The organism is Ensifer sp. GW101-20A05, assembly GCF_059424735.1.
Genome location: NZ_JBWKZT010000023.1, coordinates 1 through 57135, shown reverse-complemented (window position 1 = coordinate 57135; position 57135 = coordinate 1). Strand labels below are relative to the sequence as shown.

Sequence of the window (57135 nt, the reverse complement as noted above, 5' to 3'; positions counted from 1 at the left end):
ATGTGCTGCAGGGCTACGCGCTGGCCCGCCCGATGGATCGTCTGGAGCTTGAGCGGCGCTTGCGGCGCGGATGGAAGCCGGTCTTCGGCACGGAGGACAAATAAAAACGCCCGGCTTCATGGCCGGGCGTGAATGGTCGGCATTGGTGCCTGAAGGCTTACTTGTTCTGGATCTGCTGGACGGCTTCGCCGAGAAGCTCGAGCATCCGCAAGCGGATCTGATCTTCCGTCTGGGCAACGCCTGCAGCGTCAAAGTCGGCCTTGATCTTCCGGACAACGTCTTCGTGGCCGGCCTCTTCGAAGTCGGCAACCACCACTTCGTTGGCGTAGGCGTCGGCGTCGGCCTTGCCGAGCAGACCGGCAGCCCAGAGACCGACAAGCTTGTTGCGGCGCGCTTCAGCCTTGAACTTCAGCTCTTCGTCCAGCGCAAACTTCGCCTCGAAGGCCTTTTCGCGATCCTGCATCGTCGTCATCAATCGATCTCCCTGAAAATTCCATGCCGGAAACAGTTATCGCCATAAACCAAAACGGAGGTCAAACTGCAATGCGTAGTTTTCCGGTTTGATGACTTTCATGTTACCCTCCGTATGGTTCCTGAAATCGCCTTCGATTCAAGGACTACATACGTCGCAGCGCCCAAAGTGACACGGCGACCTTGACGCGTCCAGGTAGAGACGCGCGGGCGCCCTATGCAAATCAGGGGACGGGAAGATACGCCGATTGTGAAATCCGTTCTTTTCAGTTATGGACCCCGAGAGATATTCCATGCGCGCGACCCAAGAGCGCCAACAACCACAGAGACAGAATCCATGAATCGTCGCCGCCGTATCTACGAGGGCAAGGCCAAGATCCTCTATGAGGGTCCAGAGCCGGGCACGCTCATCCAGTTCTTCAAGGACGACGCGACCGCCTTCAACAAGAAAAAGCATGACGTCATCGACGGCAAAGGCGTGCTGAACAACCGTATTTCCGAGTACATCTTCACGCATCTCAACAAGATCGGCATCCCCACGCACTTCATCCGCCGCCTCAATATGCGCGAGCAGTTGATCAAGGAAGTCGAGATCATCCCGCTCGAGATTGTCGTGCGCAACGTTGCCGCCGGCTCGCTGTCCAAGCGCCTCGGCATCGAGGAAGGCACCGTTCTCCCCCGTTCGATCATCGAGTTCTACTACAAGGCCGATGCACTGGAAGACCCGATGGTCTCCGAAGAGCACATCACCGCCTTCGGCTGGGCAAGCCCCCAGGAACTCGACGACATCATGGCGCTCGCCATCCGCATCAACGACTTCCTTTCGGGCCTGTTCCTGGGCGTCGGCATTCAGCTCGTCGACTTCAAGATCGAGTGCGGCCGTCTGTTCGAGGGCGACATGATGCGCATCGTGCTCGCCGACGAGATCTCGCCGGATAGCTGCCGTCTCTGGGACATCGAGACCCGCGAGAAGCTCGACAAGGACCGCTTCCGCCGCGACCTTGGCGGCCTCGTCGAGGCCTACCAGGAAGTCGCCCGCCGTCTTGGAATCATGAACGAGAACGAACCCGTGCGCGGCACCGGTCCGGTTCTGGTGAAATAACTTTCGGGGAAAATCAAAGTGATCAAGGCACGTGTAACCGTGACGCTGAAGAACGGCGTTCTCGATCCGCAGGGCAAGGCAATCGAAGGTGCGCTCGGCGCACTCGGCTTCGACGGCATCGGCCAGATCCGTCAGGGCAAGGTTTTCGATCTGCAGATCGAATCCACAGACAAGGCCAAGGCCGAAGAAGACCTCAAGGCGATGTGCGAAAAGCTGCTCGCCAACACGGTGATCGAGAACTACAGCATCTCGTTCGCCTGATCGATCAGGCATGAAGATCGGTCCGTGCCTTCGGGCGCGGATCCAGACGTTAAGAAACGCCGAAGCAGCACGAACGCCCAACGGAGCGGTGCTGCGATCGGGAGATGCCTGGCTCGTCGGGGTGGGGCATCAAGATTTGATCTCGCCGCTAACGGAGACAGAGATATGAAGTCAGCCGTCGTTCAGCTTCCGGGCCTCAACCGCGACCGCGACATGATCGCGGCCCTCACCAAGATTTCCGGCAAGGCTCCGGTCACCGTCTGGCAGACGGAAACGGATATCCCCGATGTCGATCTGATCGTCATCCCGGGCGGCTTCTCCTATGGCGACTATCTGCGCTGTGGCGCGATCGCAGCGCGCATGCCGGTCATGCAGGCGATCAAGGCCAAGGCGGAAAAGGGCGTCAAGGTTCTCGGCGTCTGCAACGGCTTCCAGATCCTCGTCGAGGCCGGCCTCCTGCCAGGCGCGCTGATGCGCAATGCCTCGCTCAAGTTCGTCTGCCGCGAGATCAAGCTCGAAGTGGTCAATGCCGAGACCGACTTCACCCGCGCCTATTCGAAGGGCCAGATCATCCGCTCGCCGGTCGCCCACCACGACGGCAACTACTTCGCCGATGCCGAGACACTGAAGACGATCGAAGGCAATGGCCAGGTGGTGTTCCGCTATGCCGAAGGCACCAACCCGAACGGCTCGATGAACGATATCGCCGGCGTGATGAATGCCGAGGGCAACGTGCTCGGTATGATGCCGCATCCGGAAAACCTGATCGAAGCGGCTCATGGCGGCTCCGACGGCCGCGGCCTCTTTGCGTCTGCGCTCGAAGTAATCGCCGCTTAACCAACCGGCTGGTAGAAGGCATCCGATCCATCCCTGAAATGCGAGCGAGACCGTCGATGCCTTCATTTGTTCCTGCACGCCTGGCCGGCCTTGCCTGCGCAACGTTTGGCCTGGCCCTCCTCGCTTCGTGCCAATCGCCGAAGCCGCCGGCGCCGAGCCCGAACACGGCGGCGCTGCCGACCATGGAGCGCGTGGCGCTTGGCGCCAACGGCTGCTGGTTCAAATCGGGCGATTCCGAATTCAAGTCCTATCGCCTGGCGCCGGAGCTTAATTCCTTCTCCGGCCGCCCGCGCATATTGATCGTGCCGCGCAAATCGCCGGAAGCACGCCCGCTCGCCGTCGTTCAGGCCGAGGGCAACCCGGCACGCCTGCAGGCCTTCGGACCGTTGATGAGCGAACCCGTCGGCACGCGGATGGGCGCCGATATCAAGCGCTGGGCTGCCGGCGGACAGGGCTGCAAGTAGACCCCAGTCAAATTGGCGAATTGACCAATGGCCGCCGACCTCAAAGGGCGTCGGCCATTGTGCATTGTCGGACAGTCGTTCTAATCCGAGCTAGCGCCAGAACGGGACAATCGACTCCTGGCGGGCATCCTTTTCGGAAACACCGATATCTTTAAGCTGCCACTCGCTCATTTCGCCGAGCGCCATCCGGCTGCGCCGCTTGGCGGCCAGTTCGCAATAGAGACCCCACAGCCGCTTCAGGAGACTTTCGCGTTCGTCCGAATAGTCGCCGCCCAGCAATGTGCTGGTGCGTTCGACGGACTTCGCTTCCGAGCGGGACAAACAAATTGTATCGATTGTACTCATTGATAACCCCAATGCAGCGATTGCTATCGTTGTATCGGTGATAATTGACATATTTCGCGCTGTAATCTAAAGAATTGTCACTATGACAAGTTGGCTCCCAGACATTCAGCAGGGTCACGGTCCGCTCTATGCGCGGATTGCTGACCAGATCGAACAGGCAATTGGCAACGGGGCCCTGCCCGTCGGCGCCAAATTGCCCCCCCAGCGCAACCTCGCCTACGACATCGGCGTGACAATCGGCACGATTGGACGCGCCTACAATATCGTGCGCGAACGGGGACTGGTGAGCGGTGAAGTCGGTCGCGGCACCTATGTGCTCGATCATCCCGAGAGCCGTCCGCCGGAACAGGCGGATCCGCTGACGACCTCGCTCGCCGGCACCCGGCCGCTCGTAGCACCTGCCGGTAAGTTGAGGTTCGACAGCACAGCTGCGCCCGATATCGGCCAAGGCACGGTCTTGAGCGAGGTGCTTGGCGAGATCAGTCACGACCACCATGCGGACATCGCAAGCTACGCCCGCAACTTCCCGGACCATTGGTTCGAGGCGGGTTGCCTATGGCTGGCGCGCGGCGGATTCCGCCCGAAGCCGGAAAACATCGTGCCGACGCTCGGTGCCCATGCGGGTGTGGTTGCCGTCATCACTGCGGTTACCGCGCCTGGCGACCGTATCGCTTTCGAGACGCTCACCTATTCGCAGGTGAGCCGCAGCGCCGGTCTGGTCGGTCGCCGGACGACGCTGGTCGAAAGCGACGAGTTCGGGATGATCCCCGAAGATTTCGAGCGCGTCTGCGCGCAGCAGCATCCGAAGCTCGCATTCCTGATGCCGAGCGCCCAGAACCCGACCGTCGCCGTCATGCCGCTTGCGCGCCGCCAGGCGATCGCCGACATCGCCCGCAAATACGGCGTCTGGCTCGTTGAGGACGATCTCTATGGCGCCATGACCGGTGATCAGACGCCGCTCTTGGCCGAGCTTGCGCCGGAACGCACCTTCCTGGTTGGCGGTCTTTCGAAGTCGGTCGCTGCCGGTGTCCGTGGCGGCTGGGTCGCCTGCCCTCCGCATTTCAGCCAGCGTATTCGCATTGCCCACAAAATGGTGAGCGGCGGTTTGCCGTTCATTCTCGCTGAGCTCTGCGCGCGCCTCGTGCTTTCCGGTTCGGCTGCAATCCTGCGCAGCAAGGGCATTGAAGAGGTGCGCGCCCGCGAGGCGATGGCCCGCGAAATTTTCGAAGGCATCGAGTTCACCTCGCACCCCTGTATTCCGTTCCTCTGGATGAAGCTGCCCGATCCGTGGCTCTCCGGCACCTTCAAGCAGGCTGCCCTGCAGGAGGGCGTGCTCGTCGACGACGAGGACGAGTTCAAGGCTGGACGAACCGATCGCGTCTTCCACCGCATTCGCATCGGTTTTTCCTCGCCGCCGGACCGAGCCCAGGTAAGAGCAGGTTTTCAGGCGCTGAAGCGGCTTCTCGACAGCGGGCGGGCGGGCTACGACAGTTTTGAGTGACTATAGAAATCCACGGGGTGACTTTCGGGCAAGGTTGAGCAACATACTACTTTAGCAGTTTGCGCACATGATTCGCCTCTAAGGATTCCGCATGCCGCTACCGTTCAGCCCCGCCTCATCGCGTCGCATTGCCTATCTTCTTCTCGCCACGACCACGTTGACCGCCGCCGCCCCGGCCCTTGCCGCGGACGGTGTTTTCGACGAAATGCGCTTCGGCGTGACGACGTCGATCGCCGCCGGCGACAAGCAGGAAGACGGGGTCTTCCCGTCGTTCACCGTGTACTTCGACCCGTTCGACGCCGATGGGGCGACCGACCTCGGCGGAAAACTGCTGCGCCCACGGGTCTATACCGGCGCGGCGGTTGCGACGTCGTCTAACGGGGTCAATCAGGCCTATGGCGGTTTGAGCTGGACCTTCGACATGACCCAGCGCCTCTTCGTCGAGTTCGGCGCCGGCGGCACGATTCATGACGGCGACCTCGATGAACCCAATGGTTCCGGTCCCCAACTCGGCTGCCGCGTCCTCTTCCGCGAATACGCCGCTGCCGGCGTCCGCCTCGACGAGCACTGGAACGTCTCGGCGACCGTGGAACATGCTTCGCATGCCAATCTGTGCGACGGTCCGAACAACGGCCTGACACGCGCCGGCCTTGCGCTCGGCTACAAGTTCTGACGCTGGTCGCCGCACTGCCTTCTGCAAAGCTTATACGGGCGTCAACCGCTGTTGATCGCCCGTATTTTTCTGTCGCGCCGCGCCGCAGCATAGGCTAAAGAAGCCGCAAAGCGCTCCCTGTGTCTGTTGCGGTTCGCACGCGCCATATTCCTCTTAAGTGGATTGCGCGCCGCCCGAAGGATTTGACGGTCGACGATGACGATTTCGAACACCCGCCCCATCACCCCGGACCTCATCGCATCGCACGGGCTGAAGCCCGACGAATACGAGCGCATCCTGAGCCTGATCGGGCGCGAGCCGACTTTCACCGAGCTCGGCATCTTTTCGGCGATGTGGAACGAGCACTGCTCCTACAAGTCCTCGAAGAAGTGGCTGCGCACGCTGCCGACCAAGGGCCCGCGCGTCATCCAGGGGCCGGGCGAAAACGCCGGTGTGGTGGATATCGATGATGGCGACTGCGTCGTCTTCAAGATGGAGAGCCATAACCACCCCTCTTACATCGAGCCCTACCAGGGCGCGGCGACCGGCGTCGGCGGCATCCTGCGCGACGTCTTCACCATGGGCGCCCGTCCGGTTGCTGCCATGAACGCGCTGCGCTTCGGCGCGCCGGATCATCCGAAGACCCGCCACCTCGTTTCCGGCGTCGTTGCCGGTGTCGGCGGCTACGGCAATTCCTTCGGTGTTCCGACCGTCGGCGGCGAAGTCGAGTTCGATGCCCGCTACAACGGCAACATCCTCGTCAACGCCTTTGCTGCCGGTCTCGCCAAGAGCGATGCGATCTTCTACTCCAAGGCCGAAGGCGTCGGCTTGCCCGTCGTCTATCTCGGCGCCAAGACCGGCCGCGATGGCGTCGGCGGCGCGACCATGGCCTCGGCCGAGTTCGACGAGTCGATCGAAGAGAAGCGCCCGACCGTGCAGGTCGGCGATCCCTTCACCGAAAAATGCCTGCTGGAAGCCTGCCTCGAGCTGATGCAGACCGGCGCCGTCATCGCCATCCAGGACATGGGTGCGGCCGGCCTCACCTGCTCGGCCGTCGAAATGGGCGCCAAGGGCGACCTCGGCATCGAGCTCAACCTTGATAGCGTTCCCGTTCGCGAAGAACGCATGACCGCTTACGAGATGATGCTGTCGGAAAGCCAGGAGCGCATGCTCATGGTGTTGGAGCCCGCCAAGGAAGAAGTCGCCAAGGCGATCTTCGTCAAGTGGGGCCTCGATTTCGCGATCGTCGGCAAGACCACGGACGACCTGCGCTTCCGCATCCTGCACCAGGGCGAAGAAGTCGCGAACCTGCCGATCAAGGAACTGGGCGACGAAGCGCCGGAATATGATCGTCCCTGGACCCCTGCCAAGACCTCGACTCCGCTGGCAACCAACGACATCCCGGCTGCTGACGTCGCCGACGCACTCGTGAAGCTCGTCGGTTCGGCCAACAACTCCTCGCGCCGCTGGGTCTACGAACAGTACGACACCCTGATCCAGGGCAACTCGCTGCAGCTTCCGGGCGGTGACGCTGGCGTCGTGCGCGTCGAGGGTCACGTCTCCAAGGCGCTGGCCTTCTCCTCCGACGTAACGCCGCGTTACGTCGAAGCCGATCCGTTCGAAGGCGGCAAGCAGGCGGTCGCCGAATGCTGGCGCAACCTGACGGCAACCGGCGCGCTGCCGCTGGCAGCCACCGACAACCTCAACTTCGGCAACCCGGAACGCCCGGAAATCATGAGCCAGCTGGTCCATGCCATCAAGGGCATCGGCGAAGCATGCACCGCGCTCGACTTTCCGATCGTTTCCGGCAACGTCTCGCTCTACAACGAGACCAATGGCCAAGGGATCCTGCCGACCCCAACGATCGGCGGCGTTGGCCTGATCAAGGACTGGTCGAAGATGGCGCGCATCCGCTTTGCTGCGGAAGGCGAAACGATCCTGCTTGCCGGTGCACCTGTTGGCCTGGGCACCCACATCGCCCAGTCGGTCTACATGCGAGACGTTCACGGCCGCACCGACGGTCCGGCGCCGCATGTCGATCTGGCGCATGAACGCAAGGTGGGCGATTTCGTCCGCGGCCTCATCGTCGATGGCCTCGTGACGGCCGTTCACGATTGCTCGTCGGGTGGCCTGGCGCTTGCGGTCGCCGAAATGGCGATGGCCTCGGGCATTGGCGCCACGGTTGATGCCGTCGCCGGTCACGACCCGATCGCGACCTTCTATGGCGAAGATCAGGGCCGCTACGTCGTAACTGTTGCCGCTGGCGCACTCGACGCGGTTACCGCCCGCGCTAAGGCCGCAGGCGTTGCCCTGCCCGTCATCGGCAAGACCGCTGGCGATGCCGTCAAGCTCGGCGATGCCAGGGCGGTTTCGGTCGCTGAGCTGCGCTCGACCCACGAAGGCTGGTTCCCGGAATTCATGCAGGGCGATCTCGCTCCCGAGAACTGAGAAACGACGACGGGAGCCGCTGATCGGCGGCTCCCGTCTGGCTCTTCGCATGCCTCGAAAGGTGTCATCTGGGGACGCGATCAAGCGTGATCATCTGATCGTACCGGCGCCAGCAACTGGCCGCCCTCACCCAATTCAGCAATTGCGTTCCGCCCCTGAATCGTGGTTCCCTAATTTCATGGATGGCGTCGGCAGGCTGCTGACGTTGCAGAATAAAAAGGGAGTTGGCGTATCATGCCCATGACACCAGGCGACATCGAAGACATGATCAAGGCAGGGATTCCCGGTGCCAAGGTCACGATCCGCGATCTGGCCGGTGACGGCGACCACTATGCCGCCGAAGTCGTGGCCGAGGCGTTTCGTGGCAAGACCCGCGTGCAGCAGCACCAGATGGTCTACAACGCACTCAAGGGCAACATGGGCGGTGTTCTACACGCCCTCGCCCTGCAGACGAGCGCGCCGGAGTAAGCCGGAATGGCTGACCTGATCAAGGAACTCGTCAGCGGCGTCGTTGACAGTGCATTGAAGGAAATCCTCAAGAAGACCGGCGTCAAGCGAACCTCGACCAAGCGGACAAAGCGCCGGACGCGGACGACTTCGTCCGGCGGCGGCATCCTCGCGGATATCCTCGAAGCGGCCATTCGCAAGCCGGCCAAGAAGCAGGTCAGCCGTCGCAAAACGGCTGCGGCGCGCAGCAAGACCCGGCGCCGCACCGCTTGACTGCATGTTTCCTTAACTCGTCGCGGATTTATGGACGAAAACATGCAGAAAATCAAAGTGCTACAGCGACCTTTGCGCGCCTGAGAAGACGCGCGGCGCTGTAGTGGTAATAAAACCACATCTTGAGGCCCATCAATATTTGTTGCGATTGGGTGGTGAAAATCACCAATATGCATGCTATCTAGAACCCAATCGATATCCGGCCCTTGAAGCCGGCGCAGGAAGGAAGACGAGATGAGCGGAATTCACGAATTCATCGACAACGAAGTCAAGACAAACGATGTGGTGCTCTTCATGAAGGGTACGCCGCAGTTCCCGCAGTGCGGCTTCTCCGGTCAGGTTGTCCAGATTCTCGACTACATCGGTGTCGACTACAAGGGCGTCAACGTGCTCGCCGATGCTGACCTGCGCCAGGGCATCAAGGATTACTCCAACTGGCCGACGATCCCGCAGCTCTACGTCAAGGGCGAATTCGTCGGCGGTTGCGACATCGTGCGTGAAATGTTCCAGGCCGGAGAACTGCAGTCTCACCTTGAGGCGCAGGGCGTTGCCGTCAAGGGCGCCGCCGCCTGATCTAAGGACGCCTCGTCCCGATCTTTCGGAGAAGGCGGGCAACCGCCTTTTTTGATTCTGGCCGTAATTCCGCATCGCCTAATTTTCGTTGTCCTTCAGAAGGACTTGCGCGTGCGATTCGCGCAGGTGCCGCCAAGATACGTTCAGAGCGTGCTTCCTTCGGGGAGCGAAGCGGATGTCCGGCCTGTCATGAATCGGTTGCGATCGTTCGGCATAAGCTGCCTGTAGAGGGTCTCGCCTCGCCCCTTGGCGCCCGGAAAGTCCGGTCCCTGCCGCTCGACGCTTCCTACGCTTCATGCCGGCCCGGTCCATGCGGTTGGTTTCCAATCGCCCCGGCTGCCCCCGCTCAATTTCGATATGTCTGCTGGCATGGCGTCAGCCGACACCCTTCTTTTCCGGATTTGCTCCGGACCAACCTGTTTCGCTTGCGCCCGGTGCGCCGCTAGGACTTTTTGCAAATGACCAGCACGACCAACGAAGACGCCCGGCCCGGGGTCACGAAATTCCAGTTCATCGCGCTGATGGCCATGCTGATGGCAACCAACGCCATCTCGATTGACATCATGTTGCCAGGTCTGCAGCAGATCGGAGCCAGCCTCGGCGTCGCCTCTGAAAATGAGCGGCAGTACATCATCACCGCCTATCTGCTCGGCATGGGGGTGGCACAGCTGTTCTTCGGCCCGCTTTCGGATCGCTTCGGGCGTAAGCCACCGCTGATTGCCGGCCTTGCCCTCTATGCGCTCTGCGCGCTGGCGATCGCGATCGTACCGAGCTTCGGCCTCATGCTGGCGCTGCGCTTCGTGCAGGGCGCCGGTGCTGCGGCGACGCGCGTCATCACCATCTCGATCGTCCGCGACGTCTATGGCGGCCGACAGATGGCTGAGGTCATGTCTCTGGTCATGATGGTGTTCATGATCGTGCCAGTTGTGGCGCCTTCGATCGGCCAGCTCATCATCAGCCTTGCCGATTGGCACATGATCTTTGTCGTCGTCGCACTCTATGCCGTGATGAACATTGCAATCGTCGTGTCGAAACTCGGAGAGACGCTCGATCCGGCCCATCGCCGCGCCTTCACGCCGGCGGTCATCCTCAGCGGTTTCCGCATCGTGCTCACGAACCGGGTGTCGCTGCTTTACACGCTCGCGACCTCGGTGATCCTTGGTGCACTGTTCGGCTTCATCAACTCGGCGCAGCAGGTGCTCGTCGGCGTCTACGACCTCGGCGTGTGGTTTCCGCTTGTCTTCGCCGCCTTTGCCAGTATGATGGCGGTCGCTTCCTTCACCAATTCCCGCCTCGTCCGCCGCTTCGGCATGCGGCCGCTATCCCATGCGGCACTCATCGGCTTCACGCTGGCGAGCTTCGTCTGGATGTCGGCCTCGCTCTATGCGCCGCTGCCCTTCCCGGTCTTCGTGGTCCTCTACTGCGCCACGATGTTCCAGTTCGGGCTGATCGCGCCGAACTTCAACGCCATGGCCATGGAGCCGCTTGGCCACGTTGCCGGTACAGCGTCGTCCGTACTCGGCTTCATGCAGACGATCGGCGGCAGCGTGATCGGAGCCTTCATCGGCCAGTCCTTCGACGGCACAGCCACGCCGCTCGCCACTGGCTACTTCACTGTCGCCGCAATCGGTCTCGTTTTCGTTCTGATTGCCGAACGCGGCAAGCTCTTCAAACCGCACCATCAGCCGGCCGGTTGATCCCAGAACCGGCCAGTCCTCATTTTTGAAGAATTTACGGGCTCACCCAATGACCACCATCACCAATCAATCCGAACATATCGACGGGGTTTCCGGGGCTCAGCGCCTCAACATGGGCATCGTCGAGTTCATCATCACCATCGCCGTCATGACGGCGAGTGTCGCCATCGCCATCGACAGCATGTTGCCGGCGTTGCCGGCGATCGGCCAGTCTCTGAACGTCGCCAACACCAATGATAGCCAGTTGGTGATCGGCGTCTTCTTCCTCGGCTTCGGCATTTCGCAGATCTTCTTCGGCAGCCTCTCCGATGCCTTCGGCCGACGCCGCGTGCTGCTCGGCGGCCTCGCCTTCTTTACCGTGTCGATGTTCGCCGCCGCTCTCACCCAGAGCTTCGAGACGCTGCTCATCCTGCGTTTCATTCAGGGCATCGGCGCGGCCGCGATCCGCATCACCACCATGGCGATAGTGCGCGATTGCTTCGGCGGCCGCGAGATGGCGCGCGTCATGTCCTATGTCATGATCGTCTTCATGATCGTTCCGATCGTTGCACCCTCGATCGGCCAGCTCGTGATCCTTTATGCCAACTGGCACTGGATCTTCATCCTGATCGGCGTCATCGGCGCGATCCTGTTCGTCTGGGCCTTTTCCCGCATGAAGGAGTCCCTGCCGCGCGAGGAGCGCATGCCGCTCTCCGTCGGGGCGGTTGCCTCGGGCTTCAAGACCGTTCTCACCAACCGCATCACCTGCGGCTACATGATCGGCATGACGCTCTTCACCGCGGTCATCTGCGCCTACATCGTCACGGTTCAGCAGATCTTCGGCGAGGTCTATGGCCTCGGTGACTGGCTGCCGATCGCCTTTGCCGGCACGGCCGGCGGCATCGCGGTCGCGAACTTCGCCAACAGCTTCTTCGTCCGCAGCTTCGGCATGCGCCGGATCTCGCACGTCTCGATGATCCTGTTCACGCTGCTTTCGGTCGTCGGCTTCGTGATGTCGCTCTCCGGCACGCCGGCCTTCGTCGTCAGCTACCTGATGTTCTCGGTGCTCCTGATGTTCTTTGCGGTGATCGCGACGAACTTCACCGCGATCAGCCTTGAGCCGATGGGGCACCTTGCCGGCACGGCGACGGCGATCACCGGCTTTGTCTCGACCACCGGTGGCGCCTTGATCGGCGGCACCGTCGGCCAGCTCTTCAACGGTACGCTGCAGCCGCTCTTTGGCGGCTTTGCCCTCTTCGGCATTCTGACGGTTCTGGCGACGCTCTGGGCCGAGAAGGGGAAGCTCTTCACCCATCCTGGCGACAAGGACGTCACCATGGATCACGGTGGCGGCCATATGTGATTGGCAGCCGCATGGCAAAAACAAAACCCGCCCGGAGCGATCCGGGCGGGCTTTTCATTTGCAGTCGGCTTCAAACGGCTTAGACCGTGAAGACCTCGCGGCGAAGCGTCTCCCAGCTCTCCTTGTCGGTCGCGAGCAGCAGGCCGCCGTTGAGATGGGCAGGCAGATAGGGCGAACCGTCGAAGCGGGCCGCATAGGCACCGGCTTCCTGCGAAATCAGCGTTCCCGCCAAGTGATCCCAGGGCATCAACTTCTGGTACATCAGGAAGTGCAGATGCCCAGCCGCGAAGATGCGATACTCGTGCGCCGCACAGCGGTAGCTGGTGGCCATACGCACCTTGGCCATATTGGCCATGACTTCGCGCCGTGCTTCCTGCTGGTAAAAGCCAGTCGAGGCACCGCCGACCATGGTTTCCAGCGGCACGCCCGCCGTCACCGACATACGCTCCTGCGAGCCGTCAGGGCGGCACATCCAGGCGCCCGAGCCCTTCTCCGCGATCACCCAGTCGTTGCCGAGCGGATCGTAGATGATGCCAGCGACCGTCTCACCCTTGGAGACCACGCTCGCCATCACGCCGAAGAGCGGCAGGCCAGCGGCGAAGTTGAAGGTGCCGTCGATCGGGTCGACGACGACGGCGAGATCGGTCTCGTTGAGCTTGTCGAGAAGGGTCGGATCGGCTGCTACCGATTCTTCGCCGACGAACAGAGCGCCCGGTGCCACCTCTTCGATACGTGACTTGATCAGCCGTTCGGCCGCCTCGTCGCCTTCGGTCACGAGATCGATCGCTTCGGACTTCATCCGGACATCGCCTGCATCAAGATTGCGGAACCGCGGCAGGATCTCTTTGACCGCCGCTTCCTGCAGGAGGTTGGCAAGGCCGGCGATGTCAACGGAATGGCTCATTCTTTGGGCTCCGGTGTGAGGGACAGGAAATCGAACAGCTTGGGATCGAGCAGATGCGACGGGTTCACGTGACCGAGCGCGCGCAGCATCGTGTCCTTGCGGCCGGGCATGCGCCGCTCGATATCGGCCAGCATCGCCTTCATCGCATTGCGCTCGAGACCATCCTGCGAGCCGCAGAGGTCGCAGGGGATGATCGGAAACTCCATCGCGGAGGCAAACTTGGCGAGATCGTCCTCGGCCGCATAGGCGAGCGGGCGAAGCAACATCAGATCGCCTTCATCGTTCAGCAGCTTCGCCGGCATCGAGGCGAGCCTTCCGCCATGGAAGAAGTTCATGAAGAAGGTTTCGAGGATGTCTTCTCGGTGGTGGCCGAGCACCAGCGCGTCACACCCCTCTTCGCGCGCGATGCGATAGAGGTTGCCGCGGCGCAGCCGCGAACAGAGCGAACAGTAGGTCGCCCCCGTCGGCACCTTTTCCTTCACGATCGAATAGGTGTCGCGATACTCGATGCGATGCTTGACGCCGATCGATGCAAGGTATTCCGGCAGGATGTGCTTCGGGAAGTTCGGCTGGCCCTGGTCGAGATTGCAGGCGATGAGCTCCACCGGCAAGAGCCCGCGCCATTGCAGGTCCATCAAGAGCGCAAGCAGGCTGTAGCTGTCCTTGCCGCCGGAAAGGCCGATCAGCCAGCGCTTCGCGCCCTTCAGCATACCGAAGTCGTCGAGCGCCTGGCGGGTCTGGCGCAGAAGGCGCTTGCGCAGCTTGTTGAACGAGACGGAGGACGGCATGCGGCTGAACAGCGGATGCGTGCCGGCGTCGATCTCGCCCTCATCGAAAGTGATTTCGGCCTGGTCTTGCGACACGTTAAGCGAAAGGTCCATGGCGGGGATCCTGTGCGGTAGGCACGGGCGCAACCCGCGCCCGGCAAATCTTGGCCTGCACTTGCCCGCTCCGGCCGTCAAGATCAAGGGAAATCGGCCGGATTGTGCTGGTTGCGATGCCGCAGAAGGTCCTAGGACCCGAAGACCGACCAGCCGGTGCGCGCTGCCAGCATCTCAAGCGCCAGCGAGCCGAGCAGCGAGTTGCCGTTTTCGTTGAGACCAGGAGACCAGACGGCAACCGACGCCCTGCCCGGCGCCACCGCCAGAATTCCGCCACCCACGCCGCTCTTGCCCGGCAGGCCAACGCGGTAGGCGAAATCGCCCGAGCCGTCATAGTGGCCGCAGGTCAGCATCAGCGCGTTGATGCGTCGCGCCCGCTGGCGCGAGACGACGTTATGGCCCGTCAGCGGATTGCTGCCGCCAGCGGCCAGAAACAGCCCGGCCTTGGCCAGCTGGCTGCAGGTCATCGCCAAGGCGCAATGGTGGAAATAGACGCCGAGTACATGCTCCACCGGATGGTCGAGCTTGCCGAAGGAGCGCATGAAATTGGCAAGGGCGAAGTTCCTGTAGCCGGTGGCCGTCTCCGAACGCGCAACTTCGTGGTCGATGACGATCTCGTCGTCGTCGGCAAGGTAACGGATGAACTGCACGATTTCGCCGATCAGTTCCCGCGGCGTATGGCCGGCGAGGATCAGGTCGCTGATGGTGATGGCGCCGGCATTGATAAAGGGATTGCGCGGCTTTCCGCCTTCCTGCTCCAACTGGACGATGGAGTTGAAGGCCGAGCCGGATGGCTCGCGGCCGACACGGTGCCAGATGTTTTCGCCGTGTTTGCCGAGTGCCAGCGTCAGTGTGAATACCTTGGAGACGCTCTGGATCGAAAACGGCACTTCGGCATCGCCGACCCGGTAGATCTTGCCGTCGGTGGTCACGATCGCCATGCCGAAATGTTTGGGATCGACGCGCGCGAGTTGCGGAATGTAGTCGGCGACCTTGCCCTGGCCGAACCTTGGGCTCAGCTCCCGGTGGATATCGTCGATAATCGCCTGCAGGTCCTGCGCAGCGTTCTGCTCGGGCATCGGCTTCCCTCTCACTCATCGCCTGTCGAAGGGATGAAATCGCGCCATGGACGGCAGCGCAAGGTAATCGCTACCGAAAAAAAACCGCCCGTTTCCGGGCGGTTTTCGATACGTCACAAGGCGTGAGCCCCGGATTAACGCGAATAGAATTCGACGACCAGGTGCGGTTCCATGACGACCGGGTACGGAACGTCAGAGAGGCCCGGAACGCGGACGAAGGTCGCAACCATCTTGTTGTGGTCGGCTTCGATGTAGTCCGGAACGTCACGCTCAGCGAGCGAAACCGATTCCAGAACGGTTACGAGCTGCTTGGACTTTTCCTTGACTTCGATAACGTCGCCCGGCTTGCAACGGTAGGAACCGATGTTGACGCGGACGCCGTTGACCTTGACGTGGCCGTGGTTGACGAACTGACGGGCTGCGAAGACCGTCGGAACGAACTTGGCGCGGTAGACGATCGCGTCGAGACGCGACTCGAGCAGGCCGATCAGGTTTTCCGGGGTGTCGCCCTTGCGGCGGGAAGCTTCAGCGAAGATCGCGCGGAACTGCTTCTCGCGGATGTCGCCGTAGTAGCCCTTGAGCTTCTGCTTGGCGCGCAGCTGTACACCGAAGTCCGAGAGCTTGGACTTGCGGCGCTGGCCGTGCTGGCCCGGACCGTATTCGCGGCGGTTTACCGGGGACTTCGGACGGCCCCAGATGTTTTCGCCCATACGGCGGTCAATTTTGTACTTGGACGATTCGCGCTTGCTCATCGCATTTCCTTTCAAACAGTTACACCGGTCTGTTTCCAAACCGGATCAAGGAAACACGCCCTCCTCTGAACCCATTTTCGGGATTCTGACAGGTTTCTCACGATCACGCTGACGGAGAAGCCACGGGACATGTCAAATGAAACACCGGACATTTCTGCCCGGCGTTGGGGCGGCTTTAGTGCGTCCGGCCCCTATTGTCAACGAAATTGTGACAAACCGGCATCCGTTCAAGCCGGATCAACGGCTTCGGCCCGTTCCAGCGAGACGAGCAGTTTCCTGAGGAGCGCCGCCAATGCGGCGCGATCCTCCTTGCTCAGCCCTTCGAGGTACTGCGCCTCGCTGGTCATATCCGCGCGAATCGCCGTTTCCGCAAGCGCTATTCCTTTCTCGGTCAGTCCGACGACGCTGCTTCGGCCATCGGAGGCCGAGCGCTCGCGCACGATTAGCCCAGCCTTTTGCAGTCGATCGAGCCGGTGCGTGAGCCCGCCCGACGAGATCATCAGCAATGTATAAAGGTCGGTCGGCGTCAGGCGATAAGGCGAACCTGAACGCCTAAGCGTCGAGATCACATCGAACTCGCCGCGGTCGAGGCCGAAGGAGGCGAACGTCTCCTCGATCGACGGGCGCACAAGGTTGGAAAGGCGGTAGGCGCGCCCAAGGATGGTCATCGGCTCGGTATTGAGGTCGGGCAGTTCTGCCGCCCACTGCGCCTGCAGCCGGTCGACGTGATCCCTCGCCTCGTTCTCATTCTGCATTGCTCACCTCATTTCATCAATATATCTTGACGAGAAGATAGTCTCGGATAATATCTTCTCGTGAAGATAATTCATCCGCAACGGGAAGCCAACCCGACCGGAGATGGAGGCCAGCATGTTTCATGTCATTCCGCGTGCAGAGCAGAAGCAGAGCCCCAACCGAACCATCCTGTTTGAAGGCGGGCAATACGGCACGCCCATCTCGCTGTTCCTGATGGATGCAGCGCCCGGCCAGGGGCCTGCCCTTCACGTCCATCCCTATCCGGAGACCTGGATCGTGCATTCCGGCGAAGCGGAGTTCACTGTCGGTGAGCAAAAGATCATGGGCAAGGCCGGCGACATCATCGTCGTCGATCCCGAGACGCCGCACCGTTTCGTCAACACTGGCACCAGCCGGCTGCAGATGACTTGCATCCACGCGTCGGATCGGGTGGTTCAGACCTGGCTCTAGCATTCGTGCGCTTTTGGCTGTGACAGTAGCCCAAAGGCGCGGGAATCGGGAATGGAGGCGGCTTACTCGGCCGCCGTGGCCGTCGTGTTGCCCATATCCGGTCCGTTCGCATCCCCCGGCGCGGTTTCGCTGCCAAGGTCCGGAAAGGCGACGATGCGCTTACCGGAGAAGTCCGCATGGATGACGATCAGCCCATGCTCCTCGAAATATCCAAGCAGTCGGCGCGCACGGCGCGCGGAATGCGTGCCGTAGGCGCGCGCAATCATCGCGTCTGAAGGACACGGCAGGCGGCGGACAGCGGCCTGCGCCATCATCAGGAACACGGCTTGCAGATCCTCGGTCACACGATCGGCAAGCAGCAAGGCCTGCGCCCAGGTCTCGGTCGCCGCCGTCTCGGCGTCGACACCGGAACGGGCAACCGCCATCTTGCGGCGGAAGGCACTGAGGGAAAGTGCTGCACCTGACGGCAGGCGGCGAATGCGGCAACGCACCAGGAAGTCCTGGAACAGTTCTGCATCGGGACGGAAGGCCGCCTCCGGATTGGTGAGGATTTCCGCGAAGACGCTGTCGAGCAGGCTTTCTTTCTCGTCAGCGGTCATCTCCGGCTGAACCGGCCTCGCCTCGATTGGCGCTGCTGCTTCCGGCCGCGGGCGTGATAGTTCGGCGAGGATGTCCGTTGTCGGGCGCGGCGGCGCGACCGCGCGGCGCATGATCGGCCGGGTCAACTCGTCCGGGTCCGGCGTGAAGATTAAATCCTCGACGTCCTGCGGCGCCTCCGGCAGCGGCATGAGCTTCGGGCTCGTCGAACGGGCCGATGTCTCGACCGTGCCGATCGTCACCTTCAGCGGTCTGCGCGACAGCGCCGGGCCGAGTGCGACGAAGGAGCCGCGCTTCAGGTCACGGAACATTTCCGCCGTGCGCCGGTCCATGCCGAGCAGATCGGCCGCACGCAGCATGTCGATGTCGAGGAAGGTACGACCCATCAGGAAGTTGGAGGCTTCGGCCGCCACGTTCTTGGCAAGTTTCGCCAGACGCTGCGTGGCAATCACGCCGGCAAGTCCGCGCTTGCGGCCGCGGCACATCAGGTTGGTCATGGCGCCGAGCGAAATCTTGCGCACCTCTTCGGTGACGTCGCCGGCAACGGACGGCGCAAACATCTGTGCTTCGTCGACCACGACGAGCACCGGATACCAGAACTCGCGGTCGGCATCGAACATGGCGTTGAGGAACACGCCGGCATTGCGCATCTGCTGCTCGATATCGAGCCCTTCGAGCGAGAGCACGCAAGAAACGCGATGCTGGCGAATGCGGTTGGCGATGCCAATCAGCTCCGCATCGGTCCGCTCGCCCTCGACGACGACATGGCCGAACTTGTCGGCGAGCGTGACGAAATCGCCCTCGGGATCGATGATGCATTGCTGCACCCAAGGCGCCGATTGCTCCAACAGCCGACGCAACAGGTGCGACTTGCCCGAACCGGAATTGCCCTGCACCAGAAGACGGGTGGCCAGAAGCTCCTCGATATCGAGCGAGGCCGATGTCCCTTCGGACGTCGCTCCCATGTCGATGCCGACCTTCATTTCCACCTCTTGCTGAATTGATTCGCGCTCAAGCGCAGACCGCCGAGCCGGCGACACCTAGCACGCTTTTGCCGGAGTGCGTGCCTCCGACACAGAAAACCCACAGGGAATACACGCCGGAAAGTCACCCGGAAAGTACCGGATGCACAATCCGCTCGCCGCAAGATAAAGTTGAGATTGGCTGAGGATCGTACTTTTGCGAGCAAAGACGAATGCCCATATCGGTTATGGTCGAAGCGTTTTGCCAGGGGCAGTGATGGAACACTACGAAACAGAACAGCAAATGGAGATGTACAATCTCGATCAGCGCATGCGCGACGCTTACAAGGATGGGCAACGCATCACGTCAAGAGATGAAGCCGCACGCGTCAGCCGTACGCACTTCCGGACCGCCTGCGTGCTGGCTGCATTGATCGGAATTTCGCTGGCGATCTTCTTCTAGCCGATCGACTCAGTCCGTCCCACCCGGTGCTCGACGGTCGCGTCGGGCGTTACCGTCAGGCCGAATCCCTGCATCAGCCGCCGGGTCGCATAATCTGGCTTGCCGGAGGTAAAAATTGCCGGATCCTGGCCATTCAGCGGCTCGAAGCCGTTCGGCAGCGGCACGAGCGAACGCGCCCGCCGGGCAATCGCTTCCGCCGGATCCAGCCAGTCGACAGGCCATGGCGCGAGCTTTCGGAAGACATTGGCCATGAAGGGATAGTGCGTACAGGCCAGCACGACGATATCGGTCTTCCTGCCGTCCATCTCGACGAAACACGGGGCGATTTCGGCAAGGACCGTCTCATCGTCCAGCTTCTCGCCACGAATATAGGCCTCCGCCATCTTGGCGAGGTTCTCCGAGCCGACGAGGCGCACGTGACACTGGCTGGCGAAGGACTGGATGAGATCACGCGTATAGGCGCGCTTGACGGTGCCCGGCGTCGCCAGAACAGACACAAGACCGGAACGTGTGCGCTCGGCTGCCGGCTTGATCGCCGGAACTGTGCCGACGAAGGTCATCTGAGGATAGGCGGCGCGAAGGTCGGCGCCGACAAGCGTAAAGGCGGTGTTGCAGGCGATCACGCAGATTTCCGGATCATGCTCGGAAAGCAGCCGGCCGAAGAGTTCGATCACCCGCGCCTTCAGCGCCGCCTCTTCCCAGCCACCATAGGGAAAGCCGGCGTCGTCGGCCACATAGATGAAATGCCGCTCGGGCATCAGCACCCTCGCCTCGCGCAGCACGGTCAAGCCACCGATGCCGCTGTCGAAGACGAGGATGGGTTTCAGTTCACTCGCTGTCACCTTTGTCTCGCGCTTTCCTGCTGTGCTCGCCCCTGCTGTAATCACCCGGAGCACCGGAGCCCCGCGGGTTTTCCCGCGTGAACCGGTCGAGCGAAGAAATGACGCCGCGCAGCACCTGGATTTCGGATTCGGTAAAGGATGGTCTGGTCAGAACAGCGCGCAGGTTTTCGACCAATTTCGGCTTTTTGTCGGCGGAGCGGAAATAGTTGCGCGCATCGAGCGCTTCCTCGACATGTTCGAACAGTCCCTGCAGGTGCTCCTTGGTGGCCGGCCGCTGCTCGATCGCCTGGAAGGAGGTCTGGTCCTCGGATTCCATGCCGGTCTTCAGCCACTCGTAGGACATCAGGAGCACGGCCTGGGCGAGGTTGAGCGACGCGAAGGCCGGATTGACCGGAAACGTCACGATCTCGTCGGCAAGCGCCACTTCCTCGTTGGTAAGTCCGGTGCGCTCGCGCCCGAACAGGATGCCCGTCTTCTCACCGCCTTGAAAACGCTGGCGCAGCGTGCGCGCGGCAACGATCGGCGAACGCACCGGCTTGTAGCCGTCGCGGTCGCGGGCCGTCGTCGCATAGACGAAGTTGAGATCGGCGATCGCCTCTTCGACCGAACCATAGAGCTTGGCAGCGTCGATCACGTGGTCGGCGCGGCTTGCGGCAGAGCGCGCCTTTTCGCTCGGCCAGCCGTCGCGAGGATTGACGAGCCGAAGCTCTGCCAGGCCGAAATTCGCCATCGCTCGCGCAACCATGCCGATGTTTTCGCCGAGCTGCGGATAGGCGAGAATGATCGCCGGTCCTTCCACCAGAAGTTCGCGCTCGCTGTTCGTACCTGCCATTTTCCCGTGCCTTCGCCTGTCGTTCGGCGCTTCCCTTGCACAAATACCGCGGAAATTAAAGTCCACTACAAATGAAGCCGGTTGAGAGAGACCCCGATCATCTCGAGACCAAGCTCCGCATCGTCCTTCGAGATCGGCAGGTGCCGATCGACCGGCGCACCGATCCGCCCGACCTCGTAGAAATAGGCGGACGCCTTGTCGCGCACCGACCGAACGAGTTCGAGATTGGCGTCGATGTCCTCTTTGAAATCGGTCCCCTCCAGCTCCGCATCCGTGCCGACGCGTCGCGCGAAGACCCGTGCCCAATAGGTGCAGGCCATGAAGATTGCCAGCGCCTGGCGCACATGGCCGGGGCGCGTCACCAGCTGCCACGGAAGCCCAAGCGGTTTTGCCGCCGCCGCGAGCTCGCGATAGGCCCGGTCGAGCGCCTGAGAGCGGGCAACGAGAACCATGCCGGAGGTGCCGTCCCGCGCAGCCTGCAACAGGCCGATCAGTTCGTCGCACCAGGTCGCGACAGCTGCATCGAGCGTGGTGCGGGTGCGCGTCGGAAAAACCACGAAAGCGACGGCCGCACCGGCGATCGAGCCGATCATGGTTTCCTCGAGACGAAGCTGAAGGAGATGCGGCGTCAGCACGCCCATGAGGCTGTAGACCAGCGACAGCACGACGGAAATGAAGAAGGTCATCGTCGCGTAGGAAACGGCGAGGAAATAGAAGGCGAGAAAGACGCAGAGCGCGCTGAGCGGCAGCACGAGATAGATGTTGCCGCCAACCAGCGTGCCGACGACGATGCCGACCACGATACCGAAGAGCGTGCCTGCCGAGCGCTGCAGCGCTTTGACGGCCGTGTCGCCACGCGAGCGGGTGTTGGTGAAGACCAGAAACGCCGCGAGCACCGCCCAGAACCAGCGCTCGCGTGACAGCATCAGCCCGAAGACCATGGCGATGCCGGAAGCAAGCGTGATCTGGATCGCTGCCTTCAGCGCCGGGTCGGCAAGCGACGGCTTCCAGCGGCTTGGTCCGCCACTCATGTGTGCCTGCGGCTCTTCGAGGTCGGTCGGCGTCAGCTTTGCAAGGCTGCGGGCAAGCCTCTGCCTGACATTGCGAAGCCAGAGCAGCGCCTTCACCGTTTCCGCGCGGCGTGGTGCGGCATCGCCAAGCCGCGCGATCTCCTCGTCGATCCGCTCGCCGTCCCGCGCCAGCATCGCCTCGACCAGTGCTGGCGGCGGCATCGACTGGAAACTCACCACGATCACGCTTTCGGCCGCGAGATGCAGGTCGAAAAGATTGACGACGACATCGGCCGAGGCGAGGCCCGGCTCCGGTTCCGGCCGCCGGTTCTCGGTCGGAATGAAGCTTTCGGCCATCAGCACCGCTTCCTTCAGCCGTTCTTCCGTCGTGTGCAGCCGGCGGCGGTCGACCTCGGAAAGAACCGGCTTGCGGGCGATTTCCGCCAGTTGCAGCAGCATCTGGTCGACGCGGCGCTGCACGCTGGCCGTCGCCCGCAACAGGTCTTGGTAGCGATCATCCGGCAGCAGCCGTGTGCGAACGAGATGCGCGACCGTGGCTGACACCGCCGCGCCGAAGAACAGCGCCGGCAGCTGATCGAGCGTCGGCCGCAGATAGGCGCCGGTGAAATAGGACATGAACGCGAACATGCCGACGGCAAAGCCGCGCGGCCCGAAGGATCGGCCATAGACGGCGAGAAAGATGATCAGCAGGAAAACGCCATCAGATGCGTAGCGATGAGTCTCGAGAACCGATGCAAGCCCGACCATCGAAACACCGACGAGAACGGCGATGATGCGGGTCAGGCGCTGGCCTGCCACCGTCGTGTCGCGAACGGCGAGACCGCCTTCGATCGACAGCGACGCAGCGAGGCCGAAGGCGGCCGGCGGCAGCGGCGCCACGAGATAGTGAAACGCCATCAGGAGCAGAATGGAAACGACGATCGTCGCGGTGATGCGGGAGGCCTGCCGCAGGCGGGAGAAGGCCGGGTCGTTGGCAAGGAGCCAATCGCGCATACGGGAACGAAATGCCATCGGATGCCTTTGTCTGTCTGCGTTCGCCTCACGTGCGCGTCGCTTCGCGGGGGGTCTTCCTGCATAGCGGCAGGCGCGATCTTTGCAAGGCCGGCGCGCTGAAAGCCCAGCCGGAAAGGCGTGCCGAAGCCTTGTGCGACGCCAGTTTCAACCTCCGTCCAAAGTTTCAACCAAGCACGCTTTGCCTTGCCGGTTCTGAGTGCTATAGGGCACAGGATTTTTCAGAGAGGAAGGGACATCGCTCCCGCTGTCCCGCATAAGCTACGAGGCATATTCATGGCAAAGATCAAGGTCGCCAATCCGGTCGTCGAGCTCGACGGCGACGAGATGACCCGCATCATCTGGCAGTTCATCAAGGACAAGCTGATCCATCCCTACCTCGACGTCGATCTGGAATATTACGACCTCAGCGTCGAAAACCGCGATGCCACCGAAGACCAGGTGACGGTCGACGCCGCCAACGCGATCAAGAAGCACGGCGTCGGCGTCAAGTGCGCCACGATCACGCCGGATGAAGCCCGCGTCGAGGAATTCAAGCTGAAGAAGATGTGGAAGTCGCCGAACGGCACGATCCGCAACATCCTCGGCGGCGTCATCTTCCGCGAGCCGATCATCTGCAAGAACGTTCCGCGCCTGGTTCCGGGCTGGACCAAGCCGATCATCGTCGGCCGTCATGCCTTCGGCGACCAGTACCGCGCCACCGACTTCAAGTTCCCGGGCAAGGGCAAGCTGACGATGAAGTTCGTCGGTGAAGACGGCAAGGAAATCGAATACGACGTCTTCGACGCACCGTCGGCCGGTGTTGCCATGGGCATGTACAACCTCGACGATTCGATCACCGAATTCGCGCGTGCTTCGTTCAACTACGGCATCCAGCGCAAGGTTCCGGTCTACCTCTCGACCAAGAACACCATCCTCAAGGTCTATGACGGCCGCTTCAAGGACATCTTCCAGAAGGTCTTCGAGGAAGAATTCGCCGAGAAGTTCAAGGAACTGAAGATCTGGTACGAACACCGCCTGATCGACGACATGGTCGCCTCCGCTCTGAAGTGGTCCGGCGGTTACGTCTGGGCGTGCAAGAACTACGACGGCGACGTGCAGTCGGACATCGTGGCCCAGGGCTTCGGCTCGCTCGGCCTGATGACCTCGGTTCTGATGACGCCGGATGGCAAGACGGTCGAAGCCGAAGCTGCCCACGGCACGGTTACCCGCCACTACCGCCAGCACCAGAAGGGCGAGGAAACCTCGACCAACTCGATCGCCTCGATCTTCGCCTGGACCCGTGGCCTTGCGCACCGCGCCAAGCTCGACGGCAATGCCGAACTCGCGAAGTTCGCCGACACGCTTGAGAAGGTTTGCGTCGACACCGTCGAATCCGGCTTCATGACCAAGGACCTGGCGCTGCTCATCGGTCCCGATCAGCCGTGGCTCTCGACCACCGGCTTCCTCGACAAGATCGACGAGAACCTGCAGAAGGCCATGGCTGCCTGATAGGGCGCCAGACACTTCGAAAAACACGGAACCCGGCCATGCGCCGGGTTTCTTTTTTACCAGCACCGTCGCTCAGCTGATCTCCGCGGCGGCAAGCCCTTACGGGAACGACCGATGATCTCATTGAGACCGATGCTTGATAGCGAATACCCGGCCTATCTCGACTATTTCATTCCGGACTACGCCATTGAAATTTCGGCCAACTACGGCTTTTCCGACGCTGACGCGCTGGTGCAGGCAAGACGTGAAATCGCGCAAGATCTGCCGCAGGGCGTGAAGACGCCGGGCAACGTGCTGCTCTGTGTGATCAATGAGACCGATTCCAGCCTCATAGGCTACCTCTGGTATAGACCAGACCTCGCCGGCCATTCGGTCTTCATCAGCGATTTGCACATCCTTGCCAGCCAGCAGGGGCAAGGTTTCGCCAAGCAGGCCCTCAATGCGCTCGAAACCGAGCTTTCAGCGAAAGGCTTCAAGCAGATAAAGCTGCGTGTCGCCGAGAACAATCGACGTGCCAAACACGTCTACGATGTCGCAGGTTTTCGCGTTACCGGCATCAATATGAGCAAGTTGATCAAGCCTTGCGGGCCGTGAGGGGCGAAAGCCGACGGCTCGATAGCATGCGATTGCTGGCCACGGATGTACCGGCACTGCAAAATGGCGGACGAGGAGAGGTCGGCTCAACCGGCCCTTCTTGTTTGTGTGGCCGGATGTCTGCACCTGGATCGGCAGGCGCCATCAGGAAAAGGCCGACAAGGCTTGAAACCTTGTCGGCCGTTCAGAGGTGTTCCACTTCGCCGATCGCAACCGACCACCGACGTCTTGCAAGCCTCACTTCAGCGGCAGATAGATTTCGCTCAACAGCTCCGTCGGCGCCACTTCGCGGGGATTGTTGAGATATTTCTCGAACATCAGGCTGTCGCGGATCTCACGACCTGACTGTGGCAGCCAGGTGCCGTAGAGCCATTGGTAAGCCTTCGGCATATCCGCATAGGGACCCTTGTGGCGCAGCACGGCGTAGCGGCCGCCGTCAAGGTGCTGCGGTGTCAGGGGCGTCTCCACCGGCATCTGTTCGCGAGCGCTGACGCAGGCGAAGGAGCGCAGCTTGTCGGTCGGCACCAGTTCCGGGTCGTCGAGGTAGATGCCGATCATCTCCATGTCCGGCCGGAACAGCTGGCGCGAGAACAAGGTTCCGTAGAGGGTCTCGAACGCCCGCCCGATCTCCATGTAGGAGCCGCTATGGGCGACGCCGACGAGGTCGAAGGCCTCGACCTCCTTGAGGGTGACTTCATACATATCAGGGATTCCTTCCGTTGACGCGGTTTCAAAGGCGACATGGCTGCCCTCCTTCCGGTAGCGCGCCGGCGGCAGCCCGTAAGCTCCCTTGAAGGTGCGGTTGAAGGATTGGAGATTGGGGTAGCCAGAGCGCTGCGCGATCGCTTCGACAGGAAGATCGGACTGGGCGAGATCGGCCGAGGCCCGCTGCAGCCGCAGCCGCTTCACGGTTGCGGCCAGCGTCTCGCCATGGACCGCACGATAGATGCGGTGCCAGTGGTGCGGCGACAGACAGGCGATCTCGGAGAGACGATCGAGGTCGAGATCGCCGTCGAGATGGCCATAAATGTAGTCGCTGACCCTGTGCAGGCGCCGTTCATAGGTCGCCCACGCTACCCGATCGTCCATGTCTACCCTTTCGCGCTTTGCTCACGGATCGGTAGACCATAGATCAATTTGACAAATCCTGCGGACTTCTCCGGCGTACCGCCACAATTTTGCAAGCGCCGCGACTCAAGCTAGCTCTATTGTCATTGCCCTCTTGCAGGCTCCGCCCGGGATCCACCGGATACGGAACTCTTCTGGCCGAAGGCCCAGCCGATGACCGATACTCTTGTTCCGAAGATCGTGAGCGTTTTCACTGAAGGATATGACGGCGCCCGCCTGCGCGCCGACGCGATCGCCGGCCTCACTGTCGCAATCGTTGCCTTGCCCCTGTCGATGGCGATCGCCATCGCATCGGGCGTCACGCCTGATCGCGGCCTCTATACCGCCATTGTCGGCGGCTTTCTTGTCTCCTTCCTCGGCGGCAGCCGCTCCCAGATCGGCGGTCCGGCTGGCGCCTTCATCGTGCTGGTCGCTGCCACGGTCAATCGCAACGGCGTCGACGGTCTCCTGCTGGCGACGATGATGGCCGGGGTGATGCTGATTGCTGCCGGCTATTTGCGGCTCGGCAAATACATCAAGTTCATTCCCTATCCCGTCACCGTTGGCTTTACCGCCGGCATCGCGGTGATCATCTTCGCAAGCCAGCTGCGCGATCTTCTCGGGATCACGCTTGAGGGCAATGAGCCCGGCCCCTTCCTCGACAAGATCACCGCCCTTGCTGCCGCGATCGACACGGTCAACCCGGCGACCGTGGCAACCGCGGCACTGACGATTGCTGTTATCTTCGTCCTGCGCAAGCTGAGGCCGCATTGGCCGGGCATGCTGATCGCGATCGCCGTCGCGTCTGTCGCCGTCGCCCTGTTACACCTGCCGACCGAAACGATCGGCACCCGCTTTGGCGGCATCCCCGGCGGCCTGCCGAGGCCGGCGCTGCCGCCGTTATCCTTCGACCGGGTCGCTGCGGTCTTCCCGGATGCAGTTTCGTTCGCGCTGCTCGGAGCCATCGAATCCCTGCTTTCCGCCGTCGTCGCTGACGGCATGACCGGCCGGCGTCATCGCTCCAGCGTCGAACTGATCGGCCAGGGCATTGCCAACATCGGCTCGGCACTCTTCGGCGGCATCTGCGTCACCGGCACCATCGCACGCACGGCGACGAATGTGCGGGCCGGCGGCACCAGTCCGGTGTCGGGCATGCTGCACGCGGCTTTCCTTCTCGCTTTCATGCTCGTGGCTGCTCCACTTGCAAGCTATATCCCACTTGCAGCCCTTGCCGGCATGCTTGCGGTCGTCGCCTGGAACATGGTCGAGAAGCCGGCCTTCATGGCGTTGTTGCGATCATCAGGCGGCGATGCCGTGGTGCTGCTCGCCACCTTTGCCATCGTCGTCTTTCGCGATCTGACCGAAGGTATCGTCGTCGGCTTCGCGCTTGGAGCCGTTCTCTTCATCGACCGTATGGCCAAGAGCATCGCCATCGGCAAAGCGAAGCGCCCAGGATCCAGCGCGGAAGAAAATGGCGCCGAGGAACACCCCGTTGCCGCCGACGACCCGGATACGGTGATCTATCACATTTCCGGCGTCTTCTTCTTCGGCTCAGCGGCAACTGTTGGCTCGGTGCTGGACCGGATTGCCGACCAGCGCCGCAACTTCATTCTTGATTGCAGCGACGTGCCTTTCATGGATTCGACCGCGGCTAACGTGATCGAAGGCACCGTCCGAAAGGCCGAACGGACCGGCGTGCGCTTCATCGTTACCGGCGCCTCGCACCAAGTCCGGCGCATGCTGGCGAGCCACGACGTGCACGAGCCACGTGTCGCAACGTTTGCGTCCATCGAACTTGCGCTCGACAACATCCGCGGTGCGACGAAAGAATAGAGAATTCAGAGCGATGCCGACGTTTTCTAACAATTTGAGGACATCGAACAAAAAAGGGCGCCGAAGTGGCGCCCTTCTAGTTTCTGTCTTTGACGGTTACCCGGCCAGTGCAACGGCCACGGCCTCGATCGCCTCAGCTGCCTTCTCGCCGTCCGGGCCGCCGGCCTGGGCCATGTCGGGGCGTCCGCCGCCACCCTTGCCGCCGAGTGCGGCGGAGGCGACGCGGACGAGGTCGACGGCGCTGAGCTTCGAAGTCAGATCGTCGGTGACGGCCACGACCGCACTCGCCTTGCCATCGCCGGACACGCCGACGAAAGCGACGACGCCAGAGCCGAGGCTCTTCTTGCCGTCATCGGCAAGGCTCTTCAGATCCTTGGGCTCGACGCCCGAGACGACCTTGCCGAGGAAACGAACGCCAGCGATGTCGCGGGCTGCGTCGGCGGAACCCGCCTCGCCGCCACCGCCGAGCGCCAGCTTCTTCTTGGCTTCGGTCAGTTCGCGTTCCAGCTTGCGGCGTTCGTCGAGCAGCGCCTCGACGCGGCCGAGCACGTCGCCCGGCTGAACCTTCAGCGTGTTGGCGAGTGTCTTCACGCGCTCGTCCTGCTCGTTGAGATAGGCGCGTGCGGCTTCGCCGGTCAGCGCCTCGATGCGGCGAACGCCGGCGCCGACTGCGCTTTCCGAAACGACACGGACGAGACCGATGTCACCGGTGGCCGACACGTGGGTACCGCCGCAAAGCTCGACGGAATAGGCGCGGTTGGCCTTGGAACCGTGAATGCCGCGGCCCATCGAGACGACGCGCACTTCGTCGCCATACTTCTCGCCAAAGAGTGCCATCGCGCCTTCGGCGATCGCATCGTCGACGCTCATCAGGCGCGTGGTCACCGGCGTGTTCTGCACGATGATCTCGTTGGCCATTTCCTCCACGATCTTCAGCTCTTCCGCCGTCATCGGCTTCGGATGCGAAACGTCGAAGCGCAGGCGTTCCGGGGCTACCAGCGAGCCCTTCTGGGCGACATGGGTGCCGAGCACTTCGCGCAGCGCCTCATGCAGCAGGTGGGTTGCCGAGTGGTTGGCGCGCAGGCGCGAGCGGCGCGCATGGTCGACGTCGAGCTGCGCGGCGTCGCCGGTCTTCACCGTACCTTCAGCAACGGTCGCGAAATGAACGAAGAGCCCCTCGCCGCGCTTCTGCGTGTCGGTCACGACAAGCTTGCCGGTTTCGGTGGTGATCGTGCCGGTGTCGCCCATCTGGCCGCCCGATTCGCCGTAGAACGGCGTCTGGTTGAGCACCACCTGGACCGTGTCGCCCTTGGCTGCCGAAGCGACGACGGCGCCGTCGCGCACGATCGCCTGGATCACGCCTTCGGCGGTCTCGGTGTCATAGCCGAGGAAGTCGGTGGCGCCGTGCTTTTCCTTGAGCTCGAACCAGATCGTCTCGGTCGCCGCTTCGCCCGAGCCGGCCCAGTTGGCGCGGGCTTCGGCCTTCTGGCGCTCCATGGCGACAGAGAAGGCGTCGGTATCGACGGTGATGCCCTTGGCGCGCAGGGCGTCCTGGGTCAGGTCGAGCGGGAAGCCGTAGGTGTCGTAGAGCTTGAAGGCGGTTTCGCCGTTGAACTGGTCGCCTTCCGAGAGATCGGCAGATGCGTCCGAAAGCAAGTTCAGACCGCGCTCCAGCGTCTTGCGGAAGCGGGTTTCCTCAAGCTTCAGCGTCTCGGAGATCAGCGCTTCTGCGCGCATCAGTTCCGGATAGGCGCGGCCCATCTGGCCGACCAGCGCCGGCAAGAGCTTCCACATCAACGGATCCCGGGCACCGAGCAATTGCGCGTGGCGCATGGCGCGGCGCATGATGCGGCGCAGCACGTAACCGCGGCCTTCGTTCGACGGCAGCACGCCGTCGGCAATCAGGAAAGCGGACGAACGCAGATGGTCGGCAATGACACGATGGCTGGCGCGCTGGTCGCCCTCGGCCTTGACGCCGGTTGCTTCCTCGGAAGCTGCGATCAGGGCGCGGAAAAGGTCGATGTCGTAGTTGTCGTGCTGGCCCTGCAGCACCGCTGCCAGGCGCTCGAGGCCCATGCCGGTGTCGATCGACGGACGCGGCAGGTTGACCCGCTCTTCCTTGGTGATCTGCTCGTACTGCATGAAGACGAGGTTCCAGATCTCGATGAAGCGATCACCGTCCTCGTCGGCAGAGCCCGGAGGTCCGCCCCAGATATGGTCGCCATGGTCGTAGAAGATTTCCGAGCACGGGCCGCAGGGCCCGGTATCGCCCATGGCCCAGAAGTTGTCGCTCGTCGGAATGCGGATGATGCGGTCGTCGGAGAAGCCGGCGATCTTCTTCCAGAGATCGAAGGCTTCGTCGTCGGTGTGGTAGACCGTGACCAGCAGGCGCTTGGCGTCGAGGCCGTATTCCTTGGTGATCAGGTTCCAGGCAAGCTCGATGGCGTTTTCCTTGAAGTAATCGCCAAAGGAGAAGTTGCCGAGCATTTCGAAGAAGGTGTGATGGCGCGCGGTGTAGCCGACATTGTCGAGGTCGTTGTGCTTGCCGCCGGCGCGCACGCATTTCTGCGCGGTCACCGCCGTCGAATAGGGACGCTGCTCCAGGCCGGTGAAGACGTTCTTGAACTGCACCATGCCGGCATTGGTGAACATCAATGTCGGGTCGTTGCGCGGCACCAACGGGCTCGACGACACGACCTCATGACCGTTCCTGCGGAAATAGTCGAGAAAGGTCGACCGGATTTCATTCACGCCGCTCATCTTGCGTCCTATTCTAAAGCACCGATTCCGGCCCGGATCCGGCATCTGCCGCGCCACTAAGCCATTGTCCTTAAACCCCGTGGCCATCCATGATGGCCACGCCCTCCAACGCCCTCGGTCGCCGGAACCAAAGGCTTTTATCGTTCACGTATCATACTGTCCAGACGGCAACAAAAAACCGGCCGTCATAGGACGACCGGTTCTCCGGAAGCTTCAGTTCCTGGTGTTTCACGCCTCGGCGGCGTCGTCGCTGCCGTCGTCGGGTTCCGGGCCGCCGTTTTCGAGGAACCGGTCGGCGATCAGGCCGGCGTTCTGGCGCAGCGCCGTCTCGATCTCACGCGCCAGGTCCGGGTTGTCGCGCAGGAACGTCTTGGCGTTCTCGCGGCCCTGGCCGAGGCGCTGGCTGTTATAGGAGAACCAGGCACCGGATTTCTCGACGATGCCGGCCTTGACGCCGAGATCGACGAGTTCGCCGGTCTTGGAAACGCCTTCGCCATACATGATGTCGAACTCGACCTGCTTGAAGGGCGGCGCCATCTTGTTCTTGACGACCTTGACACGGGTCTGGTTGCCGACGACCTCTTCGCGCTCCTTGACCGAACCGATGCGGCGGATGTCGAGGCGGACCGAGGCGTAGAACTTCAGCGCGTTGCCGCCGGTGGTGGTTTCCGGCGAACCGAACATGACGCCGATCTTCATGCGGATCTGGTTGATGAAGATGACCATGCAGTTCGACTTGGAGATCGACGCGGTCAGCTTGCGCAGCGCCTGGCTCATCAGGCGTGCCTGCATGCCCGGCAGGCTGTCGCCCATTTCGCCTTCGATTTCGGCGCGCGGCACGAGCGCTGCGACGGAGTCGACGACGAGAACGTCGATCGCACCGGAGCGCACCAGCGTGTCGGTGATCTCAAGCGCCTGCTCGCCGGTGTCCGGCTGAGAGATCAGGAGGTTTTCGAGATCGACACCGAGCTTGCGCGCATAGATCGGATCGAGCGCGTGTTCGGCATCGACGAAGGCGCAGATGCCGCCCTTCTTCTGTGCTTCGGCGATCGTCTGCAGCGCCAGCGTCGTCTTACCCGAGCTTTCCGGGCCGTAAATTTCAACGATGCGGCCCTTCGGCAGGCCGCCGATGCCGAGCGCGATGTCGAGGCTGAGAGAACCCGTCGAGACGGTTTCGATCTCGATGATGCTGTCCTTCCCACCGAGCTTCATGATCGATCCCTTGCCGAACGACCGTTCGATCTGGGAAAGTGCCGCTTCAAGTGCCTTGCTTTTATCCACCGATTTGTCCTCTACGAGCCGCAAAGAGTTTTGTGCCATTTGGTCCACCTTTAGGTTATTGAAGCTACCGAGGCAATGAAGCCGCCGCAGGAGTTTTTGTACATGTTTTGTTCCGCATTTGCAAGAGCAGGACAATATATTGAAAAACAATGATTATCTTGGTTTTGTTCTTTTCATGTTCACGGATTGAAACCATAGGTTCTCAAATGCGCGCAGTACGTCTTCAAACCTGCCCCTCAGGGCTTGGCCGATTCGCCTGAGACGAAGAGATCGGGCGCATGGGTCCTTGGAATTCGGACCTCGGCCATTGCAGAAAGCCAACAGATATTTCGGCCGATGGGCCAAGCAGAGGAACATTCATGACGGAAGCTGAAATCGCCGTCTTCGGCGGTGCGCATATCGACAGGCGCGGCCGCATATCGGGAACGACCGCACCGGGTTCCAGCAATCCCGGAACATGGTTCGAAGAGGCTGGCGGTGGCGGCTTCAACGCGGCTCGCAACCTTGCGCGCCTTGGCCATGGCGTGCGCATGGTCAGCACCCGCGGCGGCGATGCCGCCGGTGAGATGGTGACGGCGGCGGCGGCCGCAGCAGGGGTCATCGACAGCCCCCTCACCTTTCTCGATCGCCAGACACCGAGCTACACCGCGATCCTTGAAAACGACGGAAATCTGGTGATCGCGCTTGCCGACATGGAACTCTACCGGCTGTTCTCGCCGCGACAATTGCAACGCCGGGCGCTCCGCGATGTCGTCGCCACGAGCAAGCTTGTGCTGACGGATGCCAACCTGCCGGAGGAAACGATCGCCGCGCTGGTCCAGTCGGCCGCAGGCAACGGGCGCCTCGTCGCCGGCATTGCCGTTTCGCCTGCCAAGGTCATCCGCTACCGGCCATGCCTCCCGCATCTCTCCTTCCTGTTCATGAATGAATCCGAGGCACGGGCGCTGACCGGCAAGGATGCGGCCGAGGCGGAAGCATGGCCGGCGCTTTTGAGAAGCGCAGGCCTCAATGGCGGCGTGGTCACACGCGGCGGCCGCGCGGTCGTCGCCTTCGATGGCGACAGCATCTGCGTTGCCGTTCCGCCGGCGCTCCCGGCACTGGCCGACGTGACCGGCGCCGGTGATGCGCTTGCCTCCGGCTTCCTCTCCGCGCGCCTCGCCGGCTGCAATCTGACCGAGTGCCTGCGGCACGGCATCGCAGCCGCCGGAATCACATTGCGCTCTCCCTTGGCCGCATCCGAAGAGATGTCCGCGGCCAATCTCGAACAGGCGCTGGCTCTTGTGCCCACGCCCCAAATGCTGTCATGACAATTGCCAGCAGAACTCCCAAGGAAAGACCATGACCAAACCCGCTTCTCCCTCCCTGCCGATGGCATATTCCGACGAGGTCGCAGCCGCCAAGGCGCGTGGCGCGCCGATCGTGGCGCTGGAATCGACCATCATCACCCATGGCATGCCCTATCCCGGCAATCTGAACATGGCCCGCAGCGTCGAAGCGATCATCCGCGAACAGGGTGCCGTGCCGGCAACGATCGCCGTCATCCATGGCGTGCTGCATATCGGCCTTGATGACGCCAAGCTCGAGGAGTTGGCGAAGACGGAAGGTGCGATGAAGGTCTCGCGCGCCGACCTCGCGTTCGCGATCGCCGAGCGCCGCACGGGCGCAACGACCGTTGCCGCGACGATGATTGCCGCTGCCCGCGCCGGCATTCGCGTCTTTGCGACCGGCGGCATCGGTGGCGTGCACCGCGGCGCCGAACTCAGCTTCGACGTCTCCGCCGACCTCGACGAACTTGCCCGCACCGGCGTCATCGTCGTCTGCGCCGGCGCCAAGGCGATCCTCGACATTCCGAAGACGCTCGAAGTGCTCGAAACCCGCGGTGTCCCTGTCGTCACCTACGACAGCGAAGTCTTCCCGGCCTTCTGGTCGCGCGACAGCGGCCTCAAGAGCCCGCTGATGCTGAACAGCCCGGCGGCGATCGCCAACTTCCAGAACATGCGCGAACTGCTCGGCGTCGACGGCGGCATGCTGGTCGCCAATCCGGTGCCGGAAGAAAGCGAAATCCCGCGCGAAGAGATGGAAATCTACATCACCCGCGCGCTCGACAATGCCGAGAGCGACGAGATCACCGGCAAGGCCGTCACGCCTTACCTGCTCGACAATCTCTTCCACATGACCGAAGGCCGCAGCCTCGAGACCAACATCGCGCTGGTCGAGAACAATGCGCGCCTTGCCGGCGAGATCGCGGTCGCGCTCAACACGAAGTAATTCCGATAGGATACCAGACGAAAAAGCCCGGCAACTCAAGCGCCGGGCTTTTTCATTTCCAAGATTCCATCGCGTTTGCGATTTCAGCGTGTCAGATCGGTGACCCAAAGCGTCGCGCAAACGTGCGCAGCGGTTTTGCGATAGCGACGCGCTTTAAGAATCGAGCATTTCGCGCACGGAGACTGCGAGCTGCTTCAGCGAGAACGGCTTCGGCAGGAAGCCGAATTTCGCGTCGGCCGGCAGGTTGCGGGCAAAGGCGTCTTCGGCATAGCCGGAAACGAAAATGAACTTCAGGTCCGGGTACTTTTTGCGCAGCTCGGTCAGCAGCGTCGGCCCGTCCATCTCCGGCATCACCACGTCGGAAACGACGATATCCACCGCGCCATCGAGCTCTTCCATGATATCGAGCGCTTCGACGCCGGAGCCCGCCTCGTAGACTGTGTAGCCGCGCGTTTCCAGCATGCGCTTGCCGCCGCGGCGTACCGCCTCCTCGTCCTCGACAAGCAGGACGACGGCCGAATCCCCGGTGAGATCGGCCGGCTCCTCGGTCTTTGCCGCCGGTGCTGCAATTGTCTGCGCTACCCGCGCCGGAGCCGCCTCCGCCGTTTCTGTCGCCGCCGGGTTGGTCTCTTCGACCGCTACCGGCACCTCGATGTGGCGCGGCAGCAGGATGCGGAAGGTCGTACCCTTGCCGACTTCCGATTCCGGATAGATGTAACCGCCCGACTGCTTGATGATGCCATAGACCATCGACAGGCCGAGACCAGTGCCCTTGCCGACTTCCTTGGTGGTGAAGAACGGCTCGAAAATCTTGTCGAGGATCTCAGGCGGGATGCCGGTCCCCTGGTCGGCGACCTCGACCATCACGAAATCGTCGTCCGGCAACTCGCGTCGTCCGAAGGACGCAACCTCGGCGGCAGGCAGGTTGCGCGTCCGAAGGGTGATCGTGCCGCCCTCCGGCATTGCATCGCGGGCATTGACCGCCAGGTTCAGCAGCACCTGTTCGAACTGGCCGAGATCGCTCTTGACCGGCCAGAGATCGCGGCCATAGTCCACCTCGACCTTGACGTTGGTTCCGGTCATGCGGTCGACCAGCATGCGCAGGTCACCGATCACATCCGTCATATTGAGCACCGTCGGCCGCATCGTCTGCTTGCGCGAGAAGGCGAGCAATTGGCGCACAAGCACCGCAGCGCGGTTGGCGTTGCGCTTGATCTCCATGAGATCGGCAAAGCTCGGATCTGCCGTACGGGCCGACAGAAGCAGGTGGTCGGACGACAGCAGGATCGCCGTCAGCACGTTGTTGAAGTCGTGCGCGATGCCGCCGGCGAGCGTGCCCACGGCGTTCATCTTCTGGGTCTGCGCCATCTGGTTCTCGAGCGCCTTCTGCTCGGTGATTTCAAGCGCATGGATGATTGCCGCTTCCTCTGGCGATTGATCGCTCTGGTCGATCACGGCGTTGATATAGAAGCGGAAGTGGCGCTCGCCATCCTTCGGGTGCAGCGCATCGATCGGCGCGATGTCACCCTGCCGGTCCTTGGCTGCCGCCAGCGCCTCGTGCAGTCGGCCCTTTTCGGTTTCGTGCACCACGGCTTCGATCAGCGCCCCGCGCTCGACGTCGTCCTGCGAGACGAGGCCGGAGAAGAGCTTCAGGAACGGCGCGTTGGTGCGCAGTATCCGGCCATTGCCATCGACGGAGGCGATCGCCATCGGCGTATTGTTGAAGAAGCGGGTAAAGCGCATTGCCGCGCTCGACGCCGATTGCTCGTTGTCCTCGCCGCCTTCGCGCGACATGACGATGGTGCGGCTTTCGCCGGGTGCCCCGTCGCGCGTCGAGGAGACGCGGTGGATCATGCGCACCGGCAGGCTCTGGCCGTTCAGCTTGCGCAGATCGAGGTCGAGCATCTTGGTCTTCTTCAGGCCAGGCTCCGCCTGCACGGCCTGAACCAGCGTCAACCCCTCGCCGGCCACCAGGTCGCCGATGCTGATCGACCCTGGCTGGAACTTGGTCAGGTCGATGCCGAGCCAATCGGCGAGCGTGGCATTGATGTAGAAGATCTCGCCCTTGCGCCCGGCGGAGAAGAAGCCGGCCGGCGCGTGGTCGAGATAGTCGATCGCGTTCTGCAGTTCCTTGAAGAAACGTTCCTGGTCGTCACGTTCGGCTGTAATGTCGGCAATCTGCCAGAGATAGAGCGGGTTGCGCTCGCTGTCTTCGAGCGGCAACACCCGCGCCTTCAGCCGGAACCAATGGGCGCCGGAGCCACTGGAGGTGCTGGTCGCGAGCGGCTTCAGCAGGCGGAATTCCTCATGCCCCTGCTTGCCCTCGTGCAGACCGTTCGTCAGCCGGTAGATCGCTTCCGTCGCCTCGCGATTGCGCGACAGGATGGTTTCCAGCGACTGGATGCCGGCGGCACTCTTGGCACCCGTCAGCGCGCCATAGGCGGCGTTGGCGTAGATGATCCGGCCCTTGCGGTCGGTGACGATCGTGCCGTCCTCATGGGCATCGAGAAAGGCGCGCGCCAGTTCGTCCGGGCGCGACTGCGGCATAACCTCGATGAAACCGATCACGGAGGAGACGAGGAAGAAGATGCCTACCATGGCAAGAACGCCGAGGATGCCGAGAACGATCTCGTTTTCCATCTCGTTCTTGAAGATCACGAAGGCGATGGCTGACACGGTGAGGACGATCGCGAGCAGAACGATCCGCAGCACGGTGCCTGGCCTGACGCCACGGTCAACAACCGGCATCTGGTAGTCGCCTGACTGCCGCAATTTCGTCATCGGATCCTCTTATGCGGCCGGCACCGCGCGCGCGGGCCGGCACTTCCGGCCGGTATCCGCGTAATCCGCCGGGCGAAATTGGTCATTCCCGATACGCCCTCGATCATTCGGACAAGAATCATCTTTAACAATCAGAGATAACAGCAAAAAGCACCTCGGCGGAAGCATTGCAGCCAATTCACAGGGAATGTCGGCGAAGTCCTTGTCCGGGCCCGAAAAAAGCCGTCAAATACTGGCACTCGAAAGGCAGAAGGAGTTCAGCCTATGATGGAAACGATCATCGCAGACAATGGCAGCCGGTTCGTCATCGCCGCCGCAGCCGTCGCGATCGGACTTCTCTGCCTCGTGGCCGTGCTCTGGATCATGCGTAACCGCCCCTCCTCGCCCTTCATTCGCGGCGGCAAGAACCGCCAGCCGCGCCTTGCCGTGCTCGATGCTGCTGCCGTCGACACCCGTCGCCGCCTGGTGCTCGTGCGCCGCGATGATGTCGAGCATCTGATCATGATCGGCGGCCCGACAGATATCGTCATCGAGAGCCGGATCGGTGCGCCTGAGGAGCGCGCGGCCGTCGCGGAGCGCAAGATTGAGGAACCGCTGGCAGTGGACAGCCGGCCAGCAACGCGGGAGCTGCCGCAACAAGCCGCACCTTCACTTGAAGCTGAAACCGTCGCCGCCGTCACGCCGATCCGCCCCGTTGCCCAACCGGAGGAACAACCGGTCACCCGTATCGAGCCGGCCGCGCCGCCGCGCGTTGTCGTGGAGCAGCGCCCGGTCGCCGCACCCGTCCTTGCGGCCGAACAACGTCCGCCTGTCCGTCCGTCCGTGCAGCAGGCTCCGGAAATCCCGGCTGTCACGGCCGCTTCGGCGCCCCAGTCGAACTTCGAAATCGCCATAAACAGGTCCGCACCGGCGGTCCAGCAAGTCCAGGCGCAGCCAATCCCCGTACAACCCGTGCAGTTGCAGCGCCCGGCCCCCACCATCCAGCAGCCCCAGCCGGCGCCGGCCACTGCTCTCACGGATTTCGAGCGCCTGCTCGATGCGGAGATCAGCGGCGACCTGCAGCGTCTTGGCCCGGCCACAGTACCGAGCCCAGGCACCGTTGCCTCCACGAACATGGTGGCACCGGAGAGCCGCTCCCTGGCACCATCCGGCCGTCAGGAGCCTACGCTTGGCGCGCCCGGCGCTGAAGGCGGCCGCAAGGAACCGACCATCGAAGAAGAGATGAACCGCATGCTGGCCGATATCTCGGCCGGCCGGAAGCCATAGCTTCCCCGCTCACGGGTGACGCCGCTGAGCATCGCGAAGCGGTCCAGCCTTGGTAAGCAATCGGTCCAAAAGAAAAAGGCGCGGTTTGAGCCGCGCCTTTTTTCAGACAGTTCCGATAGTCGGATATCTTATTCGTCCCGGTAGACCTTTTCCCGACGCTCGTGACGCTCTTGCGCCTCGATCGACAGGGTTGCGATTGGCCGTGCGTCCAGCCGCTTCAGGCCGATTGGCTCACCGGTCTCTTCGCAGTAGCCGTAGGTGCCTTCATCGAGCCGTTGCAGCGCCGCGTCGATCTTGGAGATCAGCTTGCGCTGACGGTCTCGGGCTCTGAGCTCAATTGCCCGATCCGTTTCGGAAGAAGCCCTGTCCGCGAGATCAGGATGATTGGCGCTCTCCTCTGCCAAGTGATCCAGTGTCTCGCGTGCCTCACGAAGGATGTCATTTTTCCAAGCATTCAACTTGGCCCGGAAATACGCCCGGTGGTTGGCATTCATGAATTCATCGTCCTCGGATAGGACGAAGGTACTAAGATCGATCTTCTCACTCAACGCGATTCTCCTGAAGAACATCTCATTGCGGCGCTGTATAGACCTATGGAAGCCTCGATTCAAGCCTCGGAACAGGCACTCAACCGTATTTTAATATTGCTCGCGATTCAGGCTAACTGACGAATATTTCATCAAAATTACACATTGGAACTTGAATTCCTGCTTGTACGTACCGCTGCGTCCGGCCGTCCTCGCTGAAAAGTGAGACTGATGTGTTTGCGTCATTGGATCGCCTGATCGCGACCGCGGCAAAGCGCAGCAGCTTGCCGATCCCCGGAAAAAAGCAACCGGCAGCTTGATCTTTGCGGTTCCCGAGGGAAAAGGTGGAGGTCTGCCGGGCGACGCGCAAGCTGTGCCCGGACAACACCATTCGACCCTGCCGCCACAAGCGACAGGCAGCCACCGGAAACCGCTCGATGCAAGACAGCGCCCCCAAGGCCCTTCGCCTTTACCTTCTGCGGCACGCGCGTTCCGGCTGGGCGTTGCCCGGGCAACGCGACTTCGACCGGGCGCTGGACGAGGTCGGTTATGTCGATGCGGAACGGCTCGCGCAGATGGCTGCCGACCGGGGCATCCGCCCCGAGCGCATCCTCTGTTCCACCGCCGTGCGCTGCCGCGAAACCGCCGAACCGTTCTTTCGCACCGTCAGCGAAAGTCTCAATATTCGTTACATCGATGCACTCTATTCGGGACCGGCAACGGTCTACTTCGACCTCATCGACGCCCATCGGCATCTGAATTCGCTGATGCTGGTCGGGCACAACCCGATGATCGAGCAATTGCTTCACCGGCTGGTCGGAGACGACGCCGCGCGTGAGGCGTTTGCCTACGGTTATCCGCCGGCGGGGCTTTCGATCCTCGACCTGCCCGCCGTCGCGCCGAAAGATGGCGCAGCGGTCGCGACATTGGTCTCGATCCTGCTGCCCAACCAATAGAAGAATTGCCGGGTCCTCGTTGCGACCGGGGAAATATTGCCTATATCGCGGTGGCTGCCTGCGTGCGACAGTTCTGCCGGACGACGCCAGCAGAACGCCCCACGGAACTACGCCGCAAGAAAGAGCAAGATTTGGCGCCCAACCTGACCAGCTTCAAAGACGACGCCCTGATTGCGCTCGACAATCTGACCGACCGAGCTTCCGGCCTCGTCAATCCCTCCATCCGCCTCGGTGTCACCGGCCTGTCGCGCTCCGGCAAGACGGTTTTCATCTCGTCGCTGGTGCACAATCTCCTGAACGGCGGGCGCCTGCCGGTGTTCGAGCCGGTGCGTTCCGGGCGGGTCTCGAAGGTCAGGCTTCAACCGCAGCCGGACGATGCCGTACCGCGCTTCCAATACGAGGACCACATCGCTGCCCTGGTGCGCGATCGCATCTGGCCGGATTCGACCCGCGCCATTTCGCAACTGCGCATCACGATCGACTATGAGAGTGCCAGCGGCTGGAACCGGCTGTTCTCTCCCGGCCGCCTGTCGCTCGATATCGTCGATTACCCCGGTGAGTGGTTGCTCGATCTGCCCCTGCTGGCACAGGATTTCCGCGCGTTCAGCAACAACGCCGTGGCACGCGCCCATGCCGCCAGCCGGAGCACCTTTTCGGCGGAGTGGCTGACGCTGGCCGCTTCGGCCGGACCGACGGCCGTTGCCGACGAGGCGAGCGCCCGCAGGCTTGCCGAAAGTTTCACGGGCTATCTGAGGGCCTGCAAGGCGGACGAACGCTCTCCTTCGACCCTCCCGCCTGGCCGCTTCCTGATGCCGGGCGATCTCGAGGGGTCACCGGCACTCACCTTCTCGCCGCTTCCCGATCTCCCGGATGGCCGCGCACCGAAAGGTTCGCTCTGGGCGATGATGGAGCGGCGCTACGAGGCCTACAAGAAGCATGTGGTGAGCCCGTTCTTTCGCGAACACTTCGCACGGCTCGACCGCCAGATCGTGCTGGTCGATGCGCTTCAGGCGATCAACAACGGTCCGGAAGCGCTGCTCGATCTCGAGCAGGCGCTTGCCGACGTGCTCGCCTGCTTCCGCCCGGGAACCAACAGCTGGCTCTCCTCCTTCCTGACACGCCGGATCGACAAGGTGCTGATCGCCGCGACGAAGGCGGATCATCTGCATCACGAAAGCCACGACCGGTTGGAGCGCATCGCCGCGCGCCTGGTCGATCGCGCCGCGCAGAGCATCGGCATGAGCGGCGCCGGCCTCGAGGTCATGGCGCTTGCATCCGTCAGGGCGACCCGCGAAGCGACCGTCAACCACGACGGCCATGCGCTGCCGGTGATCGTCGGCACCCCGATCGCCGGCGAGGAGATCAACGGCGAAATCTTTGACGGCGAGAAGAAAACCGCAATATTTCCCGGTGACTTGCCGGAAGATCCTGAAGTGCTCTTCAAGGCGATCGAGATGCAGTCGGGCGGAACGACCTTCGTCGAAAGCGCCCACCCTCTGCCAGAGCTCAGCTTCGTCCGCTTCCGCCCGCCGCATCTCGAAGAAACCGGCGGCGGCTTAAAACTGTCGGTACCGCATATCCGTCTCGACCGAGCCATGCAATTTCTGTTCGGAGACCGGCTCGCATGAGTGACGATAGTAACGGCCGCAGCCGCCGACCCGGCGCCTTTTCGGTTGGAGAGGAGAAGCCTGTCCAGGCCTCCCCACAGTCGCGCGTCCCGCGTTCGCCCGCGAGCTTCGATGACAATGTGGTGCTGACGCCGGATGCGGAAGATCCGTTCCGCGAGACCACGCTGGCGGTCGAGGCGCTCGCGTTGCCGGAAGCAAGCCCGCGCAAGCGTCGCCTGTCGGTCGGCAAGATCGCGATCGGCGCTCTCGGCATCATTCTCTCGCTGGCCGCCGGCCTTTGGGTTGACCGCCTGCTGCGCGATCTCTTCACCCGCGCCGATTGGCTCGGTTACACCGCCCTTGCCGTCGTCGCGATCGGACTGCTGGCGCTGCTGATCGTCGTTGCCCGCGAGCTCTCCGGGATGATGCAGCTTACCGCCATCCAGAAGCTGAAATCGGAAACGGAGGCTGCAGCGACCTCGGGCAACACCAAGCGCGCGCGGTCGGCGCAGACGAAGCTCGTCCATCTGCTGGCCAGCAATCCACGAACGGCACGCGGCCGCACGCGGCTGAAGGAAACCGAGGGCGAGATCATCGATGGGCCGCATCTGATCGAACTCACCGAACGCGAACTCCTGAGCCCGCTCGACCGCGAGGCCCGCCGCCTCATTCTTGCCGCCTCAAAGCGCGTTTCGATCGTCACAGCCGTCAGCCCGCGCGCCCTCGTCGATCTCGGCTATGTGCTTTTCGAATCCGCCCGCCTGATCCGCACCATGGCCGAACTCTACGGCGGCCGCCCCGGCACGCTCGGTCTGCTGCGGCTGATGCGCGACGTCATCGCCCATCTTGCCGTTACCGGCTCGATCGCCGCCGGCGACAGCCTCATCCAGCAGGTGCTTGGCCACGGCCTCGCCTCGAAGCTCTCGGCGCGCCTTGGCGAAGGTGTGATCAACGGCCTGATGACAGCGCGTATCGGCATTGCGGCCATGGACCTTTGCCGTCCGATGCCGTTCCGCGCCTTGAAACGCCCGGGTATCGGCGATTTTCTCGCCGACCTCAGTCCGGGTGCCGGGCGCGCGGGCAGCGAAGGCGACGAGAAATAGAGCCTGTTCGGTTGACACTGGAGCATCGCTTTCAAGTCGATTTACGTGAAAGCGGAAAGATGCTCCAGAAACAACATGACAGAGCGACCTTAGTGCGTTCATCTGAACGCACGGCGCTCTAGATACCGGCATACCAGTCGTAGCCGAGATCTTCCCAATAGCCGCCGCGTCCTCCGCCTCTCTTCGAGAGATCGGATACGACTTCGATCGCCCGGATGTACTTCGCCATCTTGTAGCCGAGTTGCCGTTCGATGCGCACGCGCAACGGCGCGCCGTTGGCGACTGGAAGCAGCATTCCATTCAGGCCATAGGCCAGAATCGTCTGCGGATGGCGGGCGTCGATCATGTCGATCGATTCATAGTAGGCTGCCGAGCCCGCAAGCCCGAGCGACATGCTGTCGAAGCAATGGAAGACAACGTAGCGTGCGTCGCTCTTCACGCGCGCCTCATCGAGCACATGCGACAGCGGCACTCCGGTCCACTTGGCGACGCAACTCCAACCTTCGACGCAGTCATGCCGCGTGATCTGCGTGCGCGACGGCATGTTGCGGAGTTCGGCGAGCGTCAGTTGCATCGGTCGCTCCACGAGCCCCGAGACATTGAGCCGATAGGCAGCAAACTCCGCGTCCTTCAGCGCGAGATAAACCGGGTCGGTCGGGTCCGTTGAGCCGTTCGGCCGCTGCCCCTGACGGATCTCGCTTTCCGAGAACTCCGGTGCGAGCCGATCCGCGGGGATCAAAAGTCGCTGCAACCGGTAGGTCAGTGTGTTGGCCGATGCGAGATAGCCACGCACCGGATCGCCGCCTGCAAGCAACCCGTCGAGCATGTCGCAGCCGGCAAGCGGAACGGTGGATGCAGCCACCCCGGCGACGCCCAGGAAACGACGGCGACTGACGAACAAACGCGTCATCTCGCATTCCCTCCCTTGTGTCGATCGTCGAGACGGTAGCGGCCGGTAATCATCGACCGCATCTCGTTCATCGGTCCGGCGGCAAAGACCATGAACAGGTGCACGACGAAGAACCCGACGAGAAGGAGCATAACGAAGAAGTGGATCGTGCGGGCCGTCTGCCTCCCGCCGAAGAGGTCGAGCAGCCACGGCCAGGCGGCGTTCATGCCCGGCGACATCGTCAGGCCCGTCAGGATCATCAGCGGGAAAAACAACAGGAGAACAAGCGCGTAGGAGAGTTTCTGCAAGCTGTTGTAGCGCCCATCGTGGTCGAAGTGAAAGCGAAGATGCTCGGTCAAGGTGTGCGGCAACGCGCGGATATCGCCCCAGCCGGGAAGGATATCGCGCCTCAGGTGCCCATTGATCAAGCTTGCCATGAACCAGATGGCGTAGACCGTCGCAAAGACCCAGGCAAAGAAGAAATGCACGACCCGTCCCGTAGCAAGGTCCTGGTAAGATGGCACGGTCAGCCAGGCAGGAAAGGCCCTGTAGGCGCGTCCCTGCTCGGCCCCGCTGACGCCTAGGACGCCGGTGGTATCGAAGTTTCGCCCCAACACGGTCGTTATGCCCCGGACCTCGCCATTCCGGTCGCGACTCGGCTGGATTGAAAAGACGCCGTTGTCGAAGGCGAAGCCGGATTGCTGGCCAATATAGAGCGCCGGATGCGCGTTGAAGATTTGCAGGCCGCTGAGCAGCAGCAAGAACAGGGCCACCGCCCACGCCCAATGGGTAAGACGCGTGACAAGCCGGTGCCGCCGAATCGTCAGTCTTGCCTGCGCCCGTGTCGTGATCGTCTGGGGATCGTTTTCCGTCGTGTTCATGGGAAATCTCCCGTTTCCCATGATTATACGTAGGGCGGTCGGGACAAGTTTCACGCGCGTCCGCTGCGCCCGCGAGAGCACTTCCGTCCGGTCAATCCGACACGCCGCAAACCCTGTGAGCAATCGCTCCAACGGCCACAAAGAAGCCGCAACATCAGGTGCCCGGAAACCGTCCGTTAACCATTTTCGCGCAAATGTGGCTTCCAGTTTCGGACGTTGACCCATCAAGGATCGTTTATGTTCTCGCGCCCCTCTTTGATCGCTCGCGGCACAGCCGCCATCGCGCTTGCGGCTACCGTCGGCGTTGCGACGCCAGCCCTTTCCGGCGCCAAGGACAAGGCCTTCTTCGAGAAGGTTGCCGGCCAGTGGAAAGGCCCGGGCGAGATCGTCGCCGGCAAATACAAGGGTACCAAGTTCACCTGCGATCTCTCCGGCGAACCGGTTGCCGGTGACGACACGGGCATCAAGCTCGACGGCTTCTGCCGCGTCGGCGTGTTCAAGCAGCCGATGTCGGCGGTGATCACCCGCAAGGGCAACAGCTACAGCGGCAAGTTCCTCGACGGCGCCGAAGGCAAGGGTCTCGATGTCGTTTCCGGCAATGTCGCCAAGGACAAGGTCGTCGTCGGCATCAACCGCAAGAAGCTGAACGGCGCCATGATCGCCCGTCTTCAGGACGATCAGACAATGAACATCACCATTTCGGTCAAGGTCGAGGAGACGATGGTTCCGGTCATCGGCGTCAGCCTCAACCGCCAGCTCGATGCGATTGCCGTCGGCTCGATCAAGTAATCCCAAAGCACAGTCAAACAATAAAGCCCCGGCAGTATTTGCCGGGGCTTTATCGTTTTAAAAAGGTCTCATCGACTTGATGGGAGAGGTCAGGTGTCTGCGCGCCACCAGGTCATGTCGCCATCGGCAACCTCTATGCCTGCTACATCCGCCCCACCCAACCATTCGCCGACCGTGCGCCCGCGCACCGGCAAATCGGCGGCGATGTCGGCAAGCGGCATCAGCACGAAGCCCCGGTCCGTCATTCTCGGGTGCGGCAGTTCCAGCCGTGTTTCAGCCTGGGCCACCTCTTCATAGGTCAGAACGTCGATATCCAGCGTGCGCGGTCCCCAGCGCTCGTCACGCACCCGCTTCATCGAACGTTCGATGTCGAGACACGTATCGAGCAAAGCCTCGGGCTTCAAAGTCGTCCTGACCTGAGCACAGGCGTTGAAGAACCAGGCCTGATCGGTCTTTCCCCACGGTGGTGTGCGATAGAGCCGCGACACAGCCTCGACGACGCAGTCGTCGCGCGCATCGAGAGCCCGCAGCGCCTCGGCCATCGCCTTGCGCGGATCGCCGAGGTTGCCGCCGAGGCCGAGTGTGGCGACCCGCCAGCCCGCCTCAGACGACATGCTCGACCGTCACTTCGACATAGTCGAGCACGCCGGGCACGGGCGCGTTCGGCTTGCGGATCGAGACCTTGGCGCGCTTGATCTGCGGAAATCGCACACAGAGCGTCTTGGCGACTTCCAGCGCCAGCGCCTCGATCAGGTAACGGCGGCGCCCCGTGACGATGCGCTCGATCTCCTGAAAGGCAATGCCATAATGGACGGTGTCTTCGATCGAATCATCGACGAGCGCCGTTCCCTGCTCGACTTCGAGCTCGGCATCCACGAAGAAGCGCTGCCCGAGGAGCTCTTCTTCGTCGAAGACGCCATGGCGCGCGAAGAAGGCACAGTTCTTGAGAGTGATTGTGTAAGTCGGGCTCATGCTTCTCCGTCCCGTCGGCTTTTCTGGGATCACGCTGATATTGGGTCAGGCCGACCTAATTCATGACGTGATCGATTCTGATCGGTTGCAGTCGGATGCGGGAAAAGAGCCGCACGCGCTTTTCCTCATTCCGCCCTGGCCTTGAGCATAGCATCGGCCATGGCCAGCGCATCCCTGCTGTTTGCGACATCGTGTACGCGGAAAATCGAGGCGCCGGCAGCACGCAGCAGCGCGGTGGTCGCCGCCGTCGCCACATCCCTGTCGCCCGCCTCGCGGCCGCTCACCGCCCCAACGAAGCGCTTCCGGGACGTTCCGACCAGGAACGGAAGCTCGAAACGGTGCAACTCGGCAAATCGCGCCATGAGTTCGAGGTTTTCATCCGTATCCTTGGCAAAGCCGAAGCCCGGATCCAAGACGATATGGTCGCGCGTGACACCAGCGGCTTCGGCAATTTCGAGGGACCGTTCGAGGAAATGGAACTGATCGTCGATCACGTCGGCGAGCTTCTGCCGGTCGCGGCCCGTATGCATGATGCAGAGCCCTGCTCCGGTATCCGCGGCAACGGTCGCGATATCCGGCTCGCGCTGCAGGCCGTGCACGTCATTGACGATGTGCGCGCCTGCCTCGACCGCCAGCCGAGCCGTCGAGGCCCTGTAGGTATCGACCGAGATCAACGCATCGGTGTCGCGGCTGAGCGCGGAGATCACCGGCAGGATGCGCGCCTGCTCTTCCTCGGCACTCACTGTCGCCGCATCCGGCCGGGTCGATTCACCGCCGATATCGAGGATCAATGCGCCCTCCTCAAGGCACCGCACGCCCTGCGCCGCCGCTGCAACAGCATCGATGAAACGTCCGCCATCGGAAAAAGAATCCGGGGTAACATTGACGATCGCCATCAAAACGCCACGCGGCCCGAGTTCCAGGCTGCGCCCATGCGCCAGCTTCCAGCTAATTTTCTGAAATGGATTGTAAGTCATTTTCCCTCACGATCCGCATTCGGCCGAGAGCCCTCGATTTGCTGTTGCGCCGGTCGTGGCTATGCCCCAAGCTTGATCGAAGTTCAACTGAAGAGAACCACGCATTGATGTCCCGAGTACGCGTCCCGTTCAAAGCCGCCCTCCTCGCTCTCCTGGTCGCCGCCCCCTTAAGCGCTGCGTCGGGCGAAACCGTGATCAACAAGAGCTTTTCCTATTTCACGATCGGTGGACGGACTGCGGAGGAACTCGACAAGGCGCTTTCTGTCGGCGGCCCGATGATGAAATCCACCGGCGCGCGCCACCCGGGCGCCACCCGGATAAAGTTCGGCGGCTCCATCACCTACGTCAACCGTGGCGGCCGCTGCGCGGTCGGCTCGGCGCGCGTAACGCTCAGCACCCGCATCATTCTGCCGCGCTGGAAATACCGCCGTCAGGCCGGTCGTGACCTGGCTCTGGTCTGGGACACACTCTCGAGCGACATCAAGCGCCATGAGGAGCGGCACGCTGAAATTGCCCGCAACCACGCCCGCCGCATGGAAAAGATGTTCCTCGCTCTGAAGCCGGAAGCGGATTGCGAACGCATGCAGGCAAGCGTCGCGCGGGTCAGCATCACGGCGATCGAAGCGCACGACAAGGATCAGGCGCGCTTCGATCGCACCGAAGCCGCCAATTTCGACAAACGCATGATCCGGCTTTTGCAATACCGGCTCGAAGCGCTGAAGAAATCGCAACAATAGGTAGCGGCGCCCATACCCTGAAGAAGAGCCTGACTATAGTCGGGCTCGGCGCGATTTCGGCGCCAATACCCACAGTATTTTATTGGTGAAATATAACGATGGCTGGCAGCCGCCGACTCATCTATATTGAAACCATGGAGCGAGGGGCCAGGACGAAGACTAGCCTCCGCCGAATGAGCGGGTTAAGCTCGACGCAGTAGTTGTGCGAAGAGCTTAAATGTTGCCGTTACTTTAGTTTAGGCGGCGTTGTTCAATATTAAAAAGAAGAAATTGAACAGCGAGGCCAAAGTGGGTTCTCCTGGCGTGTCTTGGTGCTGCAGATGTCCCCTCCCTCATCTGTCAGCGATGCGCCCTCCTCGCCTCGCTTGTCCAACGACTGGCGAGGCGCTTTTTTTGTGGGTCAGCTACAAATTGGCAAGGCGCCGCAGTACGGCGTGGAGCGCTAAGACATGTCGCGCAAAACCGTTCAGCGGTTCTGCGACAACGACATGTGAAATACCAATAACTTAAGGCGCAAGGAGCGAATTTGAGAACTCGCGGCGCGCCTTAGGCCTGGCGCTCCGGCACATGCACGACGAGACCGTCGAGTGCGTCGCTCATCTTGATCTGACAGGAAAGCCGCGACGTCGGCCGGACATCATAGGCAAAGTCCAGCATGTCTTCTTCCATGGCTTCCGGAGCGCCGACCGCAGCCGACCAGGCGTCGTCGACATAGACATGACAGGTCGCACAGGCGCAGGCTCCGCCGCATTCGGCTTCGATGCCGGGAACCGAATTGCGAACGGCATTTTCCATGACCGTCGAGCCGTTTTCGACATCAAGTTCATGGCGCGCGCCATCAAAGGCAACGATCGTAAGTTTTGTCATGTCTCTTTCCGGAATGAACTGCTGGGACTGGCAAGGCGCAAAGCCTGTTCAGAACGCACGCCGCTCGGACGCAAATTCAGTGGAAGTTCTTCCAACAAATCCGCCGGCCAGTCAACAACGGCAATCGCTGCGTGCCTCGCGCACAGCAAGCGCGAGGCCGCTATCTTGAAATGTGGGACGCCGGGAGAGCGTTGGCCGTTTCCGGCGCCGTCGGGCCGCGATTTAGCGGCTGAGCTTCAATATGAAGAGTTCGGCCTCGAGCACAGCGGCCGAAAGCGTGTCGGAGAGCGAGGCGTCTGCCGGGTTCTGCTCGATCGCGCCGGCAATGCTGGCAACATCGACGGCGCCGACTGCAAGTGCAGCGCCCTTCAGCCTATGGGCAGCCTGAGCGCGAAGCGTGCTCTCTCCCTCGACGATCTCTTTCATGACCTGGCGCGCCTGGCGCGCGAAGAGTTGCAGCACTTCGATTTCCAACGCCTTGTCACCCATCGTCTGTGCCGCAAGGTGGGCAAAGTCGATCGGCTTCTTGCCGGTAGCTGCAGAGTTTCCCGGGGTGTCCGGAGCTTCGAAGGCAATCCTGAGGGCCGCCATGAGCCAAATTCCCTATTGTTTATTGCATGTTGGTCTTGTTTTCGGTGTCGCCATATTGCCCACACCTACACGCGCAAACTCAGATACACATCCTTTGCGGGTGCGGGCTGCTATCAGCTTAAATCGGGGCGCAATATGGGCAGGAATCTGGGGAAATGGTTAACGGCTGTTAAACCGTCTGATTTCCTTGTATTTTCTGGCTTTGGCACCGTTATCGCATTAAGATTTCATTAGGATTTTAATCAAGCCCGAGCGCTCATAATTGTAAGAACCCAGCTAATGTGTCACTACGATACGCTCAGGAACTTGCCTGCGTACGAAAATGGCAACCGTTCCGGTGGATAAGCTCAACTCGTGGTCCCTTTCGGCCACAAATGTGACTATCCGTCGAGGCAATGCAGTGTGTGATCAGTAGGGTATTGCGTAGATCCGATGCGCGTATCTTGCCGTCACAGCCCGCGAGGAAGAAGCCGACCCGCCCGTTGTGCGCGAGCGCTGGCAGCTTTGTCGCTGGCAAAAGGTAATGAGGCGTATCCCTATGGCGACGAAAAAGAGCAATGAGTCAATCGACGAGAAGGCCTTCCAGGCTTTGGAAGCGGCCCTGACGATCGATTTCGACGAGCTTAACTCGAGCCCGAACGACAAGACTTCCTTGGATGATCCGGAGGAAAATGTGTCTCAGCCCGGCAATCAGGCGCCCGCGCCCGATCAGAATAAAAGAGCAAAGTCTCAACCGGAGCCATCCCGCGCGGCGCGTGCTGCCGAAGCGGCCAAGACGCTCGCCCCGGAACCCGCGCCCAAATCCCCTTCCCTTTCCGCCGCCAACGACGATGGCCGCCGTTCGCCGGCTGCGATGCTGCGCGCGCTCGACGTGCGCTCCAATCGCGCCGCGATCCGGGTTGCCGCGCTGGTGTCGATCATCTGGGCCATCGCCGGCCTCGGCATTGCCAACCTGCTCTATGGCCCGCAGATCTGGCAGATCCGCTCCCTGAGCGATCTGGCTGCGACGCCCGGCGCCATTGGCGTTGCGATCGGCATCCTGCTGCCGGTCATGCTTTTCTTCTCCTTCGCCATCATGATCGCCCGTGCGCAGGAACTGCGCAACGCCGCCCGCTCCATGGCTGAAGTGGCACTGCGCCTTGCCGAGCCCGAAACGGCCGCAGCCGATCGCGTCATGACTGTCGGCCAGGCCGTTCGCCGCGAAGTCTCGGCGATGAACGAGGGTATCGAGCGCACCATCGCACGCGCCACCGAACTCGAAACGCTTGTGCATTCCGAAGTCAACGCGCTTGAGCGCAGCTATAGCGAAAACGAACTGCGCGTTCGCACGCTGGTCCAGGAACTCGGCCTCGAGCGCGAAGCGATCATCGGTCATTCGGAGCGTATCCGCTCGGCGATATCCGGCGCCCACGGCAAGCTGAAGGATGACCTGGAACAGGCGAGCGACGACATCGCCTCGCGCATCGCGATTTCGGGTGAAGCCTTCGCCTCGCTGATCGACACGCGCGCCGCAGCCCTTAGCGAAAAGTCGGACACCGCCCTCCAGTCGATCGGCACCATGCTGTCATCCCGCACGGATGCGCTGCTTTCCGGCCTGACGGCGGCCGGCCTTGGCCTCAGCACCGAATTCGATACACGGCTCGACCAGTTGAGCGAGACGCTGACGAAGCGCGGCGACGACCTGCTCAGCCAGTTCGAAACGCGCGCCTCCTCGCTCGACGCCAGCACCGAAAGGCTGAACGCGGCATTGAACGACCGCGCACGCCAGCTGAACGAGACGCTGATCGCCCGCACGCGTGACCTGAATGAAAGTCTCAGCGTCGGCCAGCAGGCGATCACCGGCGGCCTCGATCATGTCCTCGCCTCGCTCAACGCAACGCTCGACGAGAAAGGCGCAAGCTTCCGTCAGAGCCTGCGTTCCAGCGCCGACGATGCGATCATGGATCTGGACCTGCGCGGCGGCTTCTTCGAAGAAAAGCTGCAGACCACCGTCGGCCAGCTCGCGACCGCCTTCGACGAGCGTTTCCACGAGTTTGCCTCGGCCTTCGACAAGCGCGCAAGCATGCTCGACACCAAGCTCATGGAAAGCCTGCACCGCATCAACGAGACCGTCTCCGGCGGATCGGAAGCGATCGGCGGCGCGCTCGACAGCAGCATCGAGAAGATCGGCTCCGCCCTCTCCGACCAGTCGTTGACGCTGGCCGCGACGCTCGGCGCGACCCAGGACTTCATCGAGGAGACGATCACCAGCCGGACCTCGGAGCTCGGCAACCTGGTCGGCGATGCCCACAGCCGCATCGACAGCGTTCTTTCCGAGAAGACCAGCGGCCTCATGGGCGCGCTCTCCCAGGCGCAGGAGCGCATCGAAAACGGCTTCGGCCAGCGCGCCGACGCGCTTGCAAGCGCGCTCACCACCAGCGAACAGCGCCTGACCGAGGGGCTCGACACCCGCACCGCCGCCTTCGTTGACGGCCTGCACGCCGCCCATGCCCGCATCGAACAGACGCTCAGCGGCTCGACCGACGAAATCACCAGCGCGATCGCTGCCAGCCAGCACCGCCTGGACAACACGCTCTCCGAGCGCACGCTCACCCTTTCGACCATTCTGTCCATGGGCGCGGACTCGATCGACAACGCCGTCAGCGGCACGGCCGACCGGCTGGAGCGTGTTCTGTCCGAGCGTGGCGAAGCGATCTCCGAAGCGCTCACGACCCAGACGTCGGCCCTCGATGGCGTTCTCGCCGAACGTGCCGCCGCCATTACCTCGACGATGTCGTCGCGCGCCAATGAAATGGCCAACACGCTGAGCCGCCACGCCGAAGACGTGGCCGACAGCCTGACGTTCCGCGCAACGGCCGTCGCCGAAACCATGACCGACCGCGTCGGCGATATCGAGCAGAAGCTCTCCGAGAGCGTCAGCTCGATCGCAGAAAACCTCGGCGGCCGCGTCAGCCTGATCTCCGATACCCTCACCCAGACGAGCGCCCGCATCGCCGAGGATCTCAGTGGCCGCGTCGGCAAGATTTCCGACACGCTGACCGAGACCAGCGCTCACATCGCCGATGCCCTGACCGCACGCACGACCGAGGCGACCGCCTCGCTCGCCGGCAAGGCAGCCGAAATCGAGCAGACGCTGAGCGGCCGCGCCGAGCATCTGCGCGATACGCTGTCGTCGACGCACGAACAGATCCGCGCCACGCTCGACGATCGGATCAACGCGATCAATCTCGCCGTCGGCCAGGGTCGCGATCAGCTCGAAGGCATGCTGGCCGATCAGTCGACCGCTATCGCCACCACGCTCGCCACCAGCGCCAGCATGCTGGAAATGTCGCTGGAAGAGCGCCAGTCCGCGCTTGCCGGCGTCATCGACCGCAGCGGCGAAACGCTCGACACGCGCATGCGTTCGACGACGGGGCACATCGCAGAGCGCCTGGCCGAGACCGCCAACCAGATCAGCCTCGCGGCCGACAGCCTCACCAACCGCGTCGACATGTCGATCAACGGCATCAACGACCGCCTCGACGATACCGGCCTGCGCATCGAGACGAGCCTTGGCTCCCTTGAGGAGCGCATGCGCGAAAGCGCGGGCAACATCGGCTCGATCGTCGATGAAACGGGCATGCATATCGAAACCCGCGTCGGTGTGCTCGAGGATCGCATTCGCAACACCGTCGGCAATGTCGGCACGGTCGTCGACGACACCGGCGCCCGCATCGAAAGCAACCTCGGCGCGCTTGAAAACCGCATTCGTGGCAGCGTTGCCAATGTCGGCTCCGTCGTCGACGATGCCGCTGCCCGCGTCGAGGGCGGCCTCAGTGCGCTGGAAGATCGTATCCGCGGCAGCGTCACCAGCGTCGGTTCGGTCGTCGGCGATACCGGCACCCTCATTGAAAACAGCCTCGGCGCCCTGCAGGACCGCATCCGCGGCAGCGTCAACGACGTCAACGCCCTGGTCGACGATACCGGCCTGCGCCTGGAAGTCAGCCTCAGCTCGCTCGAGGAACGCGTCCGTGACAGCGTCGGCAGCGTCAACGAGGTCGTCGACGGCGCCGGCCAGCGCATCGCCTCCAGCCTCGGCGAACGAGCGGGCGACATCGATCGCATGAGCGAGACGGCGGCAAGCCGGATCTCCGGCGCCATCGAGGCTGGTGCGGAACGCATCGCTGAACGTCTCGGCACCATGGATCGTGCCCTCAACATCGGCCTTGAAAACGTCAACCGGACAATCGAAGGCAAGGCCGCCGTTCTCGTCAGCAGCCTGCGTGGTGCGGTCAGCGAAGCGACGCAGGATCTGGACGCGGAAGCCTCCCGCCTCGAAGGCAAGACCACCGATCTCGTCAGCAATCTGCGCAGCGCAGTCGGCGACGTGGCTCAGGAGTTCGATGCAGAGACCGTCCGCATCGAGGACAAGGCTTCCGGCCTCGTCACAACGCTTCGCGGCGCAGTCGGCAACGTGGCCAAGGAGTTCGATGCAGAAGCCGTCCGCATCGAGGACCAGGCCGCCGGCCTCGTCACCACGCTTCGCGGCGCTGTCGGCAACGTGGCCCAGGAGTTCGATGCAGAAACCGTTCGCATCGAGGACCAGGCTGCCGGCCTCGTCACCACACTTCGCGGCGTTGTCGGCGATGTCGCTCAGGAACTCGGTGCAGAAGCCATCCGCATTGAGGACAAGGCTGCTGGCCTCGCCACCACCCTTCGTGGCGCCGTCAGCGACGTTGCCCGGGAGATCGACGCGGAAGCGGCACGCTCGGCCGAACTCCTCTCCAGGGCCGGCGACGACTTCGCTTCGGCGCTCGCGGCCCGTCAGGCCGAGTTCGCCAACACGATCGACCAGACGGCAGCGGCAACCGCCGCCCGCCATGCGGACCTTGCCAATACGATCGAGCAGAAGGCTGCTGCCAGCGCAGCGCGTCACGCCGATCTTGCCCGGTCGATCGCCGACGCAGCCGATACGGCAACGGCACGGCTTGCTGCCACGCACAGCCAGATCGCCAGCCACGCCGACAACATCCACCAGGGCCTTGCCAACACCGAGAAGGCACTGGAAGCGCGCGGCGAAGCGATCCGCAACACGCTCGACGACCGCACCCGCGAGCTCAACTCGATGCTCGCCGGCCGCTCGCTGGAGCTGTCGCGCCTGATCGACGAGCAGGCCCGCCCGGTCATCGACCAATATGCGGCAACCGGCCGCGAGGCCGCCGAACGTATCGCCGCCGTGACCCAGGAAAGCTCCGATCGCCTGCGCGCGGAAAATGCAGCCCTGGTCAACGCCATTGCCGAGCGCACGGGTGAAACGCTGAACGCGATCTCGCACCGCGCCGAGGAAACGGCGAAGGCGATGAAGATGGTCGAGAACCGTCTGCAGTCGACCGCCATGGGCCTGATCGACCAGCTCGCCAACAACAACGCTGCGATCGCCACGGTCATCGACCAGGCAAGCAACAACCTCGGCGAAATGGACCAGCGTCTGGAATCGACGATAGCCCGCGTGTCGGAATCGACCCGTCAGGCCTCCGACATGCTCTCGACCTCGACCCGCCTCATCGAAGGCAAGGTCGACAAGCTGTCCGACATTTCCGCCTCCACCCTGTCGAAGATCGGCGGCATCGTCGGCCGGTTCGAGGACCATTCGAAGGTGCTCGGCCAGGCGTCCGACCTGCTCGGCGCCGCCCAGTCGAACCTCGTCAGCACGCTCGAAGAGCGCCAGGATGCACTGCGTACCCTGTCGGTCGGGCTCGTTCAGCGCTCGGAAGAGATCGAACGGACGATGCGTGCGCTCGAAGGCTTCGTCGATGGCGCCTTCCAGCGGGCCGAAGAACGCTCGGGCCTTGTCGCCGGCAACCTGCGCAGCGGCATCCAGCAGTCCTTCTCGGATGTTGGCCGCCTTCTGACCAGCGCCGAACAGCGCGCAGCCGAAGCAGCCGAAGCGATGCGCAACACGCTGGCCCAGGCGGGCGACGAAGCAGGCGCCTCGGTCGAGCAGGTCTTCAGCCGAGCCGAGGAGCGCTCGCGCCAGATCGCCGACACGCTCCGCTCCGGCGTCGAGACCTCGTTTGCCGACGTCAACAAGACGCTCTCCTCGGTCGAGGGCCGTGCGCTCGGCGCCTCGGAAGCGCTGCGCCAGGCGATTGCCAAGGTTGGCGAAGATGCCGGTGCATCGATCGAAGGCGCCTTTGCCAACGCCGAGGAACGCTCCAAGGAAGTCGCCTCGCGTCTGCGCGGCAGTGTCGCAGCTTCGGTGTCCGACATCGAGCGTATGCTCGCCGAAAGCGGCAAGAAGTCTGACGGTGTCGCAGGGCAACTGCGCGAAGCGGTTCGCGTTGCGATCGACGAGGCTATCGGCCGCTTCAGCGGTGCGACCGACGAAATCCGTCGCTCTGCCGGCGAGATCCGCAAGGAACTCGATATGACCCGCGAAGAACTGAAGCGCGGTGCCTTCGACCTGCCGGAAGAGGCCAAGGAAAATGCGGCGGTCATGCGTCGCGCCGTCGGCGAACAGATCAAGGCGCTGCAGGAACTGTCCGACATCATCGGCAAGTCCTCGACGCAGCTCGAGGTCGCCCAGCCGCTGCGTCAGCAGCCTGCCGCCGCTCCGGTCGCCCGTCCGGTGCAACAGCAGCCGGTGCAGCAGCAGCCGGCGCCGCAGCCGGTCATCCAGCCCCAGCCTGTTGCCCAGCAGCCTGTTGCCCAGCAGCCCGTAGTCCAGCAGCCCGTGGTGCAGCAGCCAGCCGAGCAGACGCGCCGGCAGGAACCGGCCCCGGCGCTGCGCGGCAGCCTCGGCATCGAACAGCCGGCCGTTCGCCAGCCCGCTCCGTCGCAGGCGGTGACCAGCGAGGTTGCAGAAGGTGGTGGCTGGATGCGCGATCTGCTGCGTGCGGCATCGCGCGAAGAGGCCCCCTCGCCGGCGCCACAGCGCCCGGCCGAAGCACAGCCTGCGGCGCGTACCGGCGACAGCCGCAACCCGCGCCACGTCGTCGAGTCGCTGAACTCGCTCTCGGTCGACATCGCCCGCGCCATCGATCACGATGCCTCGGTCGAACTGTGGCGCCGTTACCAGCGCGGCGAGCGCGACGTCTTCACCCGTCGCCTCTATACGCTGAAGGGTCAGCAGACCTTCGACGAGATCAAGCGCAAGTATGATCGCGAACCGGAGTTCCGCACTGCCGTCGACCGCTACATCGCCGACTTCGAGAAGCTGCTCGCCGATGTTGCCCGCAACGATCCGGACAAGCGCATCACCCAGACCTATCTGACGTCGGATACCGGCAAGGTCTACACGATGCTCGCCCACGCCGCCGGCCGCTTCAGCTAAGCGGCGCTGGCATATGATAAAGAAACGGCCCCGTCGCAAGACGGGGCCGTTTTCGCTTATGCAAACCCGCCAAGACCAACCGGGACCGGTAGCAGGGGCAGTGCTACCTTCGTGCATGGGCTCGGCCGTCACGCCGACCGCCATTACTACCGCTCAAAAAGCAGGCGTCCTCCGTTATAATGTATTGGAAGCAGCGCGGCCCATCCGGCAGCGTCTCTCCGTTTTCAGATCAGGAGGCGGACATGAAACCACGGTTGAAAGTCCTTACGCTCGCGGTAAACGATCTCGAAAAGTCTCTGGCCTTCTATCGCGACGGCATGGAGCTGCCGACGAAAGGAATTATCGGCCAGGAGTTCGAAGACGGCGCAGTGGTCTTCTTCCATATGGGCGACGACCTGATACTGGCGCTCTATCCCGCGGCGTCACTTGCCAAAGACGCAAAAATAGCCGCGACGCAGGCGCGGCTCGGTGCAGTGTCAATCGGGCACATCGTCAAATTGCGGGTTTCGGTAATTCGCGGACATGGATTCCATTAAATCCCGGACAGCGATTTCACTAAATCCGGGACAGCAT

Annotated in this window: 51 protein-coding genes (1 of these 51 only partly in view); 28 read left to right on the top strand and 23 right to left on the bottom strand. The window is 62.5% G+C overall.

Annotated elements, in window-relative coordinates; all coding sequences use genetic code 11:
• Window positions 1-104, top strand: partial view of an EAL domain-containing protein gene (locus tag AC070A_RS32145; protein ID WP_113737214.1) — the final stretch only. The gene continues 2431 nt to the left of window position 1, outside the view; 104 of the gene's 2535 nt are visible here — the last part of the coding sequence; its start codon lies off the left edge, out of view; the stop codon is at window positions 102-104.
• Between the two features lie 53 nt (window positions 105-157).
• Here the strand turns inward: AC070A_RS32145 and AC070A_RS32140 are convergent, their stop codons facing one another.
• Entirely contained in the window at window positions 158-472 is a 315-nt protein-coding gene (locus AC070A_RS32140; RefSeq protein WP_057248961.1) for a DUF1476 domain-containing protein, read from the bottom strand.
• Window positions 473-808: 336 nt separating this feature from the next.
• On the opposite strand from AC070A_RS32140, the gene purC reads away from it, so the two are divergent.
• The 4 genes from purC to AC070A_RS32120 all read left to right on the top strand — a co-directional run bounded on the left by purC (window position 809) and on the right by AC070A_RS32120 (window position 3135).
• A complete protein-coding gene (purC, locus tag AC070A_RS32135; protein WP_057248960.1) occupies window positions 809-1573 on the top strand; it encodes a phosphoribosylaminoimidazolesuccinocarboxamide synthase in 765 nt (254 codons plus the stop codon).
• 18 nt (window positions 1574-1591) lie between these two features.
• The gene (gene purS / locus AC070A_RS32130; RefSeq protein ID WP_113737215.1) at window positions 1592-1834 is read left to right on the top strand and encodes a phosphoribosylformylglycinamidine synthase subunit PurS; all 243 of its coding nucleotides are present in this window, start codon (window positions 1592-1594) and stop codon (window positions 1832-1834) included.
• 165 nt (window positions 1835-1999) lie between these two features.
• Entirely contained in the window at window positions 2000-2671 is a 672-nt protein-coding gene (gene purQ, locus AC070A_RS32125; RefSeq protein ID WP_058324126.1) for a phosphoribosylformylglycinamidine synthase subunit PurQ, read from the top strand.
• Window positions 2672-2727: 56 nt separating this feature from the next.
• On the top strand, window positions 2728-3135 hold the full coding sequence (locus tag AC070A_RS32120; RefSeq protein ID WP_113737216.1) for a hypothetical protein: 408 nt from the start codon (window positions 2728-2730) through the stop codon (window positions 3133-3135).
• A gap of 90 nt (window positions 3136-3225) precedes the next feature.
• On the opposite strand, the gene AC070A_RS32115 is transcribed toward AC070A_RS32120, so the two are convergent.
• Window positions 3226-3531, bottom strand: coding sequence for a DUF1127 domain-containing protein (locus tag AC070A_RS32115; RefSeq protein ID WP_492384614.1), 306 nt, complete (start codon window positions 3529-3531; stop codon window positions 3226-3228).
• 31 nt (window positions 3532-3562) lie between these two features.
• On the opposite strand from AC070A_RS32115, the gene AC070A_RS32110 reads away from it, so the two are divergent.
• From AC070A_RS32110 to AC070A_RS32075, 8 genes are all read left to right on the top strand, one after another.
• Entirely contained in the window at window positions 3563-4981 is a 1419-nt protein-coding gene (locus tag AC070A_RS32110) for an aminotransferase-like domain-containing protein (RefSeq protein ID WP_058328254.1), read from the top strand.
• A gap of 91 nt (window positions 4982-5072) precedes the next feature.
• Complete coding sequence (locus AC070A_RS32105) at window positions 5073-5654, top strand: acyloxyacyl hydrolase (protein WP_113737217.1); 582 nt, start codon at window positions 5073-5075, stop codon at window positions 5652-5654.
• Between the two features lie 195 nt (window positions 5655-5849).
• Entirely contained in the window at window positions 5850-8081 is a 2232-nt protein-coding gene (purL, locus tag AC070A_RS32100; RefSeq protein WP_057248941.1) for a phosphoribosylformylglycinamidine synthase subunit PurL, read from the top strand.
• Window positions 8082-8315: 234 nt separating this feature from the next.
• Window positions 8316-8549, top strand: a complete 234-nt coding sequence (locus AC070A_RS32095) for a BolA family protein (protein ID WP_057248940.1) — start codon at window positions 8316-8318, stop codon at window positions 8547-8549.
• 6 nt (window positions 8550-8555) lie between these two features.
• A complete protein-coding gene (locus AC070A_RS32090; RefSeq protein WP_057248939.1) occupies window positions 8556-8801 on the top strand; it encodes a hypothetical protein in 246 nt (81 codons plus the stop codon).
• A 234-nt stretch (window positions 8802-9035) separates the two neighbouring features.
• Window positions 9036-9374: a Grx4 family monothiol glutaredoxin gene (grxD, locus tag AC070A_RS32085; protein ID WP_057248938.1), complete on the top strand. Its 339-nt coding sequence runs from the start codon at window positions 9036-9038 to the stop codon at window positions 9372-9374.
• Window positions 9375-9832: 458 nt separating this feature from the next.
• A complete protein-coding gene (locus tag AC070A_RS32080) occupies window positions 9833-11071 on the top strand; it encodes a multidrug effflux MFS transporter (RefSeq protein ID WP_057248937.1) in 1239 nt (412 codons plus the stop codon).
• Between the two features lie 49 nt (window positions 11072-11120).
• Window positions 11121-12413 (top strand): multidrug effflux MFS transporter, encoded by a 1293-nt coding sequence (locus AC070A_RS32075; protein WP_492384615.1) that lies wholly within the window; start codon window positions 11121-11123, stop codon window positions 12411-12413.
• Window positions 12414-12492: 79 nt separating this feature from the next.
• On the opposite strand, the gene AC070A_RS32070 is transcribed toward AC070A_RS32075, so the two are convergent.
• From AC070A_RS32070 to AC070A_RS32050, 5 genes are all read right to left on the bottom strand, one after another.
• Window positions 12493-13317, bottom strand: coding sequence for an inositol monophosphatase family protein (locus tag AC070A_RS32070; RefSeq protein ID WP_057248935.1), 825 nt, complete (start codon window positions 13315-13317; stop codon window positions 12493-12495).
• Entirely contained in the window at window positions 13314-14198 is an 885-nt protein-coding gene (gene ttcA / locus AC070A_RS32065) for a tRNA 2-thiocytidine(32) synthetase TtcA (protein ID WP_113737218.1), read from the bottom strand. The genes AC070A_RS32070 and ttcA overlap by 4 nt, the downstream gene beginning before the upstream one ends.
• Before the next feature lie 131 nt (window positions 14199-14329).
• The gene (locus AC070A_RS32060) at window positions 14330-15277 is read right to left on the bottom strand and encodes a glutaminase (protein ID WP_057248933.1); all 948 of its coding nucleotides are present in this window, start codon (window positions 15275-15277) and stop codon (window positions 14330-14332) included.
• Window positions 15278-15411: 134 nt separating this feature from the next.
• Window positions 15412-16029 carry a 30S ribosomal protein S4 gene (gene rpsD / locus AC070A_RS32055; protein ID WP_057248932.1) on the bottom strand — a complete coding sequence of 206 codons (618 nt, stop codon included), beginning with the start codon at window positions 16027-16029 and terminating at the stop codon, window positions 15412-15414.
• Between the two features lie 227 nt (window positions 16030-16256).
• Window positions 16257-16784: a MarR family winged helix-turn-helix transcriptional regulator gene (locus AC070A_RS32050; RefSeq protein ID WP_057248931.1), complete on the bottom strand. Its 528-nt coding sequence runs from the start codon at window positions 16782-16784 to the stop codon at window positions 16257-16259.
• A 115-nt stretch (window positions 16785-16899) separates the two neighbouring features.
• Here AC070A_RS32050 and AC070A_RS32045 point away from each other — a divergent pair, with 115 nt between their 5' ends.
• Window positions 16900-17235: a cupin domain-containing protein gene (locus AC070A_RS32045; protein WP_058328312.1), complete on the top strand. Its 336-nt coding sequence runs from the start codon at window positions 16900-16902 to the stop codon at window positions 17233-17235.
• Window positions 17236-17297: 62 nt separating this feature from the next.
• Here AC070A_RS32045 and AC070A_RS32040 read toward each other — a convergent pair whose 3' ends face one another.
• Window positions 17298-18815, bottom strand: a complete 1518-nt coding sequence (locus AC070A_RS32040; RefSeq protein WP_058324118.1) for a helicase HerA domain-containing protein — start codon at window positions 18813-18815, stop codon at window positions 17298-17300.
• 256 nt (window positions 18816-19071) lie between these two features.
• Here AC070A_RS32040 and AC070A_RS32035 point away from each other — a divergent pair, with 256 nt between their 5' ends.
• A complete protein-coding gene (locus AC070A_RS32035; protein ID WP_162770953.1) occupies window positions 19072-19257 on the top strand; it encodes a hypothetical protein in 186 nt (61 codons plus the stop codon).
• Here AC070A_RS32035 and murI read toward each other — a convergent pair.
• The 3 genes from murI to AC070A_RS32020 form a co-directional block, all read right to left on the bottom strand.
• On the bottom strand, window positions 19254-20099 hold the full coding sequence (gene murI, locus AC070A_RS32030) for a glutamate racemase (protein WP_113737220.1): 846 nt from the start codon (window positions 20097-20099) through the stop codon (window positions 19254-19256). The two genes, AC070A_RS32035 and murI, sit on opposite strands and share 4 nt — an antisense overlap.
• Window positions 20086-20931: an RNA methyltransferase gene (locus AC070A_RS32025; RefSeq protein WP_113737221.1), complete on the bottom strand. Its 846-nt coding sequence runs from the start codon at window positions 20929-20931 to the stop codon at window positions 20086-20088. The genes murI and AC070A_RS32025 overlap by 14 nt, the downstream gene beginning before the upstream one ends.
• Before the next feature lie 65 nt (window positions 20932-20996).
• A complete protein-coding gene (locus tag AC070A_RS32020) occupies window positions 20997-22973 on the bottom strand; it encodes an FUSC family protein (protein WP_492384616.1) in 1977 nt (658 codons plus the stop codon).
• A gap of 276 nt (window positions 22974-23249) precedes the next feature.
• On the opposite strand from AC070A_RS32020, the gene AC070A_RS32015 reads away from it, so the two are divergent.
• Complete coding sequence (locus AC070A_RS32015) at window positions 23250-24464, top strand: NADP-dependent isocitrate dehydrogenase (RefSeq protein WP_057248926.1); 1215 nt, start codon at window positions 23250-23252, stop codon at window positions 24462-24464.
• 114 nt (window positions 24465-24578) lie between these two features.
• Window positions 24579-25058 carry a GNAT family N-acetyltransferase gene (locus tag AC070A_RS32010; RefSeq protein WP_113737223.1) on the top strand — a complete coding sequence of 160 codons (480 nt, stop codon included), beginning with the start codon at window positions 24579-24581 and terminating at the stop codon, window positions 25056-25058.
• Window positions 25059-25295: 237 nt separating this feature from the next.
• On the opposite strand, the gene AC070A_RS32005 is transcribed toward AC070A_RS32010, so the two are convergent.
• On the bottom strand, window positions 25296-26147 hold the full coding sequence (locus tag AC070A_RS32005) for an AraC family transcriptional regulator (protein ID WP_113737224.1): 852 nt from the start codon (window positions 26145-26147) through the stop codon (window positions 25296-25298).
• A gap of 192 nt (window positions 26148-26339) precedes the next feature.
• Here AC070A_RS32005 and AC070A_RS32000 point away from each other — a divergent pair, with 192 nt between their 5' ends.
• Window positions 26340-27998: a SulP family inorganic anion transporter gene (locus AC070A_RS32000; protein ID WP_113737225.1), complete on the top strand. Its 1659-nt coding sequence runs from the start codon at window positions 26340-26342 to the stop codon at window positions 27996-27998.
• Between the two features lie 96 nt (window positions 27999-28094).
• Here AC070A_RS32000 and alaS read toward each other — a convergent pair whose 3' ends face one another.
• Complete coding sequence (alaS, locus tag AC070A_RS31995; protein WP_218373997.1) at window positions 28095-30758, bottom strand: alanine--tRNA ligase; 2664 nt, start codon at window positions 30756-30758, stop codon at window positions 28095-28097.
• 228 nt (window positions 30759-30986) lie between these two features.
• On the bottom strand, window positions 30987-32078 hold the full coding sequence (gene recA, locus AC070A_RS31990) for a recombinase RecA (RefSeq protein ID WP_057248921.1): 1092 nt from the start codon (window positions 32076-32078) through the stop codon (window positions 30987-30989).
• Between the two features lie 320 nt (window positions 32079-32398).
• Here recA and AC070A_RS31985 point away from each other — a divergent pair, with 320 nt between their 5' ends.
• Together AC070A_RS31985 and AC070A_RS31980 are read left to right on the top strand one after the other, a co-directional pair.
• Window positions 32399-33346, top strand: coding sequence for a carbohydrate kinase family protein (locus tag AC070A_RS31985; protein WP_113737227.1), 948 nt, complete (start codon window positions 32399-32401; stop codon window positions 33344-33346).
• 31 nt (window positions 33347-33377) lie between these two features.
• Window positions 33378-34307, top strand: coding sequence for a pseudouridine-5'-phosphate glycosidase (locus AC070A_RS31980; protein WP_113737228.1), 930 nt, complete (start codon window positions 33378-33380; stop codon window positions 34305-34307).
• A 153-nt stretch (window positions 34308-34460) separates the two neighbouring features.
• On the opposite strand, the gene cckA is transcribed toward AC070A_RS31980, so the two are convergent.
• Window positions 34461-37088: a cell cycle histidine kinase CckA gene (gene cckA / locus AC070A_RS31975; RefSeq protein WP_113737229.1), complete on the bottom strand. Its 2628-nt coding sequence runs from the start codon at window positions 37086-37088 to the stop codon at window positions 34461-34463.
• Window positions 37089-37352: 264 nt separating this feature from the next.
• Between cckA and AC070A_RS31970 the strand changes: the two genes are divergently transcribed.
• Window positions 37353-38354, top strand: coding sequence for a flagellar biosynthetic protein FliO (locus AC070A_RS31970; RefSeq protein ID WP_113737230.1), 1002 nt, complete (start codon window positions 37353-37355; stop codon window positions 38352-38354).
• A 128-nt stretch (window positions 38355-38482) separates the two neighbouring features.
• On the opposite strand, the gene dksA is transcribed toward AC070A_RS31970, so the two are convergent.
• Window positions 38483-38902 carry an RNA polymerase-binding protein DksA gene (gene dksA, locus AC070A_RS31965; protein ID WP_034794589.1) on the bottom strand — a complete coding sequence of 140 codons (420 nt, stop codon included), beginning with the start codon at window positions 38900-38902 and terminating at the stop codon, window positions 38483-38485.
• 416 nt (window positions 38903-39318) lie between these two features.
• Here dksA and AC070A_RS31960 point away from each other — a divergent pair, with 416 nt between their 5' ends.
• The 3 genes from AC070A_RS31960 to AC070A_RS31950 all read left to right on the top strand — a co-directional run bounded on the left by AC070A_RS31960 (window position 39319) and on the right by AC070A_RS31950 (window position 42547).
• Window positions 39319-39837 carry a SixA phosphatase family protein gene (locus AC070A_RS31960; RefSeq protein ID WP_113737231.1) on the top strand — a complete coding sequence of 173 codons (519 nt, stop codon included), beginning with the start codon at window positions 39319-39321 and terminating at the stop codon, window positions 39835-39837.
• 131 nt (window positions 39838-39968) lie between these two features.
• Window positions 39969-41465: a YcjX family GTP-binding protein gene (locus AC070A_RS31955; protein ID WP_112946810.1), complete on the top strand. Its 1497-nt coding sequence runs from the start codon at window positions 39969-39971 to the stop codon at window positions 41463-41465.
• Entirely contained in the window at window positions 41462-42547 is a 1086-nt protein-coding gene (locus AC070A_RS31950) for a YcjF family protein (RefSeq protein WP_113737232.1), read from the top strand. The genes AC070A_RS31955 and AC070A_RS31950 overlap by 4 nt, the downstream gene beginning before the upstream one ends.
• A 118-nt stretch (window positions 42548-42665) precedes the next feature.
• On the opposite strand, the gene AC070A_RS31945 is transcribed toward AC070A_RS31950, so the two are convergent.
• Window positions 42666-43457: a molybdopterin-binding protein gene (locus AC070A_RS31945; RefSeq protein WP_218373996.1), complete on the bottom strand. Its 792-nt coding sequence runs from the start codon at window positions 43455-43457 to the stop codon at window positions 42666-42668.
• Window positions 43454-44317, bottom strand: coding sequence for a cytochrome b/b6 domain-containing protein (locus tag AC070A_RS31940; RefSeq protein WP_113737234.1), 864 nt, complete (start codon window positions 44315-44317; stop codon window positions 43454-43456). The genes AC070A_RS31945 and AC070A_RS31940 overlap by 4 nt, the downstream gene beginning before the upstream one ends.
• A 237-nt stretch (window positions 44318-44554) precedes the next feature.
• Here AC070A_RS31940 and AC070A_RS31935 point away from each other — a divergent pair, with 237 nt between their 5' ends.
• On the top strand, window positions 44555-45106 hold the full coding sequence (locus AC070A_RS31935; RefSeq protein WP_057248910.1) for a hypothetical protein: 552 nt from the start codon (window positions 44555-44557) through the stop codon (window positions 45104-45106).
• An 89-nt stretch (window positions 45107-45195) separates the two neighbouring features.
• Here AC070A_RS31935 and folK read toward each other — a convergent pair whose 3' ends face one another.
• The 3 genes from folK to folP all read right to left on the bottom strand — a co-directional run bounded on the left by folK (window position 45196) and on the right by folP (window position 47055).
• Window positions 45196-45720, bottom strand: coding sequence for a 2-amino-4-hydroxy-6-hydroxymethyldihydropteridine diphosphokinase (gene folK, locus AC070A_RS31930; RefSeq protein WP_113737235.1), 525 nt, complete (start codon window positions 45718-45720; stop codon window positions 45196-45198).
• On the bottom strand, window positions 45710-46078 hold the full coding sequence (gene folB, locus AC070A_RS31925; protein WP_057248908.1) for a dihydroneopterin aldolase: 369 nt from the start codon (window positions 46076-46078) through the stop codon (window positions 45710-45712). The genes folK and folB overlap by 11 nt, the downstream gene beginning before the upstream one ends.
• Window positions 46079-46203: 125 nt before the next feature.
• On the bottom strand, window positions 46204-47055 hold the full coding sequence (gene folP / locus AC070A_RS31920) for a dihydropteroate synthase (protein ID WP_058324102.1): 852 nt from the start codon (window positions 47053-47055) through the stop codon (window positions 46204-46206).
• Window positions 47056-47162: 107 nt separating this feature from the next.
• Here folP and AC070A_RS31915 point away from each other — a divergent pair, with 107 nt between their 5' ends.
• Window positions 47163-47792 carry a DUF922 domain-containing Zn-dependent protease gene (locus AC070A_RS31915; RefSeq protein ID WP_113737236.1) on the top strand — a complete coding sequence of 210 codons (630 nt, stop codon included), beginning with the start codon at window positions 47163-47165 and terminating at the stop codon, window positions 47790-47792.
• Between the two features lie 546 nt (window positions 47793-48338).
• On the opposite strand, the gene AC070A_RS31910 is transcribed toward AC070A_RS31915, so the two are convergent.
• Window positions 48339-48659 carry a 2Fe-2S iron-sulfur cluster-binding protein gene (locus AC070A_RS31910; protein WP_058324100.1) on the bottom strand — a complete coding sequence of 107 codons (321 nt, stop codon included), beginning with the start codon at window positions 48657-48659 and terminating at the stop codon, window positions 48339-48341.
• Window positions 48660-48881: 222 nt separating this feature from the next.
• Window positions 48882-49250 carry an Hpt domain-containing protein gene (locus AC070A_RS31905; protein WP_058328273.1) on the bottom strand — a complete coding sequence of 123 codons (369 nt, stop codon included), beginning with the start codon at window positions 49248-49250 and terminating at the stop codon, window positions 48882-48884.
• 538 nt (window positions 49251-49788) lie between these two features.
• On the opposite strand from AC070A_RS31905, the gene AC070A_RS31900 reads away from it, so the two are divergent.
• Entirely contained in the window at window positions 49789-56562 is a 6774-nt protein-coding gene (locus AC070A_RS31900) for an apolipoprotein A-IV repeat region-like domain-containing protein (RefSeq protein WP_113737237.1), read from the top strand.
• 179 nt (window positions 56563-56741) lie between these two features.
• Window positions 56742-57098 (top strand): VOC family protein, encoded by a 357-nt coding sequence (locus tag AC070A_RS31895; RefSeq protein ID WP_492384618.1) that lies wholly within the window; start codon window positions 56742-56744, stop codon window positions 57096-57098.
• Window positions 57099-57135 lie beyond the last annotated feature (37 nt).

Coding starts and splice junctions, on each gene's coding strand:
- AC070A_RS32140 (WP_057248961.1), bottom strand. CDS start 472: ATGACGACGATGCAGGATCGCGAAAAGGCCTTCGAGGCGAAGTTTGCG.
- purC (WP_057248960.1), top strand. CDS start 809: ATGAATCGTCGCCGCCGTATCTACGAGGGCAAGGCCAAGATCCTCTAT.
- purQ (WP_058324126.1), top strand. CDS start 2,000: ATGAAGTCAGCCGTCGTTCAGCTTCCGGGCCTCAACCGCGACCGCGAC.
- AC070A_RS32120 (WP_113737216.1), top strand. CDS start 2,728: ATGCCTTCATTTGTTCCTGCACGCCTGGCCGGCCTTGCCTGCGCAACG.
- AC070A_RS32115 (WP_492384614.1), bottom strand. CDS start 3,531: ATGTCAATTATCACCGATACAACGATAGCAATCGCTGCATTGGGGTTA.
- AC070A_RS32110 (WP_058328254.1), top strand. CDS start 3,563: ATGACAAGTTGGCTCCCAGACATTCAGCAGGGTCACGGTCCGCTCTAT.
- AC070A_RS32105 (WP_113737217.1), top strand. CDS start 5,073: ATGCCGCTACCGTTCAGCCCCGCCTCATCGCGTCGCATTGCCTATCTT.
- purL (WP_057248941.1), top strand. CDS start 5,850: ATGACGATTTCGAACACCCGCCCCATCACCCCGGACCTCATCGCATCG.
- AC070A_RS32095 (WP_057248940.1), top strand. CDS start 8,316: ATGCCCATGACACCAGGCGACATCGAAGACATGATCAAGGCAGGGATT.
- AC070A_RS32090 (WP_057248939.1), top strand. CDS start 8,556: ATGGCTGACCTGATCAAGGAACTCGTCAGCGGCGTCGTTGACAGTGCA.
- grxD (WP_057248938.1), top strand. CDS start 9,036: ATGAGCGGAATTCACGAATTCATCGACAACGAAGTCAAGACAAACGAT.
- AC070A_RS32080 (WP_057248937.1), top strand. CDS start 9,833: ATGACCAGCACGACCAACGAAGACGCCCGGCCCGGGGTCACGAAATTC.
- AC070A_RS32075 (WP_492384615.1), top strand. CDS start 11,121: ATGACCACCATCACCAATCAATCCGAACATATCGACGGGGTTTCCGGG.
- AC070A_RS32070 (WP_057248935.1), bottom strand. CDS start 13,317: ATGAGCCATTCCGTTGACATCGCCGGCCTTGCCAACCTCCTGCAGGAA.
- ttcA (WP_113737218.1), bottom strand. CDS start 14,198: ATGGACCTTTCGCTTAACGTGTCGCAAGACCAGGCCGAAATCACTTTC.
- AC070A_RS32060 (WP_057248933.1), bottom strand. CDS start 15,277: ATGCCCGAGCAGAACGCTGCGCAGGACCTGCAGGCGATTATCGACGAT.
- rpsD (WP_057248932.1), bottom strand. CDS start 16,029: ATGAGCAAGCGCGAATCGTCCAAGTACAAAATTGACCGCCGTATGGGC.
- AC070A_RS32050 (WP_057248931.1), bottom strand. CDS start 16,784: ATGCAGAATGAGAACGAGGCGAGGGATCACGTCGACCGGCTGCAGGCG.
- AC070A_RS32045 (WP_058328312.1), top strand. CDS start 16,900: ATGTTTCATGTCATTCCGCGTGCAGAGCAGAAGCAGAGCCCCAACCGA.
- AC070A_RS32040 (WP_058324118.1), bottom strand. CDS start 18,815: ATGAAGGTCGGCATCGACATGGGAGCGACGTCCGAAGGGACATCGGCC.
- AC070A_RS32035 (WP_162770953.1), top strand. CDS start 19,072: ATGGAACACTACGAAACAGAACAGCAAATGGAGATGTACAATCTCGAT.
- AC070A_RS32025 (WP_113737221.1), bottom strand. CDS start 20,931: ATGGCAGGTACGAACAGCGAGCGCGAACTTCTGGTGGAAGGACCGGCG.
- AC070A_RS32020 (WP_492384616.1), bottom strand. CDS start 22,973: ATGGCATTTCGTTCCCGTATGCGCGATTGGCTCCTTGCCAACGACCCG.
- AC070A_RS32015 (WP_057248926.1), top strand. CDS start 23,250: ATGGCAAAGATCAAGGTCGCCAATCCGGTCGTCGAGCTCGACGGCGAC.
- AC070A_RS32010 (WP_113737223.1), top strand. CDS start 24,579: ATGATCTCATTGAGACCGATGCTTGATAGCGAATACCCGGCCTATCTC.
- AC070A_RS32005 (WP_113737224.1), bottom strand. CDS start 26,147: ATGGACGATCGGGTAGCGTGGGCGACCTATGAACGGCGCCTGCACAGG.
- AC070A_RS32000 (WP_113737225.1), top strand. CDS start 26,340: ATGACCGATACTCTTGTTCCGAAGATCGTGAGCGTTTTCACTGAAGGA.
- alaS (WP_218373997.1), bottom strand. CDS start 30,758: ATGAGCGGCGTGAATGAAATCCGGTCGACCTTTCTCGACTATTTCCGC.
- recA (WP_057248921.1), bottom strand. CDS start 32,078: ATGGCACAAAACTCTTTGCGGCTCGTAGAGGACAAATCGGTGGATAAA.
- AC070A_RS31985 (WP_113737227.1), top strand. CDS start 32,399: ATGACGGAAGCTGAAATCGCCGTCTTCGGCGGTGCGCATATCGACAGG.
- AC070A_RS31980 (WP_113737228.1), top strand. CDS start 33,378: ATGACCAAACCCGCTTCTCCCTCCCTGCCGATGGCATATTCCGACGAG.
- cckA (WP_113737229.1), bottom strand. CDS start 37,088: ATGACGAAATTGCGGCAGTCAGGCGACTACCAGATGCCGGTTGTTGAC.
- AC070A_RS31970 (WP_113737230.1), top strand. CDS start 37,353: ATGATGGAAACGATCATCGCAGACAATGGCAGCCGGTTCGTCATCGCC.
- AC070A_RS31960 (WP_113737231.1), top strand. CDS start 39,319: ATGCAAGACAGCGCCCCCAAGGCCCTTCGCCTTTACCTTCTGCGGCAC.
- AC070A_RS31950 (WP_113737232.1), top strand. CDS start 41,462: ATGAGTGACGATAGTAACGGCCGCAGCCGCCGACCCGGCGCCTTTTCG.
- AC070A_RS31945 (WP_218373996.1), bottom strand. CDS start 43,457: ATGACGCGTTTGTTCGTCAGTCGCCGTCGTTTCCTGGGCGTCGCCGGG.
- AC070A_RS31940 (WP_113737234.1), bottom strand. CDS start 44,317: ATGAACACGACGGAAAACGATCCCCAGACGATCACGACACGGGCGCAG.
- AC070A_RS31935 (WP_057248910.1), top strand. CDS start 44,555: ATGTTCTCGCGCCCCTCTTTGATCGCTCGCGGCACAGCCGCCATCGCG.
- folK (WP_113737235.1), bottom strand. CDS start 45,720: ATGTCGTCTGAGGCGGGCTGGCGGGTCGCCACACTCGGCCTCGGCGGC.
- folB (WP_057248908.1), bottom strand. CDS start 46,078: ATGAGCCCGACTTACACAATCACTCTCAAGAACTGTGCCTTCTTCGCG.
- folP (WP_058324102.1), bottom strand. CDS start 47,055: ATGACTTACAATCCATTTCAGAAAATTAGCTGGAAGCTGGCGCATGGG.
- AC070A_RS31915 (WP_113737236.1), top strand. CDS start 47,163: ATGTCCCGAGTACGCGTCCCGTTCAAAGCCGCCCTCCTCGCTCTCCTG.
- AC070A_RS31910 (WP_058324100.1), bottom strand. CDS start 48,659: ATGACAAAACTTACGATCGTTGCCTTTGATGGCGCGCGCCATGAACTT.
- AC070A_RS31905 (WP_058328273.1), bottom strand. CDS start 49,250: ATGGCGGCCCTCAGGATTGCCTTCGAAGCTCCGGACACCCCGGGAAAC.
- AC070A_RS31900 (WP_113737237.1), top strand. CDS start 49,789: ATGGCGACGAAAAAGAGCAATGAGTCAATCGACGAGAAGGCCTTCCAG.
- AC070A_RS31895 (WP_492384618.1), top strand. CDS start 56,742: ATGTATTGGAAGCAGCGCGGCCCATCCGGCAGCGTCTCTCCGTTTTCA.